Origin of the sequence: Rahnella sp. ChDrAdgB13 (genome assembly GCF_017655185.1) — a bacterium.
GTDB lineage: Bacteria > Pseudomonadota > Gammaproteobacteria > Enterobacterales > Enterobacteriaceae > Rahnella > Rahnella contaminans.
The window spans coordinates 1-41,857 of sequence record NZ_JAEMGT010000081.1 but is presented as its reverse complement, the minus strand read 5'-3'; the positions used below and the strand labels follow the sequence as shown (position 1 = coordinate 41,857).

Annotated in this window: 34 protein-coding genes; 17 read left to right on the top strand and 17 right to left on the bottom strand. The window is 53.5% G+C overall.

The genetic code is table 11. The features are described from left to right. Positions 1-147: 147 nt before the first annotated feature. From J8X26_RS19620 to J8X26_RS19600, 5 genes are all read right to left on the bottom strand, one after another. Positions 148-1,107 carry an electron transfer flavoprotein subunit alpha/FixB family protein gene (locus J8X26_RS19620; protein WP_208951671.1) on the bottom strand — a complete coding sequence of 320 codons (960 nt, stop codon included), beginning with the start codon at positions 1,105-1,107 and terminating at the stop codon, positions 148-150. Next, positions 1,107-1,886 carry a hypothetical protein gene (locus J8X26_RS19615; protein WP_208951670.1) on the bottom strand — a complete coding sequence of 260 codons (780 nt, stop codon included), beginning with the start codon at positions 1,884-1,886 and terminating at the stop codon, positions 1,107-1,109. The genes J8X26_RS19620 and J8X26_RS19615 overlap by 1 nt, the downstream gene beginning before the upstream one ends. Further along, entirely contained in the window at positions 1,883-3,232 is a 1,350-nt protein-coding gene (locus J8X26_RS19610; RefSeq protein ID WP_208951669.1) for an MFS transporter, read from the bottom strand. The genes J8X26_RS19615 and J8X26_RS19610 overlap by 4 nt, the downstream gene beginning before the upstream one ends. Before the next feature lie 137 nt (positions 3,233-3,369). Continuing rightward, positions 3,370-4,824 (bottom strand): FAD-binding oxidoreductase, encoded by a 1,455-nt coding sequence (locus J8X26_RS19605; RefSeq protein WP_165059451.1) that lies wholly within the window; start codon positions 4,822-4,824, stop codon positions 3,370-3,372. A gap of 68 nt (positions 4,825-4,892) precedes the next feature. Beyond that, on the bottom strand, positions 4,893-5,678 hold the full coding sequence (locus tag J8X26_RS19600; RefSeq protein ID WP_152326474.1) for an SDR family oxidoreductase: 786 nt from the start codon (positions 5,676-5,678) through the stop codon (positions 4,893-4,895). 319 nt (positions 5,679-5,997) lie between these two features. Here J8X26_RS19600 and J8X26_RS19595 point away from each other — a divergent pair, with 319 nt between their 5' ends. Together J8X26_RS19595 and J8X26_RS19590 are read left to right on the top strand one after the other, a co-directional pair. Next, the gene (locus tag J8X26_RS19595; RefSeq protein WP_208951668.1) at positions 5,998-7,287 is read left to right on the top strand and encodes a nitrate/nitrite transporter; all 1,290 of its coding nucleotides are present in this window, start codon (positions 5,998-6,000) and stop codon (positions 7,285-7,287) included. A gap of 13 nt (positions 7,288-7,300) precedes the next feature. After that, entirely contained in the window at positions 7,301-8,764 is a 1,464-nt protein-coding gene (locus tag J8X26_RS19590) for an FGGY-family carbohydrate kinase (RefSeq protein WP_244370692.1), read from the top strand. A gap of 47 nt (positions 8,765-8,811) precedes the next feature. On the opposite strand, the gene J8X26_RS19585 is transcribed toward J8X26_RS19590, so the two are convergent. The 4 genes from J8X26_RS19585 to J8X26_RS19570 form a co-directional block, all read right to left on the bottom strand. Beyond that, complete coding sequence (locus tag J8X26_RS19585) at positions 8,812-9,795, bottom strand: MBL fold metallo-hydrolase (protein ID WP_152326472.1); 984 nt, start codon at positions 9,793-9,795, stop codon at positions 8,812-8,814. 35 nt (positions 9,796-9,830) lie between these two features. Then, positions 9,831-11,270 (bottom strand): deoxyribodipyrimidine photo-lyase, encoded by a 1,440-nt coding sequence (phrB, locus tag J8X26_RS19580; RefSeq protein ID WP_165059443.1) that lies wholly within the window; start codon positions 11,268-11,270, stop codon positions 9,831-9,833. A gap of 10 nt (positions 11,271-11,280) precedes the next feature. Further along, positions 11,281-12,234, bottom strand: coding sequence for a DUF523 and DUF1722 domain-containing protein (locus J8X26_RS19575; RefSeq protein WP_165059441.1), 954 nt, complete (start codon positions 12,232-12,234; stop codon positions 11,281-11,283). Positions 12,235-12,425: 191 nt separating this feature from the next. Then, positions 12,426-12,632, bottom strand: a complete 207-nt coding sequence (locus J8X26_RS19570; protein ID WP_095921190.1) for a YbfA family protein — start codon at positions 12,630-12,632, stop codon at positions 12,426-12,428. 297 nt (positions 12,633-12,929) lie between these two features. Between J8X26_RS19570 and J8X26_RS27990 the strand changes: the two genes are divergently transcribed. From J8X26_RS27990 to kdpE, 6 genes are read left to right on the top strand one after another with little or no spacing between them, the layout of a single operon-like run. Next, the gene (locus tag J8X26_RS27990) at positions 12,930-13,019 is read left to right on the top strand and encodes a K(+)-transporting ATPase subunit F (RefSeq protein WP_101075733.1); all 90 of its coding nucleotides are present in this window, start codon (positions 12,930-12,932) and stop codon (positions 13,017-13,019) included. After that, the gene (kdpA, locus tag J8X26_RS19560; RefSeq protein WP_152326468.1) at positions 13,020-14,708 is read left to right on the top strand and encodes a potassium-transporting ATPase subunit KdpA; all 1,689 of its coding nucleotides are present in this window, start codon (positions 13,020-13,022) and stop codon (positions 14,706-14,708) included. Positions 14,709-14,751: 43 nt separating this feature from the next. Beyond that, positions 14,752-16,818 carry a potassium-transporting ATPase subunit KdpB gene (gene kdpB, locus J8X26_RS19555; protein ID WP_152326467.1) on the top strand — a complete coding sequence of 689 codons (2,067 nt, stop codon included), beginning with the start codon at positions 14,752-14,754 and terminating at the stop codon, positions 16,816-16,818. 33 nt (positions 16,819-16,851) lie between these two features. Continuing rightward, a complete protein-coding gene (kdpC, locus tag J8X26_RS19550; protein WP_193333154.1) occupies positions 16,852-17,430 on the top strand; it encodes a potassium-transporting ATPase subunit KdpC in 579 nt (192 codons plus the stop codon). 7 nt (positions 17,431-17,437) lie between these two features. Beyond that, positions 17,438-20,134, top strand: a complete 2,697-nt coding sequence (kdpD, locus tag J8X26_RS19545) for a two-component system sensor histidine kinase KdpD (RefSeq protein WP_152326465.1) — start codon at positions 17,438-17,440, stop codon at positions 20,132-20,134. After that, complete coding sequence (gene kdpE / locus J8X26_RS19540; RefSeq protein ID WP_165059437.1) at positions 20,131-20,820, top strand: two-component system response regulator KdpE; 690 nt, start codon at positions 20,131-20,133, stop codon at positions 20,818-20,820. The genes kdpD and kdpE overlap by 4 nt, the downstream gene beginning before the upstream one ends. Here the strand turns inward: kdpE and J8X26_RS19535 are convergent. The 3 genes from J8X26_RS19535 to seqA all read right to left on the bottom strand — a co-directional run bounded on the left by J8X26_RS19535 (position 20,810) and on the right by seqA (position 23,921). Continuing rightward, a complete protein-coding gene (locus J8X26_RS19535; protein ID WP_208951667.1) occupies positions 20,810-21,526 on the bottom strand; it encodes a PadR family transcriptional regulator in 717 nt (238 codons plus the stop codon). The genes kdpE and J8X26_RS19535 overlap by 11 nt on opposite strands. Before the next feature lie 171 nt (positions 21,527-21,697). Then, entirely contained in the window at positions 21,698-23,341 is a 1,644-nt protein-coding gene (pgm, locus tag J8X26_RS19530) for a phosphoglucomutase (alpha-D-glucose-1,6-bisphosphate-dependent) (protein ID WP_208951666.1), read from the bottom strand. Between the two features lie 25 nt (positions 23,342-23,366). Then, positions 23,367-23,921 (bottom strand): replication initiation negative regulator SeqA, encoded by a 555-nt coding sequence (gene seqA, locus J8X26_RS19525; RefSeq protein ID WP_152326461.1) that lies wholly within the window; start codon positions 23,919-23,921, stop codon positions 23,367-23,369. 234 nt (positions 23,922-24,155) lie between these two features. Here seqA and ybfF point away from each other — a divergent pair, with 234 nt between their 5' ends. Both ybfF and ybfE read left to right on the top strand, forming a co-directional pair. Beyond that, positions 24,156-24,944, top strand: a complete 789-nt coding sequence (gene ybfF, locus J8X26_RS19520) for an esterase (protein ID WP_208951673.1) — start codon at positions 24,156-24,158, stop codon at positions 24,942-24,944. Between the two features lie 255 nt (positions 24,945-25,199). After that, positions 25,200-25,481, top strand: coding sequence for a LexA regulated protein (ybfE, locus tag J8X26_RS19515; RefSeq protein ID WP_104924773.1), 282 nt, complete (start codon positions 25,200-25,202; stop codon positions 25,479-25,481). A gap of 66 nt (positions 25,482-25,547) precedes the next feature. On the opposite strand, the gene J8X26_RS19510 is transcribed toward ybfE, so the two are convergent. Then, positions 25,548-27,212: a methyl-accepting chemotaxis protein gene (locus J8X26_RS19510; RefSeq protein WP_208951665.1), complete on the bottom strand. Its 1,665-nt coding sequence runs from the start codon at positions 27,210-27,212 to the stop codon at positions 25,548-25,550. Between the two features lie 411 nt (positions 27,213-27,623). Here J8X26_RS19510 and fldA point away from each other — a divergent pair, with 411 nt between their 5' ends. Continuing rightward, positions 27,624-28,151 (top strand): flavodoxin FldA, encoded by a 528-nt coding sequence (gene fldA / locus J8X26_RS19505; protein WP_095921178.1) that lies wholly within the window; start codon positions 27,624-27,626, stop codon positions 28,149-28,151. A 316-nt stretch (positions 28,152-28,467) separates the two neighbouring features. Then, positions 28,468-28,923, top strand: a complete 456-nt coding sequence (gene fur / locus J8X26_RS19500) for a ferric iron uptake transcriptional regulator (protein ID WP_152326459.1) — start codon at positions 28,468-28,470, stop codon at positions 28,921-28,923. Between the two features lie 140 nt (positions 28,924-29,063). Here the strand turns inward: fur and chiQ are convergent, their stop codons facing one another. The 4 genes from chiQ to nagE all read right to left on the bottom strand — a co-directional run bounded on the left by chiQ (position 29,064) and on the right by nagE (position 35,109). Then, positions 29,064-29,405 (bottom strand): ChiQ/YbfN family lipoprotein, encoded by a 342-nt coding sequence (gene chiQ, locus J8X26_RS19495; RefSeq protein ID WP_208951672.1) that lies wholly within the window; start codon positions 29,403-29,405, stop codon positions 29,064-29,066. A 13-nt stretch (positions 29,406-29,418) separates the two neighbouring features. Next, positions 29,419-30,831 carry an OprD family outer membrane porin gene (locus tag J8X26_RS19490; RefSeq protein ID WP_165059726.1) on the bottom strand — a complete coding sequence of 471 codons (1,413 nt, stop codon included), beginning with the start codon at positions 30,829-30,831 and terminating at the stop codon, positions 29,419-29,421. Between the two features lie 469 nt (positions 30,832-31,300). Next, positions 31,301-32,971 (bottom strand): glutamine--tRNA ligase, encoded by a 1,671-nt coding sequence (gene glnS, locus J8X26_RS19485; RefSeq protein WP_152326456.1) that lies wholly within the window; start codon positions 32,969-32,971, stop codon positions 31,301-31,303. A gap of 191 nt (positions 32,972-33,162) precedes the next feature. Further along, the gene (gene nagE, locus J8X26_RS19480) at positions 33,163-35,109 is read right to left on the bottom strand and encodes a PTS N-acetyl glucosamine transporter subunit IIABC (RefSeq protein WP_152326455.1); all 1,947 of its coding nucleotides are present in this window, start codon (positions 35,107-35,109) and stop codon (positions 33,163-33,165) included. A gap of 473 nt (positions 35,110-35,582) precedes the next feature. Here nagE and nagB point away from each other — a divergent pair, with 473 nt between their 5' ends. The 5 genes from nagB to asnB all read left to right on the top strand — a co-directional run bounded on the left by nagB (position 35,583) and on the right by asnB (position 41,754). Beyond that, positions 35,583-36,383, top strand: coding sequence for a glucosamine-6-phosphate deaminase (nagB, locus tag J8X26_RS19475; protein ID WP_152326454.1), 801 nt, complete (start codon positions 35,583-35,585; stop codon positions 36,381-36,383). Positions 36,384-36,532: 149 nt separating this feature from the next. Then, positions 36,533-37,672, top strand: a complete 1,140-nt coding sequence (gene nagA, locus J8X26_RS19470; protein ID WP_152326503.1) for an N-acetylglucosamine-6-phosphate deacetylase — start codon at positions 36,533-36,535, stop codon at positions 37,670-37,672. Between the two features lie 20 nt (positions 37,673-37,692). Further along, positions 37,693-38,916, top strand: coding sequence for an N-acetylglucosamine repressor (locus J8X26_RS19465; protein ID WP_208951664.1), 1,224 nt, complete (start codon positions 37,693-37,695; stop codon positions 38,914-38,916). Positions 38,917-38,974: 58 nt separating this feature from the next. Next, the gene (locus tag J8X26_RS19460; protein WP_152326452.1) at positions 38,975-39,727 is read left to right on the top strand and encodes an HAD-IIA family hydrolase; all 753 of its coding nucleotides are present in this window, start codon (positions 38,975-38,977) and stop codon (positions 39,725-39,727) included. 362 nt (positions 39,728-40,089) lie between these two features. Further along, positions 40,090-41,754 (top strand): asparagine synthase B, encoded by a 1,665-nt coding sequence (asnB, locus tag J8X26_RS19455; RefSeq protein ID WP_208951663.1) that lies wholly within the window; start codon positions 40,090-40,092, stop codon positions 41,752-41,754. Positions 41,755-41,857 lie beyond the last annotated feature (103 nt).

Here is a 41,857-nt window from a genome sequence, read left to right as displayed (position 1 = left end):
TGCCTGCCATACTTCCCTCAAAAATTGCCATTACTTATTAACTGACAATTCCTTTTGGGATAGGTTCTTAGAAGATGCAACCAGCGCGCTGAACGCCGGTGCCGTGGCCGTTTCCACCACCAACACCGGCGTCTGGCAGCTGAAATTCTAAACGCTGGTGCAGGAATAACACGCGGCGAGCGCAGACAAAACATCATCCAGATCGTCCACAATGCCGACGTCCGCCTGCGCAAAAATCGCGGCATGCGGGTCGGTATTGATTGCCACGATAAACTCACTGCGATCAATGCCTGCCATCAGCGCCGCGGCACCTGACGCTCCGGCCACGATGCACACGTCGGGCGCAGTGACCACGCCGGAAATCCCCACCATCCGCGACATTTCACACCAGGCATTCATCGCCACAGGACGGCTGCATCCCGGCTCTGCGTGGATTTGCCGGGCGAATGCCTCCAGCCGCCGCACTTGTTCCGCGCTGCCCGCTCCCTGCCCGATCACCAGAACGGCGGAGGCATTATGCAAACCGTTATCCGGCAGTTGCGGTTCCTGCTGAAAATCCACCAGCCAGCCAGCTGGCGCAGACGGCGCTGAAAAATCCGTTTCTTGGGCGTGAACTGGCGTGGTTCGCGCGGGTTTCCCGCCCGTTGCCGCCACCGAAATACACAGCGAAGAACCGTTCAGCGTTCGCGTCGCCCACATCCGGCTGCCGTACGCGGGCCTGACCACACGCCAGTGTGTTTCACTTCTTTCGGCTTTAACGACGCCGGTTCCACTGACACCACCGATCCGGTACGCCAGCCGTGTGGCCAGTTCGTCCGCCGCTTCACCGCTTGCGCACAGTAAAAGTTTTGCCGGACGCTGATCAAACAAAGCCGTCAGTGCCTCTAGCGCCGGTTCTGCCAGGCCGTTTTCGGGAAGCGAAATCCAGACGATATGCCGGACATCGCAGGCCATTTGCGGTAACACATCCGGCTTATCTGCGTCATACAACAACCACATCTCGGCGGAACCGGATAACATCGGATTCGCGCGGAGAAAATCATTTTGCATCTGCGCCTGCGACAAAAATCCCCGCTGGCGGCAGTCAAGAATAATAGCGATGTTCATCAGTTTCCCCGCGATTTCAGGTAACCGGTATACAGCGTCAGGGCTTTGTCCGCCGGGCTGCCGCCTTCGATGATCATTGCGCCGCGTCGCGCATTTCTCAGAGCCAGCGTAACGACCGGCACCGGCGGTAATTTCGCGAGCGATTCTGCCCGCAGGACATCAAGAGGTTTGCGCGCCGCCGCCAGTTTTTGTTTCAGCGTCGGAATACGCAACAGGCGATCCTGCGCAGCCTGCCCGGCGACCAGCACTACCGGCAGCCGCACAGTGAGTGTCTGCACCGCTTCCGGCGTTTTCCTGACGACGCGCAACAACGTTGGGTCTTCAGCGCGCCTGATATCGCAAACCTGCGTGATACACGGCCAGCCCAGCATTTCCGCCAGCAGCGGCCCGGTTTGCCGGTTCTGCCCTTCACTGCTCTGCGGGCCTAAAATAATCACCCCGGTTTTTTCGTCCTGATGATGGAAACCGGCAATCAGCGCAGCGATGGCTTCGGGATGAAAACGCAGATCCTCAGCCGCTGCGTCAATGCGCACCGCACGCTGAAAATCCAGCGCCAGCAACGTTTTCAGCACCGGTGTGGTCTGTTCGCCGCCGACGGTGAGCAATGTCAGGCTGGCGTCGGTGAGGCTCAGGGCCATGTCTGCCGCGCTCTGGTCAAATCCGCTCAGCTGCCAGCGGGCGAAATCATAGGAAATGCCCTTTTGCTCAGCCGCCTGCCAGTCGCTGGCCGAAAGCATTGATAAATCCGGTTCCACTTTTACGCACACAACAATATTCACAGGCCATTTCCTTGTTTCGCCACGGTAAGCGGTGAAGACGCGCCGACCAGCGTCATTCCTTTAGTTTCCGGTGCCCAGAGAATCGAAATGACCGCGCCCAGCAGCAATATTCCCGCCAGCAGCAATGTGGTGTTTTGGATCCCCAGCGTCAGCACGGAAACCGGCAGTAAACCGGTGCCGATAGCCGAACCGAAACGGCTCATCGACGTCGCAAATCCGACGCCCAGCGAGCGGATATCGGTGGGGAAACTCTCAGCCGGAAACACGCCGACCAGATTGCTGACCGCTGAAATAGCCAGTGTGAACAGGGCAAACAGAAAGAGCGTTAATCCGGCATAGCCTTCAGGAAGTACGCTCATCACAGCGAGACAAAACGTCAGCAAAAGGAACGAGCCAATCAGAAAGCCGCGTCGGGAGCAGGTCACCGTCAGGCCAATTCCGGCCAGCGAGCCCGCCACCAGCAAGGTATTGAGAAGCAAATCCGTGCTCAGGCCGGGCGTCAGGCCAATGAGGGCGATAATGGCGGGCAAAAATGTATAAATCGCAAAATACGGCACCACCAGACAGACAAAGAACAGGCTGTTAAATGCCGTCCGCCGCCAGTATCTGGCCGAAAAAAGGGTTTTAAGATGATGCGAAGTCGCCACGGCGATCTCATCGTTAAGCGTGACGTTCGGGCCAAAACAGCGCAGCACCACGCGATGCGCCGCTGCGAATTGCCCTTTTTGCATCAGCCAGCGCGGAGATTCCGGCGTGCCGATGCGCAGCAACATAATCAGAACCGCCGGGATCGCCGATGAGGCCAGAAGCCAACGCCAGGCGTCCGGGCCGAAATCGGCCATCAGATGGCCGGTCAGCTTGGCGCTGACGTAGCCGAGCGTCCATATCACGCTGAAAGAACCGAGCAAAATGCCCCGGTGTTTACGCGGGGAAAACTCCGCCAGCATGGTGTGCCCGACGGAATAATCACCGCCCAGCCCGATACCCACCAGCACGCGCAGCCAGAACAACTGTTCCGGCGTCTGGGCAAAAAACTGACCAACAGAGGCCAGCGTGATGATGATAAAGCTGTAATTAAAGATTTTCTGGCGGCCAATATGATCGGATAACCATCCCAGAAACAGGCTGCCGATAAACAGGCCAAACAGCGCGGAACTGCCGATCAGCCCCTGCCAGAACGGCGTCAGCTGCATTTGCGGCGTGAGCTGAACCAGTGCAAAACCAATCATGCCGAGCACATAACCGTCTGTCAGATGCGCGCCGAACGTCAGCCCGGCCATTTTGATGTGAAAGGCGTTGAGCGGAATGTCATCCATACTGACCTGAACCGTTTTACCTGCGGCCATGTTTCGCTCCGTGTCGGGTGATGCTCATTATTCTTCCCTTTTAAGAAGGGAAAATGGGGGGTGAACTCAAACTGCATAGCCGCCAGCCAAGCCCCCTCCTAACACCTCCCCCTTCACAGGGGGAGGTGTAAATCACATTATTTTTCAATCGGATAAATTGTACCCGCATTCATGATCCCTTTCGGGTCGTAAACATCTTTCAGCGCCTTCAGAATGTAGTAGGCGCTGCCGTGCTCATCTTTGGTCCAGTGCGTGCGGTGTTTGCCGATGCCATGGTGATGTACCATCGAGCCGCCCTGTTTGATGGTTTCCTCGACAATAATTTTGTTCAGCGGATTGTGGTACTTGTTGATTTCCTCTTCCGGCTTGCAGTCCATCACGTTGTAATCGTAGACAAAATACATGTTGGTGCCGTTGATGTAGCTGTGTGAGGAGTGACCGCCGAGCATGGTGATATCGTCCGCGTGCGGGAATTCATCGCGAATGCGGCGAATGACATTTTCATAAATAGTGTGAATGCTCGACCAGTCCCCGGAGACTTCCGTGGTGAAGCCCATGTTATTGGTCTTCAGGATTTGCTCACGCTCTGCGGCCACTTTTTCCGGGCCCCAGTTCAGGTGGTTAAACCAGCGTTCGATGAGCGCGCTGTCCACTTTCTGACATTCCGGATGCTGCGCCACAATCCCTTCGATGCCTGCACCAGTCGCCCGCGCAATGCCCGGCGTCCCTTCGGCCATGAAGATCAGCACGCATTTACCGTCAGCGAAATGCGTAAAATGCTGGCTGCCGTCTTCGGCGTCATACAGACGGGCAATGGACGGACGATAACCGTCAACCATCACTTCACGCAGAATGTCGAAACCGGTCTGCATGTTTTCCAGTGTATAACCGTAGAACAGATTATTTTCCGGCATGTATTTGAAAATTTTCACCGTCACTTCAGTGATATAGCACAGCGCACCTTCGTTACCGATAATCACATGGCGGATATCCGGCCCGGCCGCCCGGCGTGGCACGTTTTTGATGCGGGTGATTTTTCCGTCCGGGAACACCGCTTCCAGCCCGACCACCATGTCTTCAATGGCACCATACAGCGTGGAAAACTGCCCGATGCTGCGCGTGGCGACCAGGCCGCCCATCTGCGCCAGCGGCTTGGACTGCGGCGAATGTCCGGTGGTGTAACCCTGCGCACGCAGCTGATTTTCCAGCACTTCCAGCGGCACGCCGCACTGCGCCGTCGCCTGCATATTGCGGATATCGATTTTGACGATTTTATTCAGACCGGAACCGTCGAGCACCACCGAGTTTTTCACCACGGTTTCCAGCCCGCCTTCAGTGGCGGATGCGCCGGTACGCGGCACGCAGTTAATTTCGTGTTTATTCAGAAACGCCAGCACGTCGGATACCTGCTGCGTGTTGTGCAGCTTCACGACCGCCGCAGGCAGTGGCAGCGTGAAAACGTTATGAATATCGGCATACTTACGGAAGCGATCGACGCTGTTTTTCTTCAGCACTTCCTCATCGGTAATGACCTGCGCCGGACCGACGATCTCTTTTAAATGATCAACAATGGCTTCACGGGATAACGACATAAATAATCCTTATTTCTTCAGTAAATTTAAATCAGACTCAGGAACCACCCTGAATACGCATAACAAAATTAACGGACTAAATAACCGCCATCGACAACCACAAGGTGTCCGTTAACATAATTTGACGCGCGACTGGCTAAGAAGACCATTGTCCCCATTAAATCCTGGGTTTCTCCCCAGCGGTTTGCCGGAATGTGATCTAATACGCGCTGATTGGTGACCGGGTTTTTCCGGGTTTCAACCGTAATATCGGTGGCGTAATATCCCGGCGCAATCCCGTTGACCTGAATGTTATATTGCCCAAGTTCATCGCAATACGCTTTGGTAAAGCCGGCCAGCGCATGTTTTGTGGCGGAATAAGCCGGAGACCATTGCCCGCCCAGATATGAGAACAGCGAACAAATATTAATAATTTTCCCTTCATTTTTAGGGATCATGATTTTCGCGGCTTCATGGCTTAATTCGAACGCCGCGGTCAGATTTATATTAATCATCGGATCCCAGTCTTCACGACCAAAATCCAGCACTTTATTGAGCTTACAGATCCCGGCGTTGTTGACCAAAATATCCACCGTGCCGAAGGTTTTCAGACATTGCTCAATCACACGCGCCGGTGCGCCTTTCTCGGTGATGTCTACCTGCATAAACTCAACGCGACTTCCTTGCAATTCAATCAGTTCACGCGTTTCGCCTTTGTCCATAATGAAACTCGGAATAAACAAATTGGCTCCGGCCTTGGCCAGTGCGACCGCAAAGGCCTGGCCCAAACCACTATTTCCGCCAGTGACGATGGCCGTTTTTCCTTTCAGAGAGAAGAAATCCAGTGAAAACTCATTCAGCGCGTTCAACGACATGGTGAAGCTCCTTACCTGAAAAAATCCAAAAAAAAAGAGAAAAGCAATCTTCCCCGGAAATAAAGGGAAGCTACTTTTCTCATCGGCTCTAGTAACTGGCTTTAAGGTGTACCATGTTTAATTAGCCGGATTCCGTGAGCAGACTCACAAAAAACTCGTTTAATAATTCTGTGAGATTTCTCACGGTAAATTAATATTGCGGCATGCTATTACTATTCTCAGTTACCAGAGATCAAGAGAAAAGTAACTTCCCTCCTGCGGGGAAGTCTGCTTTTCTCTTTTTTTTTGCCTTAATCCGCTAAAAATACAGGGCAGCAATATGGAACCTTCTAATTTTCGTCGCTGGCTGACGCTGGCAATAATAAGTATCAGCGGCGGTGTCAGTTTTGATCTGGCTTACTTACGTTATATCTACCAAATACCCATGGCAAAGTTCATGGGATTTTCCAATACCGAAATAGGGTTAATTATGAGCACATTCGGTATTACGGCGATTATTTTATATGCACCCAGCGGAATTATTGCCGATAAATTCTCACACAAAAAAATGATGAGTTTTGCCATGATCGTCACCGGCCTGCTGGGCTTATTAATGGCCGTCTATCCGCCATTCTGGGTGATGATCGTCATTCAGGTGGCGTTCGCCATTACCACGATTTTAATGCTGTGGTCCGTTTCCATAAAAGCCGCGTCGTTGCTCGGAAATCACGAGGAACAGGGCAAAATTATGGGCTGGATGGAAGGCCTGCGCGGGGTCGGCGTCATGGCGCTGGCGGTCTTTACGATGTGGGTCTTTTCCCTGTTCGCCCCGGAAAATCCTGCCAGCCTGAAAGCCGTGATCCTGATTTACAGCGGCGTTTATATCCTGCTGGGCGTGCTGTGCTGGTTCTTCGTGCAGGACGGTTTTACGGTCCGCAGCGACGAGAGCGGCACGCAAAAGTTCAGCCTGAAAGACATCACTTCGGTGCTGAAAATCAGTACCACCTGGTATTGCAGTCTGATCATTTTCGGCGTTTACACCATCTACGCGATCCTCAGCTATTCCACCAACTATCTGACGGAAATGTATGGCATGACGCTGGTCGCCGCCAGCTATATGGGCATCGTCATCAACAAGATTTTCCGCGCGCTGTGCGGCCCGCTGGGCGGCATTATCACCACTTATACCAGGCTGAAATCCCCGACCCGCGCCGTCCAGCTATTGTCACTCGTGAGCATTATCACGCTGGGCGTTTTGCTGATAACCAACGCGCATCCCTCATCCGTCTTCATTGGCATCGGGCTTATTTTGCTGCTGGCGTTCGCCTGTTACGCTTCGCGCGGGTTGTATTTTGCCTGCATCGGCGAAGCCCGCACGCCGAAATACATCATGGGCACCACGGTCGGGATTTGCTCAGTGATTGGCTTTCTGCCAGACGTGTTTGTTTATCCGCTGGTCGGCCACTGGCAGGACACCCTGCCCGCCGCCGTGGCCTATCGCAACATGTGGCTGCTCGGCCTGGCGGCCACGGCCATGGTGCTTATTTTTACAGCATTACTGATCAGAAATATCCGCAGCCACGCCGTTCCGGCCGGGACCGCAAAGCAGCCAACACAGGAATTCATCTAACGGAGCGTTAAATATGGACAGTTTTTCAATGAACAAAAAATATCTGATGGGCGTGGATGTCGGTACACAAAGTGCAAAAGTGGTGATTTTCGATACGGAAGGCAACGTCATTTGCGAAGGCAAACAGGCGTTGCGAAAACTGGATATCCCCGCGCCGCTGCTGGCTGAACACCCGGACGATGACCTGTGGGATTCCCTGAAAGTCGCCTTCGGCAAAGTCATGGACAACTTCTATGCGCAGGGCGGCGACGCGAGCCAGATTCTGGCGATGGGCGTGTGCGTCATCCGCTGCTGCCGCGTGCTGCTCAAAGGCAACGGCGAGCTGGCGTGGCCGGTGATCAACTGGATGGATAAGCGCCTGAATAAACCTTATCAGCCACTTGAGTGCTACGGCGAGGTGAAATATGTCACGACGACATCCGGCTACATCACTCACCGCCTGACCGGCGAATTTAAAGATACCTGCGCCAATTACATCGGCTGGTGGCCGATGGACAATGACATGCTGGACTGGAGCACCGATCCTGCGCAATGGGAAAGCTGCAACCTGAGCCGCAGTCAGGTTTTCGATGTGGTGAAACCCGGTGAGATGCTCGGCTATCTGAGTGAAAAAGCCGCGCGCCAGATTGGCCTGCCCGCCGGGATCCCGGTGATTGCTACCGCGCACGACAAAGCCGTCGAGGCGCTGGGCGCAGGCACGCTCGAACCGGGTATCGCACTGATTTCGTTGGGCACCTACATTGGCGCGATGGTTCACGGCCACGAAAACGTCAAAAATACGCAAAACTTCTGGCCGTTCCAGGCGTCAGTTCCGGGGCATTATTTGTATGAATGTATGGGCGTGCGCCGCGGAATGTGGACCATCAGCTGGTTCCGCGACCAGTTTGGTGCCGCCGCGCTGGCCGATGCGCAGGAGAAAGACCTGAGCATCGAAGAATTACTCAACCGTGAAGCGACGAAAATTCCGGCAGGCTGCGAAGGATTGCTGACGGTTCACGACTGGGCACCGCCGTCAGAAGCCGAGTTCCGCAAAGGCGCGATGATAGGATTTGACGGACGCCATACCCGCGCACATATGTACCGCTCAATGCTCGAAGGCATCGCGTTTACCATGAAAAATCATATGGATAAGATGGCGGACGAACTGGGCATACCGTTCAAAGGCCTGATTATTTCCGGCGGCGGCGCAAACAGTGATTTATTCATGCAAATCTTCGCCGACGTGTTTGGCGTACCGACCCGACGTAATCTGATGAAAGGCTCGGCCGCCGTCGGGTGCGCGGTCAACGCCGGAATGGCCGCGGGTGTATTTGACAGCTACGAAAAAGCGACCGAAAAGATGGTGCGGATGGGCGAACATTTCACGCCCGACGGGAAAAATCATCAGCTTTATAACGCCCTGAATGCAGACGTTTATCAGAAAATGAATACCCATTTAGATCCGCTGTTGCAGGCGCTGAGCCCGCGGGTGGATTAACGCGATACAGCTCAGAGGGAAACGGCCGTTTCCCTCTTTTTTAGCCCCTATTCCAGCGTCAGTCTGTCACCCTGCTGCATCCGGACAAACTTCAGACCCAGATTATTGCCTTTCTCAAGCTGCGCCATGATCTCTTTTTCGGGATCGGCACCGGCTTTCAGGCTGGGTTTGACGTGGCTGATAATTACCGTCAGCCCGTTCAGCGAACCTTCGCCACCGGCGTATTGTTGCAGGTAGCCAAGTTCTTTGAGCAACCAGTCTGGCGTCAGATGTCCGAAAAGTTTGCTGTCGGGCACGCCGTCCGGATACGACGTTTCGATGATTATCCCTTTCAGGCGTTTCGCTTTGATCTCTTCGCCGAGCACGCGCCAGGTGGCGTCGAGGTTTTTCGATTTCTCCACTTCATCCGGACCGGTATCACCGAAGAAAGCAAACGACTCTTTATTGCGGCTGATCAGAATCATGCTCGATGGCGTGCCGCCATGGCTAAGCGGGAAGATGCGGCCATCAAGGCCGGTCAGCCCCAGCGAGAAACGCTGATCGGGGCGTTGCAGATTCAGGCGGTACGTGCCGATGCGCAGGCCGCTGCCGGAATCCGTGAAATTCGGCCAGACGCGACCATTGAAGTAATGCTGACGCAATGTGCCGATAGTGTCGGCGGTGCCGTAAATCGGCTTTTTCGTGTCTTCCGGCGAGCTGATAATCAGCCCGGCCAGATGGTCGAGATGACCATGACTGATAAAATAACCGCCAATCAGATTACGGAAGACCGCGCCCTGCGGCGTCAGCGGGGTGGCGTTTTCTGCCGTCACCTCAGGGAAACTCCCCTTCTCCAGCGCCTTGCGGATCCCCGGTAAAACCGACCCGGCATCCAGCCCGAGATACAGTTTCTGGTCATCGCTGCGCACCAGATACGACGTCAGATTGCCCTCTTCGACGCCGCCGTTAACCCCGAGGGCGATGACATCAAAGCCCGCGGCTGCCGGGTTAATCCAGCAGCCAATCATCAGCGCCAGCAGGTATTTTTTCATCACATCGCTCCTTGTCGTGGTGAGCCTCGATAAGGTCAGCCCTCAGGCTGACTGCGCTTTTTCGCCGCCTCAAACGCCGCCAGCGTGTCCTTGCGGGCACGGGCGTGATCGATAACCGGCAGCGGATAGTCTAGCACGCGATGCTGTTTTTCAGCCCAACGATGCGGTTGATGAATGTCTCGTTCCGGCACATCCGCCAGTTCCGGCAGCCAGGCCTTGATAAATCGTCCGGCTTTATCGAACCGTTCGCCCTGTGTGGTCGGGTTGAAAATGCGGAAATACGGTGCGGCGTCGGTACCGGTGGAAGCGCCCCACTGCCAGCCGCCATTGTTAGCGGCAAGGTCGCCATCGAGCAGTTGTGACATAAAATAGCGCTCGCCTTCGCGCCAGTTGATCAGTAAATCTTTCACCAGGAAACTGGCGACAATCATCCGAAGACGGTTGTGCATCCAGCCAGTGGAATTTAGCTGGCGCATCGCCGCATCCACAATCGGATAGCCGGTTTTACCGTTTTTCCACGCCTGCAAATCGTCCGGCGCATCGCGCCAGCGCACGCTGTCAGTCCATTCAACAAAAGGCTGATGTTTGCATAGCTTCGGCCAGGCGACGATCAGATGGCGGTAAAACTCGCGCCACACCAGTTCGTTCAGCCACCCGAATGCGCCGCCGTCGGTTTTTTCCAGCACGTCGGGGCATTCCGTGCGCAGACGGTTAAGGCACTGACGCGGCGAAAGCACGCCAATCGCCAGATAAGGCGACAACGAACTGGTGCCGTCGATGGCCGGTAAATCGCGCTGTTCGAGATAATCCTGCACCTGCTCGCGGCAAAAACTGCGCAACTGATTCCGGGCGGCTTCCTCGCCGATTGCAAAATCATCGCCGATGGCCGCCAGCGGATAATCAAACGGCATCAGTTTATGCATCACCGGTTTTTCTACGTTTTCACGCGCCTGCGGCGCAGGCAGGGAACGGCTGTCAGACTCCGTCAGCCGCGCCAAAAAAGCCCGGCGGAACGGCGTGTAAACCTTGTACATTTCGTCGTTACCGGTGGTGACAGATCCCGGTGGCAACAGCAGGCTGTCATCAAAAGCGTGGCACATGACGGTATCGCTGACCGCTTTTTCCAGCGCCAGATCCCGCTGACGCTCGTTGATTTCATACTGTTTGTTGTAGAAAAGCGCATCAACCTTTTCACTGGCGCAAAAATCTTTCAGCCAGCTCACGCTGTCAGCAAAATCATCACACTGATGGTAATGCAGCGCAATACCGCGCTCTGCCAGGGAATGCTGTAATGCCTGAAGGTGCTGGTAGATAAACGTCGCCTGACGCGGCGCCATCTCGTGCTGTTTCCACTGCTCCGGCGTGGCAATAAATATCGCGATCACGCGCGCCTGCGGATCCTCACAGGCGGCGTGTAAGGCACGGTTATCGGTAATGCGCAGATCGTTGCGGAACCAGACTAAATGCGTGGTCATAACTGTCCTTCTAATGTCCGTATCGTAAGCATAAGGCTTCAGGATAGGGCTCAAAATAACGCTGGCCCGAAAGGTAGGCGTCGGGATATTCCGACATGTAATGTTTCAGTAACGTGATGGGCGCGAGAAGCGGCTGCACGCCCTGACGGTAACGGTCGATCAGTCCCGCCAGTTCCTGGCGCTGTGACGAATTCAGCTGTTTACGGAAATAGCCCTGAACGTGCATCAGCACATTGGTGTGATTGCGCCGCGTGGCTTTGTGCTGCAACAGATTCATCAGGCGCTGGCGGTATTCAAGAAAGTATTCATCGAGGGAATCCCATTCCGCCATCGCGGCGACAAAACGCCCGAGCTCACGGTATTCCGGCTGCGAATGGGCCAGCAGGGAAAGTTTGTAGCGGCTGTGAAACGCCATCAGTTTGCCGCGTGTCAGGCCGCTTTCGCGCAGCTGATTCAGCTCAAACAACGTGAAAACGCGTTCAACGAAATTCTCGCGCAGGACGGGATCATTCAACCTGCCGTCTTCTTCCACCGGCAGCCACGGATGCTGTTTCATCAGCTCCGCGGTAAAAATTCCGGTGCCGCTTTTCTTTGCATCCTTGCCGTTGGCGCTGTAAACCCGCACGCGTTCCATGCCGCAGCTTGGGGATTTAGCGCAAACGATATAGCCACACAGGTGCGTCATAGGCGCGACACGTTTTTCAGAATAGCTCTGCATTTTGCCGGTGATATCGACGGTTTCGTCATTGCTGAAACGCATCGCAACGCCGTCATCCCTTCTGACCAGTCGCAGTGCCGGACGCGGCGTCGGCAGACCAACCGCCATTTCAGGGCAAACCGGTTCGAAGCGAACATAAGGCGCGAGTTGCTCTACCGCAAATGCGAAACGCTTGTGGCCGCCATCGAAACGGACGTTGTCACCCAGCAGGCATGCGCTGATACCGATAGGAATTGTTTTCGTCATTGTCAGCTCCCGGCGTTGAAGGAAGAAATGGGAGTGTCAGCAGATCATCACCCTCATGTATAACCTTATCATAAGTTATACATAAAAATAATGTTGTACAGGTTTCTAAAAAGGACAATAAAAAACCCCGTTGGGAAACGGGGTTTCTGGCTCCTCCCCCTGCGAAGGGGGAGGCCGGGAGGGGAGCTAAATCAGTAGAAATCCTGGGTCGCCATTTCAGCATGACTCAGCCACACCGGCTTATCGCTGGTTTTCATCCAGACACGGTGTAAATAGCTGTAAAAACGGGCGCGGTCAGCGCGGAACAACATGACCGGCAGGGCCAGCACACCGGCTGCGATAACAAAAGCGCGGCGGGCCAGTATGCGGGTCATTGTGTACGGCGTGTATTCATTCATGGCGTTGCTCCTGTATCTATTTTTCGGAAACTGTAAGTTGCGAAAAATTTTACTGCAACCGGTGAAATTTTACTACTCATCTGACCACTTTGAAGTGTAAATTTTCGCCATTTTTTGGCTATCGCTGTAATTGAGTTACAAAATAGTTAAATAAATACGTGTTTAAAGTTTCTCTTGGGTTTCATTTTTGCGCATTTTTATACTTTTTTTACACCGCGATGCCCTTTCTTTTCAGGATCTTTTCCCGCCTTTTCTTATTCTCCTCCCAACATAAAAACACACCTGTGGAGGTGGATTGTGACTGTTGGCGTAATCTGCGGCGCATTGCTGGTTCTCCTGCTGCTCGGCTATCTGGTTTATGCCCTGCTGAATGCGGAGGATTTTTAAATGGCCGCAACCGGATTCTTAATGATTGCCAGTTTTATGCTGGTGCTTTTGCTGCTGGCAAAACCACTGGGTAACTTTATTGCTCAACTGATTGAAGGACAGCCCGGCGCATTTTTACAGCGCATCGAATACGGCGTATTACGCACTTCCGGCAGCCGCGAGGCTGAGATGAACTGGTGGCAGTACGCGCTGGCGATCATGGTATTCAACATTCTGGGGATTATTGTCCTGACCGCCATGCTGATGGCGCAGGGCGTTTTACCGATGAACCCGCAGCATTTCGGCGGGATGTCCTGGGATCTGGCGTTTAACACCTCCGTCAGTTTCGTGACCAACACCAACTGGCAGGCGTACAGCGGCGAAAATACGCTGAGCTATCTCAGCCAGATGGTCGGTTTAACGGTACAAAACTTCCTTTCTGCCGCCACGGGTATCGCCGTTGCCTTTGCGCTGATCCGCGCTTTTGCACGCCCTTCCGCGCAAACCATCGGTAACGCCTGGACGGATTTATGGCGCATCACAATCTATCTGCTGCTGCCGGTGTCGTTCCTGCTGGCGCTGTTCTTCGTCAGTCAGGGCGTGATTCAAAACTTTGAAGCATATCAGCACATCACCACGCTGGAAGGCTTGCAGCAGACGCTGCCGATGGGGCCGGTGGCCTCTCAGGAAGCCATCAAAATGCTGGGGACCAACGGTGGCGGTTTCTTCGGTGCAAACTCCGCGCATCCGTTTGAGAACCCGACGGCGCTGACCAACATGGCGCAGATGCTGGCGATTTTCATCATCCCTTGTGCGCTGTGTTTTGCTTTTGGTCGCGTGGTCGGTGACAACCGCCAGGGCAACGCGCTGGTCTGGGCGATGTCGGTGATTTTCGTCGTCTCAGTGGTAGTGGTGATGTACGCAGAGCTCAAAGGCAATCCGCACTTCACGATGCTTGGCGCTAACAGCAACATCAACATGGAAGGGAAGGAAAGCCGCTTCGGCATTCTGGCGTCGGCAATGTATGCGGTCGTCACGACGGCGGCCTCCTGCGGCGCGGTTAACGCCATGCACGATTCTTTCACTGCACTCGGCGGCATGGTGCCAATGTGGCTGATGCAAATCGGTGAAGTGGTGTTCGGCGGTGTGGGCTCCGGGCTGTACGGCATGTTGCTGTTTGTGCTGCTAACGGTGTTTATCGCCGGGCTGATGATTGGCCGCACGCCGGAATATCTCGGCAAGAAAATCGACGTTTACGACATGAAGATGACCGCGCTGGCGATCCTCGTGACACCCACGCTCGTGCTGCTCGGCACCGCGCTGGCACTGGTCACCGATGCCGGTCGCGCGGGGATCGCAAACCCCGGTGCGCACGGGTTCAGCGAAGTGCTTTACGCCGTGTCTTCTGCCGCCAATAACAACGGCAGCGCGTTTGCAGGGCTGAGCGTCAATACGCCGTTCTACAACCTGTTGCTGGCGGTATGCATGTTCTTCGGACGCTTTGGCGTGATCCTTCCGGTACTGGCTATCGCCGGTTCGCTGGTAGCGAAAAAACGTCAGAAAGCCGGCAATGGCACACTGCCGACGTCCGGTCCGCTGTTTATCGGCCTGCTGGTCGGCACCGTGTTGCTGGTCGGTGCGCTGACCTTTATTCCGGCGCTGGCGCTGGGGCCGGTCGCAGAACATTTGCAGGTTTGGTCAGCACAGTAATGCTGCGTAATTCGTTGAATTAATGAATATAGAGATTAATAAAATGAGCCGTAAACAACGTGCATTATTTGAACCTCAACTGATCCGCACCGCCCTGCTGGATTCAGTGAAAAAACTGGATCCGCGCGTTCAGTGGCGCAACCCGGTGATGTTCGTGGTGTATCTGGGCAGTATTCTCACCACGCTTATCTGGCTGGCGATTCTGTCACACCACACCGACGGCAGCGCCGCTTTTACCGGCAGTGTGTCGCTGTGGCTGTGGTTCACCGTGCTGTTTGCTAACTTCGCCGAAGCGCTGGCGGAAGGCCGCAGTAAGGCGCAGGCGCAGAGCCTGAAAGGCGTGCAGAAAACCAGCTGGGCGAAGAAGATTTACGAACCGCGCCCGGAATCACCGGTGATAAAAGTCGCGGCCGATACGCTGCGCAAAGGCGATTATGTGCTGATCGAAGCCGGAGACACCGTGCCGTGCGATGGGGAAGTGCTGATCGGCGGCGCGTCCGTCGATGAAAGTGCCATCACCGGGGAATCCGCACCGGTGATCCGCGAATCCGGCGGGGACTTTTCGTCCGTCACCGGCGGGACACGCGTGTTGTCCGACTGGCTGGTGGTCGAGTGTTCGGCCAATCCCGGTGATACTTTCCTTGACCGCATGATTGCCATGGTCGAAGGCGCGAAACGTCGCAAAACCCCTAACGAAGTGGCGCTGACCATTTTGCTGGTGGCGCTGACGCTGGTGTTCGTGCTGGCAACCGCCACGCTGTATCCGTTCTCGCTGTTCAGCGTGGACGCCAGTCACGCCGGTATTCCGGTCACCGTCACCGTTCTGGTCGCCCTGCTGGTGTGTCTGATCCCGACCACCATCGGCGGTTTGCTGTCAGCTATCGGCGTTGCGGGGATGAGCCGCATGCTGGAAGCCAACGTTATTGCCACCAGTGGCCGTGCGGTGGAAGCCGCCGGTGACGTGGATGTGCTGCTGCTGGATAAAACCGGCACCATTACGCTGGGTAACCGCCAGGCATCGCAGTTTCTGCCCGCACCTCAGGTGACGGAACAGGAACTGGCCGATGCCGCGCAGTTATCGTCGCTGGCCGATGAAACACCGGAAGGCCGCAGTATCGTGGTGCTGGCGAAACAACGCTTTAACCTGCGCGAGCGCGATATTCATTCGCTGAATGCGACCTTTGTGCCGTTCTCTGCGCAAACCCGCATGAGCGGCGTGAACGTCGGCGACCGGAATATCCGTAAAGGTGCGGTGGACGCCATCCGTCGTCATGTGGAATCCAACGGCGGTACGTTCCCGAAAGCCGTTGACGGGCTGGTGGAAAACGTGGCGCGTAAAGGCGGCACGCCGCTGGTCGTCGCAGAAGGTGCGAAGGTGCTGGGCGTGGTGGAGCTGAAGGATATCGTTAAAGGCGGTATCAAGGAACGCTTTGCCGAGCTGCGCAAAATGGGTATCAAAACGGTGATGATCACCGGGGATAACCGTCTGACCGCCGCCGCGATCGCCGCTGAAGCGGGTGTCGATGATTTCCTGGCCGAGGCCACGCCGGAAGCCAAACTGGCGCTGATCCGCCAGTATCAGTCGGAAGGCCGTTTAGTCGCGATGACCGGCGACGGGACCAACGACGCCCCGGCGCTGGCGCAAGCTGACGTGGCGGTGGCCATGAACTCCGGTACGCAAGCGGCGAAAGAAGCCGGGAACATGGTGGATCTGGATTCCAACCCGACCAAACTGATTGAAGTAGTGCATATCGGTAAGCAAATGCTGATGACGCGCGGTTCGCTGACCACATTCAGTATCGCCAACGACGTCGCGAAATACTTTGCGATTATCCCGGCAGCCTTTGCGGCGACCTACCCGCAGCTGAACGCGCTGAACGTGATGCATCTGACTTCTCCGTCGTCGGCCATTATGTCTGCGGTTATTTTCAACGCCCTGGTGATTGTGTTTCTGATCCCGCTGGCGCTGAAAGGCGTGAGCTATAAAGCCATGAGCGCCGCATCACTGTTGCGCCGTAATCTGTGGATTTATGGCGTCGGCGGCCTGCTGGTGCCGTTTGTCGGTATCAAACTGATTGACGTGATCCTGACCGTTTTACATCTGAGCTGATTTTTGAGGAAGACCATTATGTCCGTTAAAAGAATGTCCTATGTCCGCCCGGCTCTGGTGATGACGGTTCTGCTGACGCTGGCGACCGGCGTCGCTTATCCGCTGCTGACCACCGGCGTTTCAGAGCTGGTATTCCGCGCGCAGGCGACAGGTTCGCTGATGAAAGACAGCAGCAACAAAATGATTGGCTCAGAACTGATCGGGCAAAATTTTACCCGCAATGATTATTTCTGGGGACGTCCGTCCGCCACCTCTGACTCGCCGTATAATCCGATGGCGTCCGCAGGCAGTAATCTGGCGGCCAGTAATCCTGCACTGGATCAGGCGGTGAAAGACCGTGTGGCGGCGCTGCGTAAGGCTAATCCGCTAAGTCCTGCGGCTGTGCCGGTGGATCTGGTGACCGCCAGCGCCAGCGGTTTAGATCCGCAAATTTCGGTGGAAGCCGCCCAATGGCAGGCACCACGCATTGCGGCTGCGCGGGGTCTGCCACTGGCGCAAGTGAATAAATTGATTGATGATAATACATCATCACCGCTGATTGGTTTCCTCGGCCCCGACGTCGTTAACGTACTCGGTCTGAATCAGGCACTGGATGAACTGAAATCTCAATAAGGAAAATATGACTGACGATCGCCCTGATCCAGACAGCCTGCTGGCGCTCGCTAACGAGAAGCCGCGCGGGCAACTGAAAGTCTTTTTCGGCGCCTGTGCGGGCGTCGGGAAAACCTACGCCATGTTGCAGGAAGCGCAGCGTCTGCGCGCCACCGGTCTCGACGTGCTGGTCGGCGTGGTGGAAACCCACGGAAGGCAGGAAACGCAGGCGCTGCTGCCGGGGCTTTCTCTGTTACCGCCAAAACGCATTCACCACCGCGGCCGTCAGGTTTACGAATTTGACCTCGACGCCGCGCTGGCCCGCCGCCCTGCCCTGATCCTGATGGACGAACTGGCGCACAGTAATGCCGCCGGTTCGCGCCATCCGAAGCGCTGGCAGGACGTCGAAGAACTTCTCGATGCCGGTATCGACGTGTTTACCACAGTGAACGTTCAGCATCTCGAAAGCCTGAACGACGTGGTCAGCGGCGTGACCGGCATTATTATTCGTGAAACGGTGCCCGACCGTTTATTTGATGACGCCAGCGAAGTGGTGCTGGTGGATTTACCGCCCGACTCCCTGCGCCAGCGCCTGAAAGAAGGCAAAGTTTATATCCCCGGTCAGGCCGAACGCGCTATCGAACACTTTTTCCGCAAAGGCAATCTGATTGCCCTGCGCGAGCTTTCCCTGCGTCGCACCGCCGATCGCGTGGACGATCAGATGCGCGAATACCGTGACGATCAGGGCGTCAGCCGCGTCTGGCATACCCGCGATGCGTTGCTGCTGTGCATCGGTCACGACGGCGGCAACGAGAAGCTGGTTCGCGTCGCGTCACGTCTGGCGGCGCGTCTGGGCTGCGTTTGGCATGCGGTATATGTCGAAACCCCGCGCCTGCACCGTTTGCCGGAAAGCCAGCGCCGCGCGATTTTGCATGCGCTGAAACTGGCGCAGGAGCTCGGCGCGGAAACCGCCACGCTGGCCGATCCGCAGGAAGAAAAGGCCATTCTGCGTTACGCCCGTGAGCATCGTCTGGGCAAAGTGATGACCGGCCGCCGTCGCGAGAAACGCTGGAAATTCGGCCCGAGCTTTGCCGATAAACTGGCGGAGATCGGGCCCGATCTCGATCTGATTGTCGTCGGTCTGGAAGACACCCCGAATAATTCGTCGCGAAAAGAGCAGGATCCCCGGACATTCGTTGACCGCTTCAGCCGCCAGATCCGCGGGTGTGCGCTGGCCGTCGCGCTGTGCGCCATCATTACGGTGCTTTCGCAATGGCTGGTGCCCGCGTTCGATCAGGCCAACCTGGTGATGGTGTATCTGCTTGGCGTGGTGATCGTGGCGCTGTTTTATGGCCGCTGGCCCTCGGTGCTGGCAGCGGTAATCAACGTCGTCAGCTTTGATCTGTTTTTCGTGCAACCGCGCGGGTCGCTGGCCGTCACAGACGCGCAATATCTGGTGACGTTCGGCGTCATGCTGATCGTCGGGATTTTGATCGGGAATCTCACTGCCGGTGTGCGTTATCAGGCGCGCATCGCCCGTCACCGTGAAAAGCGCGCACAGCATCTTTATGAGATGTCCAAAGGGCTGAGCCAGTCGCTGACACCGGAAGCGATCGCGCAAACCAGCCGCCACTTTATTTCCTCCAGCCTGAACGCCAAAACGGCCATTTTGCTGCCCGATGAATACGGTGAACTGGTGCAACCGGCCGGTGAAATCACCTCGATTGTGGTGGACGACGCCATTGCCCGCTGGAGTTTCGATAAAAAACTGCCCGCCGGTGCCGGGACCGATACGTTGCCCGGCGTGCCGTATCAGCTTCTGCCGCTGGTGGCCTCGGGCGAATCGCGCGGTTTGCTGGCGGTTGAGCCGCCGAATATCCGTCAGCTTCTGGTGCCGGAACAACAGCGGCTTTTGCAGACATTTACGGTGCTGATCGCCAACGCCCTTGAGCGTCTGCATCTTGCGGCCAGCGCGGAAACATCACGTCTGGAAACAGAGCGTGAGCAACTGCGTAACTCGCTGCTGTCCGCACTTTCCCACGATTTACGCACCCCGCTCACCGTGCTGTTCGGACAGGCGGAAATCCTGACGCTGGATCTGGCCTCCGAAGGCTCGAAACATGCGCCACAGGCCAGCCAGATCCGCCAGCAGGTGCTGAGCACCACGCGACTGGTGAACAATCTGCTGGATATGGCGCGCATTCAGTCCGGCGGATTTAATCTGCGCAAAGAGTGGCAGTCGGTGGAGGAAATCACCGGAAGTGCCCTGCGGATGCTGGAACCGGTGCTGGCACATGACCATATTGAAATCGATTTGCCTGCCGAAATGGTGCTGGTCAATTGTGATGCAAGCCTGATCGAACGGGTGCTGATCAATCTGCTGGAGAATGCCCATAAATATGCCGGTGTCGGTGCCACCATCGGCATCAGAGCGTTACCGCTCGGCGACTGGCTGGAGATCGAAGTCTGGGATAATGGTCCGGGAATTCCGGAAGGCGCGGAGCATGCGATTTTCGAAAAATTCGCCCGCGGAAATAAAGAGTCAGCCATTCCCGGCGTGGGTTTGGGATTAGCGATTTGTCGTGCCATTATTGAAGTACACGACGGACGGATTTGGGCTGAAAATGGCCCGGACGGCGGCGCGCGTTTCCGCTTCAGGCTGCCGCTGGAAGCAGTGCCTGACATGGAAACGGATATGGACACAGACATCGACGAGGCAACGTGAGCGCATCCCCGGTAAATATTTTAATTGTGGAAGACGAGAAAGAAATCCGCCGCTTTGTGCGCACAGCGCTTGAGGGGGAAGGTTTACGGGTATTTGAAAGTGAGACACTGCAACGCGGGCTGATTGAGGCCGGAACCCGTAAACCGGATCTGATTATTCTCGATCTCGGTTTACCGGACGGTGACGGCCTGACCTATATCCGCGATTTGCGCCACTGGAGCGCCATCCCGATTATTGTGCTGTCGGCACGCACCAGCGAAGAAGATAAGATTGCGGCGCTGGATGCCGGTGCCGATGATTTCCTCACAAAACCGTTTGGCGTCGGTGAACTGCTGGCGCGGGTTCGCGTCGCGTTACGACGTCATGCGGGCAGTTCGCAGGAAAGCCCGCTGGTAACGTTTGCTGATGTGACGGTGGATTTGATCAACCGGCGCGTACAGCGCAACGGTGAAGATTGTCATCTGACGCCGATTGAGTTTCGCCTGCTGGCTGAACTGCTGGCAAACAGCGGCAAAGTCATTACTCAGCGTCAGTTACTGAGCCATGTGTGGGGCCCGAATTACGTCGAACACAGTCATTATCTGCGCATCTACATGGGGCATTTACGCCAGAAACTGGAGGCCGACGCCACCCGGCCGCGTCATTTACTGACCGAGACCGGCGTGGGCTATCGTTTTATGCCTTAGGTTGATCAGTCTCCGGTTTAGCATCGCCGAATTCGGCTTCCAGACTTTCAGCCGCCTGTTGCAAAATTGCATTCACCCGCACAACCTGCTCCGGCGTCAAATCCGCACGCATCATATTTGTGCGCAGCGCATGACGCAGACGGTGCATAGATTCATGAATGCCTTCTGCCAGATTGTTTTCAGGCGGACGCTGTGCGCCAGCCAGACGGGCAAAAATCACATCTACCGCAGCCTGATGTTGCGCCAGTTCCACTTTCCCGGCTTCGGTAATCTGATAGCTTTTACGGCCATTGCCGGTGGCGACAGGCTCGAGGAAATCCTGTTCTTCCAGCAGGGTCAGCGTCGGGTAAATCACGCCAGGGCTTGGCACGTAAAGACCTGACGACGCTTCTTCAATCGCCTTGATCAGCTCATAACCGTGACTCGGTTTCTTCGCCACCAGCGCCAGCAGTACACGGCGCAAATCACCGTGTTCAAACAAACGATGTACACCGCGATCGCCACGCCCCCCGCGACGACCTTCGCCACGTCCGCGACGTTCACGCCCTTCCTCACCGCGTTCTTCACCACGATGGCGGCCATCGCGGCGCAACATGTGACGTTCGCTGTGATCGCTGCGTTCTGATTCATGACGGCAATGACCGCGATGCCCTTCTTCCCGGCAACCATGACCGCGATGGCGCCCTTCAAACATTTTGCTAAACATAATTTATGTCCTATTTAGATATATCGATTTATTTCGATATATCTAAATTAGATCGGATTTCAGAAACTGGCAAGCCCAAAAATGCATTTAGATATATCTTTTTATGTCTGAAACGCAGGCAAAAAAAAAGCGCTGAATAATCAGCGCTTTTGATGAGATGAAGAAAGGGACTTATTTCGCGTCGGCCAGCACCTTGCTGACGATTTCTACCGCTTCTTTCTCGATTTGTTCGCGGTGTTCAGCACCGAGGAAGCTTTCACAATAGATTTTGTAAGCTTCTTCTGTACCGGACGGACGTGCCGCAAACCAGCCGTTTTTGGTCATCACTTTCAGGCCGCCGATTGACGCGCCGTTCCCCGGAGCGTTGGTCAGACGGGCAGTGATCGGGTCACCGGCCAGCGTGTCAGCTTTCACCTGTTCAGGAGAAAGTTTAGACAGTGCGGCTTTCTGCGCGTGAGTCGCGGGTGCCTGAATACGGTTGTAGCTTGGCGCGCCGAAACGGGCAGCCAGTTCGTTGTAATGTTCCTGCGGGTTTTTACCGGTCACGGCGGTGATTTCCGCGGCCAGCAGGCACATGATGATCCCATCTTTGTCGGTAGACCACGGTGTGCCGTTGAAACGCAGGAAAGAAGCCCCTGCACTTTCTTCGCCACCAAAACCGAAGCTGCCGTCAAACAGGCCATCCACGAACCATTTGAAACCCACCGGGACTTCGACCAGTTTACGGCCTAAGTCTTCAACAACGCGGTCGATCATCGCACTGGAAACCAGCGTTTTGCCGACGGCGACGTCTTTGCCCCACTGCGGACGATGCTGGAACAGGTACTGAATCGCCACCGCCAGATAATGGTTCGGGTTCATCAGACCGGCAGGCGTCACGATACCGTGGCGGTCATAATCCGGGTCGTTTGCAAAGGCCAGATCGAATTTATCACGCAGCGCCAGCAGGCCGGCCATCGCGGATTCAGACGAGCAGTCCATGCGGATCACACCGTCGTGGTCGAGATGCATGAAGCGGAAAGTCTGATCGACTTCATCGTTAACCAGCGTCAGATCCAGTTTGTAGTGCTCTGCGATACGCTTCCAGTATTCGATACCGGAACCGCCGAGCGGATCCACACCGAGTTTCAGGCCCGCTTTCTGAATCGCGGCCATATCGACGATGTCGGTCAGTCCTTCAATAAACGGCTGAACCAGATCCTGCGCCACCAGATTGCCACTTTTCCACGCCAGATCCAGAGACTGACGCTTGACGCCTGCGAGCTTAGCCGCCAGCAATGCGTTAGCGCGTTTCTCAATCACGGAGGTCAGATTGGTATCTGCCGGGCCGCCGTTGGTCGGGTTGTATTTAATGCCGCCATCTTCCGGAGGGTTGTGCGAAGGCGTGATGACGATGCCATCCGCCAGCGCGCCGCCGTTGAGATTGTGCGTCAGAATCGCGTGAGACACCGCCGGAGTCGGGGTGAAACCGTTATTTTCCTGCACAATGACATCTACGCCATTCGCCGTCAGCACTTCCAGCACAGAGATAAACGCCGGTTCGGACAGGGCGTGGGTGTCTTTCCCCACATAGCACGGGCCGGTTGTGCCCTGCTCTTTACGCACTTCAGCAATCGCCTGCGCAATCGCCAGAATATGCGCTTCATTAAAGCTGTGACGCAACGAACTGCCGCGGTGACCGGACGTACCGAATTTCACGGCATGGGCCGGGTTTTGCGGGTCCGGTTGCAGAACGTAATACTGTGACGTTAACTGCGCCACATTGATCAAATCGCTTTGCTGAGCAGGTTGCCCTGCACGGGGGTGATTAGCCACTGGCGCTTCTCTCTTACGCTGAAATTTAGAGGGTGCCGCACACTTTGTCAGTCAGTTCCGCCGGGAACTGCATGAGCTGCATGATGTGTTCGATCATGCTGCGTTTGCGACCTGTGTTGGTGTTAGTAATAACCCAATACGGCGTTCCGGGAACGTGTTTAGGCTTGGTATGAATGCCGTTTTGCAGCAGGGTTTGCTGGTCGCCGGCAAAATAGGTACGCGTGCGGCCATGAAGTGAATCGGTCGCAGCGGCAAATTCTTTTGGGTTCAGGCAATACAAGGTCGACAGGATCAGCATAAAGCGGTTAACCGCTTTGGTCTGCTCTGCATATTCGTCAGACAGTAACAGTTCGCGAACGGCGCGGACTTTATCACGCGACGTCGGCGCGGCGGCGGCAACAGGTTTTTCCTGTGCGACGGTCCCGGCAATAACGGCGGATGTTACTGGCGCGGCAGGAGCGGTCTGGCCAGCAGTAAATTTCAACATACGGCGCAAAATATCAGACGCACTTTCACCGATTGCTTGCGTGTGGCTGGCAATGTAGCGGTAGAGTTCTTCGTCAACCTCAATAGTTTTCATCTTTATCCAGTACTGTTTTTTCTACTAAATTCATTCAAAAGGATTATACAAATTTCTACGCGTTTACGAACAGGTGAATTGCGTCGCTAAGCAAAAAGCAGATTACTTCCCGTTTTCGCTGCGTTCGCCTTCTGTTCCACGTTGTCAAATCCCACTCAGGCATCTGGCAGAAACTTTCTGTTTTAAAAAAAATCATCCGCTACTCATGATAACCTAATGAGATTGTTTATCTGTATGAACTTCGCCATGAAATTACATTATCGCCTGCAAGAACCTGAAGTCGCTGGCAGCGATGCGCTGCCGGTTCTCCTGATCCACGGACTGTTCGGAATCCTTGATAATCTGGGCGTTCTCGCCCGCGACCTGAAACAACAGCATAGAGTGTTGCAGGTTGATTTGCGTAATCACGGGCAATCCGGGCGTTCGCCGGAGATGTCTTACGCCGCAATGGCGCAGGATTTAATGGAAACGTTAGATGAAGTCGGTTTCCAAAAATTCATCGTAATCGGCCATTCCATGGGCGGGAAAGCGGCTATGGCGCTGACGGCGCTGATTCCCGACAGAATTGAGAAGCTCATCGCCATTGATATCGCGCCAGTGGATTATCACGTGCGCCGTCACGATGAGATTTTTGCTGCGATTAATGCCGTCACCGGGGCCGGATTGCGCGACCGTACCTCCGCTACCGAATGTATGCGTGAGTATATAAAGGAAGACGGGGTGATTCAGTTTCTGCTGAAATCCTTCCAGCAGGGAGAATGGCGCTTCAATGTGCCGGTTCTGCTGAACGAGTATGCCAAAATTGTCGGCTGGGAAGAGGTTCCGGCGTGGGATCGTCCGGCGCTGTTCATCCGTGGCGGGGATTCGCCTTATGTGCAGGATGCGTATCGCGAAGATATTGGCCGCCAGTTCCCGCAGGCAAAAGCCTATGTAGTCGCCGGAGCCGGTCATTGGGTGCACGCAGAAAAACCCGACGCCGTCCTGCGCGCTGTGCATCGTTTCATCGATTCGCCGTCGGTTTAACATCCTGGGGATAAATTGTGCAAAAAGTCTGCACAACTTCGAAAGTTAACGTGAAATCAGGGCAATCAGGCGTTGTGAACCCCAGGCGCGCCAGTGTATGATTGCGCGCTATAATTTTGCCGCCCCGTTTTACTCGAAGTGAGTTACGGGGGGTAAATTGGGTCAGGGTTTCTTAGCCCGAAATGTGTGAAACGCTCGTCAGGAATCGGCTTGCCGTTTTCCGATGTAAAAACTTCCCTGGTTGTACCGCTACCTATGGCAAAAGAACAACTGGATCGCACGACGATTGATCTGTTCGCAGATGACCGCCGTCCGGGGCGTCCAAAAACTAATCCGCTTTCCCGTGATGAACAGCTCAGGATCAACAAGCGCAACCAGTTACGCCGCGATAAAGCGAGCGGTCTGCGTCGCGTAGAGCTGAAAATGAACGCCGATGCTGTTGATACCCTCAATAAGCTGGCAGAAGAACGCAATATCAGTCGTAGCGAACTGATTGAAGAGATGTTGCTGTCGCATCTTAACGGTCAGGAAGGCTGATAAAAAAAGCGGATAACCTCCCGGTTATCCGCCTGTTTTCTTTCCTTTTACGCCTTAACTCTCATCTCAGAACGTTTCCCAGTTTGCACTGCTTTTCGATGTCATTACACCGGTTGCAGGCCGTAACAACGGCTGAGAAACCACGCTGGCGGGTCGTTTTCCGACATTAGTGATGCTGTCTTTGAGTTTGAACGTCGCGACGGCGTTGTTTAGCAATGCAGCCTGCTCTTCCAGCGAAACCGCCGCGTGTGAAGCCTGTTCCACCAGTGCGGCGTTTTGCTGCGTTACGCTGTCCATTTGTGTGACTGCTACCGCAACCTGGCTGATGCCTTTGCTTTGCTCATCAGACGCCGAAGCGATTTCCGCCATAATATCCGTGACATGGGTGATTGAACGCACCACTTCGTTCATTGTCTGACCGGCGTTTTCCACCAGTTTTGAACCGCTGTCGACGCGGGATACGGATTCACTGATCAGTGATTCGATTTCTTTCGCCGCCTGCGCACTGCGCTGGGCCAGATTTCGGACTTCACTGGCAACCACCGCAAATCCACGCCCTTGTTCGCCTGCCCGCGCGGCTTCTACCGCGGCATTCAGCGCCAGAATGTTGGTCTGGAAGGCAATGCTGTTAATAACCGAGGTGATCTCTGCAATTTTCTTCGAGCTGCCGGAGATATCTTTCATGGTGCTGACGACGTCAGCCACAATGTTACCGCCTTTTTGCGCGGTAGAAGACGCTTCCATCACCAGCTGGCTCGCGTGATGGGCATTGTCTGCGTTGTGTTTTACCGTTGCCGTCAGTTCTTCCATACTGGCTGCCGTTTCTTCCAGTGCAGACGCCTGTTCTTCGGTTCGGGAAGACAAATCATTATTCCCGGCAGAGATTTCGGACGCGCCCTGATAGATGTGGTTGGTACAGTTGCGGATGGTCTGAACGGTATTTTCCAGACTGGACTGCATAACGTTGAGCAACGGGATCAGTTTACCCGCGCAGTTTTTGCCGAACTCTTCCAGATAATGCGTCAGGTCGCCGCTGGCAATTACGGCGAAGTGATCGCGGATTTTATCCAGCGGTTTCACCAGTGCCATCACCAGATAACGGTCGGTCAGCAGCAAAATAAGCAGGCCGAGAGAAAAAGCCGTCAGCAGAATAACTTTGCTGTAATAAGTCAGATGGTTTGATTTGGTCTGCGCCGCCTCGAAATCGACCGCAATCTGCCCGCTGACTTTCGTCATTGAGGCACCAAAATTGCGGCTCAGCGCTGGAACGGTATCGTTCGCCAGCTGATTATAGGCATCGAAATTTTTGCCGATGGCCGCTGAATATAACGGCGTAACGCCTTGCGCGACCAGACTTTCCCAACTGGAGACCAGTTCCTGAACTGACGCTTCATCTAATCCCGGATGCGGAGCCGTTTTGAAACTCGCCAGCGCCTGTGACAGACCATCGAGTGACTGTTTTGCCGTATCAAAAATTTCCTGCCCTTTTGACGGATCCGCCTGGAGCTGCCCCACGGCACGACTTAAGCGTGTCACGGTACGAAAGTACTGATCATTTCCTTTATTGATCAGTGCCATATTGTTGACCAGTTCGGTACTGTTTTGGGTGTTCTGAGTCAGCGTATTCAGGGAGGTGACGGTGTAAATAGACACACTCGCCCACATGACGCAAAAAATGCCCAGAATCGTTAATAATGCGGCCCTGATGGTAATATTTTTTAAAAACTGCACGATATGCCTCTCTCGAAACAGGACTGTTTCTGGTCTGAGGATTGACGGGGATGCGGAGAATCAAGACAGGTAGCCAGCAGGCGTTTGCCCCCGGACATGTTTTGAACACCTCTCCGGGCATCGATTTCTTTATTATGTTGAGATTCCTCTCGCATCATCTATCGGCGTTCAACGGGCAAACTTAAGGAGTGGCGGGAATTATTTCTTAATTTTGCTTTTGCCCTCAATAAGTTTGAGGTTATTAAAAGCACACGAAGGCGATAACACTTAAAAAGATTGCCCGATAAACTTATTCACCAGTTAAGAAGGCGAGCTGAAACATATTCTCCGCCGCGCGAGTTTGCTATCATCTGCGTTATTATTGCCTGCAATGCAGAGCACTTCATTAAGAACAAGAGGTTAGGTAATCTTATGGCCGTAGTAGGTATCTTCTTTGGATCCGATACAGGTAACACCGAAAACATCGCGAAAATGATCCAGAAGCAATTGGGTAAAGATGTTGCAGAGGTGCATGACATTGCGAAGAGCAGCAAAGAGGATCTGGAAAAATTCGATATTTTGCTGATCGGTATTCCAACCTGGTATTACGGTGAAGCGCAGTGTGACTGGGACGACTTTTTCCCGACGCTGGAAGAGATAGATTTCGAAGGTAAGCTGGTTGCGCTGTTTGGCTGCGGCGACCAGGAAGACTATGCCGAATACTTCTGTGATGCGCTCGGTACCGTGCGTGACATCATCGAGCCTCGCGGCGCGGTGATCGTAGGTCACTGGCCAACTGAAGGCTATCACTTCGAAGCTTCAAAAGGTCTGGCTGATGATAAGCACTTCATCGGGCTGGCAATTGACGAAGATCGTCAGCCGGAACTGACCAACGAACGTGTTGATGCATGGGTCAAACAGATCACAGAAGAACTGAGCCTTTCAGAAATTATTGGCTAAAAACCCTGTTGGCCCTGAGGATTTATTCTACAATTGAAGGGCCAAACTATTACTGAAATTAACAATTTAACCGCTACAAAATTGTAACTTTCGGTGGTATCAAGGTACACTGAGTTCATCTGTTTTTTCTATCGATCAAGTCGTTGCATTATTGAATGTGACAGGCATTTTGTGATCTTTATTAACAGGCTACGTTTTTGAGAATCGGCACACTTCCCTTAAACGAAGAATCCTTAAACGACAAATTTTTGTGCCGCCGATGCCACAGGCTGCATGCCTCAACTTGATTAGCACATAGTAACAGGACTGAATCCGCATGACTGACAACAACACCGCACTGAAGAAAGCCGGCTTAAAAGTCACGCTTCCGCGCCTCAAAATCCTGGAAGTGCTGCAAGCGCCGGAAGGTCATCACGTTAGTGCGGAAGATCTTTATAAGCAACTGATTGATATGGGCGAAGAAATTGGTCTGGCCACGGTTTACCGTGTTCTTAACCAGTTTGATGATGCCGGTATCGTCACCCGTCATAACTTCGAAGGCGGCAAGTCTGTTTTCGAACTGACTCAGCAACATCATCATGATCACCTGATCTGCCTTGATTGCGGCCGCGTTATTGAATTCCGCGACGAATACATTGAAGGCCGTCAGCGTGAGATTGCGAAGAAACACGGTATTAAACTGACCAACCACAGTCTGTATCTGTACGGACACTGTGAAGCGGGCGATTGCCGCGAAGATGAATCTTTGCACAATGACAAACCTGCGCAGTAATCTGCACGGTCAGTCCGAATAAATTAACCGCTGAAAGGCGGTTTTTTTATGTCTGTGTTCCAGGATGAGAGTTAAAACGCAAAACCCCGGCAAGCCGGGGTTTTGCGTTCTATGATGATGCTTGTTTCAGATCCCTGCTTTTAGTTAACCGGATTAGGTGCGTTATTGGCTTTGATTTCCTGCCAGATCTTGCCGCAATCCGCCGCATACGCCTGTCCGTCACCGGTCTTACGCGCCGTCAGACAGCGCTGATAATCCACCACGCGAACCGTTTCCTGTTCCGCAAATTTCTGGTGGGCTTTTTCCTGTTTGAGCTTGTTCAGCAATACCTGACAGGAGGCCAGTTTGTCCGGATTGCCTTCTGCCGAATTAATACACGCGCTGTATGCCTCACGCGTTTGAGAAATCTGAGCCTGATCCGCGGTTGGCGCACAACCTGCCAGCACAACGGAGGAAACCACAATCATCAGTAATTTTTTCATCGACATAGCGGCCTCAGAAAATAGTGAATGGAGCGATAACGATGAATTTCACGTCTTTTTCATCCTGGAAAATGTTGCCGTACCCGCCGCCCCAGCTCGGGATATCCGAGTGGTTGTCGTACTGGGTGTAATGCAGTTTGAACAGCGTACCTTTCGCGCGCCCTTCCTGAATGGTGTACAGCGCATCAAGGCTCCAGGCACTTTCTTTCAGGCGCTGGCTCTGATCATAGATGGGATTGGTACTCGGTTTGGCATCCCACGCGTAAACATAAGAACCGCCCACTGCGAAGCCCGGCAGATCCCATTTCGCCAGATCGTAAAGTACACCTGCGTACACCGCTTTTTCGCCGTTAGCGTTGAAGTCAGAACGGTTGTCCCACCACACATCAAGACGTCCGTTAGAAGAAGAATACGTCGGGGTCATGCGTTGTAAAAAATAACCCTGATTCCCCTCAGCTTTGACCATCGTCCCTTCCAGACGCCAGTTGAACTGGCCGGTGGTGTAACCGAAAGTCAGTGCCTGCAACCAGGCCAGACCGTCATACAGGCTGTTCGGATCGTTCTGGTTGCTGATACGATCTTCCGCACCGTAGAACTGGTAGCTGGTGGTGAGCGGATTGCCCATCAGATCAATTTTGTACGACGCTTTGGCGAAGTACTGGTCGACGTAACTTTCTGCCTGACCGAATGCCGCTTCCAGTACGAGATCATTTTTGAAGTCGTATTTCGCACCCAGCGAGTGGATATAGGAAACACCGGTTTTCTTGTCGTTCTGGCGGAAATCATCCATCTCCAGATGCCACGGCGATTTGTATTCATCCGCCCACATGTAGGAGAAACTCAGTTCGCCCGGATCGCCAAAATCATGTTTATACCCGGCTTCAGCACCGCGATAGGTACCCGGCATAAAGCTCCAGTGCGGGGCGATCAGCGTTTGTCCGGTGGGCTGAATGTAACCAGCATGGCCCCAGAATCCGCCGTATTTGAATTTACCGGCCGCTTTGTAGAGGCTGACGCCGCCTTTATCGCCGGAATAGTCTTCGTCATACGCATGGTTTTTGGAGGAGAACGCGATTTCGTTCGGGTGGCCGCTGTCGCTGGCTTCGGCTAATTCGATCGCGGTAAATGCGGCGACGTCGATACCGAACATGTCCCAGGCATAGCCGGAAGAGAAATCAAGGTTCAGGTTGGCGGTCGCGTGCGAAAGGTTGGTGGCGTATTTATCGTAATCGGGGTTATTCACCGTGACTTTTGTGCCGTCAGGGCGGGTTTCTTCTTTGGTTTTGTTCAAATCTTTGCGGTCGCGTTCGCGCTGCCAGTAATACACACCGCCGGTCAGCGTCGAATCATCAATAAAGCCAGCCGCTCTGGCCTCTTCAGGGAACATCATTCCGCCGCCCAACAAAGTGCCAGCCAGCGTGTACATCACAGGTTTCAGGTAAGCCGATCCCCTGCCCCTGTTAAGGTGCTTGTGCATAGAAATTCCTCATTTTGACTAAAAAAAACGTGCAAAACCCAAACGGGTATTAAAAGCGGTCGCCAGAGGCGTAACCGTATAAAGCAGGATTAAGAGTATTTTTCGCGACGCGAATTATCAATGGGTAATTAAACCCTGATGGCTGAAGTATGACAAAGTGCACATAAAGATGAAAAAGTGTAACAAACGAGGAATGCGAAGGTTTAAATCAGTGGACTCTGACAATCGATAACTAAAACAGATAATTAAGTAAAAATCGTATTGACTTAAACGTTTCAGCACTCTGATATTCGGAAAGGAAAGTCCTAAAAAGCAAACATGAAAAATGCATTAATTCGCGCTGAAAAAGAAAATTCCGTGAATTTCTGACGTAAAAAAACGCAGCCGGAGCTGCGTTTAACAATCGTTCATCGGTGACTTACGCGACGGGTTTTGATTCCCAGGTATCACGCAGGCCAACGGTACGGTTGAAGACCAGATTTTCAGCGCTGGAATAGTGGCTGTCAGCACAGAAGTAACCTTCACGTTCAAACTGCAGGCTGATTTCAGCCTGTGCAGCCACCAGAGAAGGCTCAACGAAACCGTGCGCGATCACCAGGGATTCCGGGTTGATCGTGGTCAGGAAATCTTCTGCCTGGCCAGGATTCGCGACGCTGAACAGACGGTCATACAGACGGAATTCCGCCGGTTTGCCTTCAGACGCAGAAACCCAGTGGATCACGCCTTTCACCTTGCGGCCATCGGCCGGATCTTTGCTCAGCGTTTCGATATCGTAAGAACAGAAGATCGTCGTCACATTGCCTTCGGCATCTTTTTCAATGCGTTCCGCTTTGATGACATACGCATTGCGCAGACGAACTTCTTTGCCCAGCACCAGACGTTTGTATTGCTTGTTCGCTTCTTCGCGGAAATCAGCCTGATCGATATAAATCTCACGGGTGAACGGCACTTCGCGCGTCCCCATCTCCGGTTTGCTCGGATGATTAGGCATTTTCACCATTTGCACATCTTCACCGGTAAAGTTCTCAATGATCACTTTAACCGGATTGATCACAGCCATGGCGCGCGGCGCATTTTCGTTCAGATCGTCACGGATACAAGATTCCAGCGCCATCATTTCGACATTGTTATCTTGCTTGGTCACGCCGATACGACGACAGAATTCACGGATAGACGCAGCAGTGTAACCACGGCGACGCAGACCGGAAACGGTCGGCATACGCGGGTCATCCCAGCCTTCGACGATCTTATCCGTCACCAGCAGGTTCAGCTTACGCTTGGACATGATGGAATATTCGAGATTCAGACGGGAGAACTCGTACTGACGCGGGTGGCAAGGGATGGTGATGTTATCGAGAACCCAGTCATACAGACGACGGTTGTCCTGGAATTCCAGCGTACACAACGAATGGGTGATCCCTTCCAGCGCATCGGAAATGCAGTGGGTGAAATCATACATCGGGTAGATGCACCATTTTTTGCCAGTCTGATGGTGTTCCGCAAACTTAATACGGTAGATAACCGGATCGCGCATCACGAAGAATGGCGAAGCCATATCGATTTTTGCACGCAGACACGCCGCGCCTTCAGCGAATTCACCGTTGCGCATTTTTTCGAACAGCGCGATGTTTTCTTCTACGCTGCGATCGCGGTACGGGCTGTTTTTGCCCGGAGACGTCAGTGAGCCACGGTATTCGCGGATTTCATCCGGAGACAATTCGTCAACGTAAGCCAGACCTTTGTTGATCAGCTCCAGCGCGTAGCCGTGCAGTTGATCGAAGTAGTCGGAAGAATAGTGAATATCACCGCTCCAGTCGAAACCTAACCACTGGACGTCGTGTTTGATCGACTCAACGAATTCGATGTCTTCTTTTGCCGGGTTGGTATCGTCAAAACGCAGGTTGCACTGCCCCTGATAGTCTTGCGCAATACCGAAGTTCAGGCAGATAGACTTCGCATGGCCGATATGCAGATAACCATTAGGCTCGGGCGGGAAACGGGTATGAACAGTATTGTGTTTCCCGGTCGCCAGATCTTCATCAATAATCTGACGGATAAAATTTGTTGGGCGGGCTTCAGCCTCACTCATTGTGCAATTCCTCTACGCAACATTGACTCTACAGATAACCTGTTATGTTCCAACAAGCCACGTCGGGAAACAACCGTTACTTGCATAAAATCGTGGTTATCTGCATACCGCGTGTCCGTAAACAATAAAAAGCGGGAAGAGATTGCTCTCTTCCCGCTAAGACTTAACTCAACTGAATCAGCGTCAGGAAATTATTTACCCTGAATCTCAAACAGTTTGGTCTGACCGGCTACGACTGAACCGCTGGCCAGTGAAATCACACCGGTGTAATCATCGATGTTGCTGACCACAACCGGGCTAATCATTGAGCGCGCGTTAGCGTTCAGGTAAGCCAGATCCAGTTCCAGTACAGGCTGACCGGCAGTGACCGTTGCGCCTTCTTCAACCAGGCGGGTAAAGCCCTGGCCGTTGAGTGCAACGGTGTCGATGCCCATGTGCACCACGATTTCAGCGCCGGAAGTGGTTTCCAGGCAGAACGCATGGTTGGTGTTGAAGATTTTCACCACGGTACCCGCAGCCGGAGCGACGACTGTTTTATCCGTCGGACGAATCGCGACACCATCGCCTACCGCTTTGCTGGCGAAGGCTTCGTCTGGCACCTGATCCAGCGCCACGATGTCACCGGTAACCGGAGCCACCAGCGTTTCAACGACCGCTTTAACGCTGTTTGGTACAGCCTGCGGAGACGCTTTCACAACCACGGGGGCTGCTGCGCTGCCTGCCGCAACCGGACCACGCGCCATCACTTTCTTCATTGCATCAGCCAGAGATTCCGCTTTTGCACCGACGATAACCTGAATGCTTTGTTTGTTCAGACGAACAATACCGGACGCCCCCAGACGTTTGCAGGCTGCATCATCAACAGTACCAGCATCTTTCACGTTCAGACGCAGGCGGGTAATACAGGCATCAATACCTTTGAAGTTATCAGAACCGCCCAGTGCGCTGATGTAGCTCACGGCCAGCTGGTTCAGACCTTCTTCAGTATTGCTGTTCGCTTCCGGTTCACCGATATGGTCGGCGTCGTCTTCACGGCCCGGCGTTTTCAGGTTGAACATGCGGATAATTACGCTGAACAGTACGAAGTAGATGACGAAGAACACAACGCCCATCACCAGCAACATCCAGACGTTTTTACTTGCCGCCGGCAGGTTGTACATCAACGCGTAGTCAATCGCCCCCGCAGAGAAGGAGAAGCCAGCATGAATACCCAGCGCAGTTGCAACGTACAGGCTGATCCCGGTCAGGATGGCGTGGACTAAATACAGCAGCGGAGCAAGGAACATGAACAGGAATTCTAACGGCTCGGTCACACCGGTCAGGAATGCAGTCACCGCAACGGAGACCAGCATACCGCCCACCAGTGGACGACGTTCTTTCGGTGCGGCGAAGTACATTGCGCATGCTGCGCCTGGCAGACCAAACATCATAATTGGGAAGAAGCCGGACATGAACATCCCTGCGGTGCCGTCACCCGCGTAGAAGCGGTTGATGTCGCCGTGGAATACTGTGCCTGCTGCGTTAGTGAAGTCACCAATCTGGAACCATGCGATGGTGTTCAGAACCTGATGCAGACCGGTTGGGATCAGCAGACGGTTTACGAAACCGAAGATACCCGCACCGAATGCGCCTGCGCCTACGATCCACTCACCACCGGCGCGGATTGCATCCTGCACCGGAGGCCAGACGTAACCGAAGATCGCGGCCAGAATCAGACAGAAGAAGCCTGTTGCGATAGGAACGAAACGTTTCCCACCGAAGAAGCTCAGGAAATCAGGAAGTTTGATATCAGACCAGCGGTTGTAAACCATACCGCCGACCAGACCGGTGATGATACCTGCCAGAACGCCCATATTGACGGCCGGGTTGATGGTAATCATCGCCTTGGTCAGAATGAAATAACCAATACCACCCGCCAGTGCCGCAGCACCCGCGTTGTCTTTAGACCAGCTTGATGCCACACCAATAGCAAAAATCAGGGCCAGGTTATCGAAGATCCCGCCACCGGCTTGCGCGATGAACGGCATATTAAGAAGATCAGGCTGACCGAAACGCAGCAGTAACGCAGCGACAGGTAGCACGGCTATCGGCAGCTGAAGTGCTCTGCCTAAACGCTGAAAGAATCCAAGAATATTCACATTTCCCCCTATCCGCCGCCAGGCGAATCACCTAAGTAGTTTAATTAGTATGGTTACTACCTTTACTCACTTACCGTTCCGATTTAACCAACTGCTTTGCGAGTGTAAAAAGATTATTTCGTATCGCAAATTAAAACCTCTATTTTTGTGATAATTATCACCAAAAAGAGGTCATAACATGCCATCAGGCTGGTCAACACACAAAACTTATTTTATCATTAAAAAAATCTAGACGGCATTGTGCCAGCCACAAACCGTCACGGTGGTTTACGCTTAACATGACCGCCCTGAACCAAAACAGCTTTGACTTCCTTATCCGGAGTCACTGGGTTACAGGCAGGCGGCAATCGAAAAATCCGTTGCGCTTACTCCGTTAAGCCAGGCAGAGATTCGAAAGCAGCCAACACCCCTGCAACGTCAAGGACAAAGGATATACACAGTATATTCAATATTCTGAAACTAAGAGGTACGTGATGAGACTTATTCCTTTAAACACCACCACTGAAGTTGGCAAATGGGCAGCACGTCATATCGTTGAGCGTATTAACGCCTTCAAACCCACTGCCGACCGCCCGTTCATTTTGGGCTTACCTACCGGTGGCACACCACTCGAAGCTTACAAACATTTAATCGCCATGCATAAAGCAGGCCAGGTTAGCTTTAAGAATGTGGTTACTTTCAATATGGACGAATATGTTGGCTTACCGCAGGAACACCCTGAGAGCTATCATACGTTCATGTACAAAAACTTCTTTGATCACGTTGATATTCCACGCGAAAATATCAATCTGCTGAATGGTAATGCGCCAGACGTCAACGAAGAATGCCGTCAGTACGAAGCAAAAATTAAGTCTTACGGTAAAATTCACCTGTTCATGGGTGGCGTGGGCAACGACGGTCACATTGCCTTTAACGAACCGGCATCTTCACTGGCTTCACGTACCCGTATCAAAACCCTGACACACGAAACCCGCATCGCGAACTCCCGTTTCTTCGACAATGACGTCTCTCAGGTGCCAAAATACGCCCTGACCGTTGGCGTAGGCACACTGCTTGATGCAGAAGAAGTGATGATTCTGGTCACCGGCCACGCGAAGGCGCAAGCGCTTGAAGCGGCCGTCGAGGGAAACATTAACCACATGTGGACCATCAGTTGCCTGCAATTGCATGCAAAAGCCGTTATGGTGTGTGACGAGCCGTCCACCATGGAACTGAAAGTCAAAACTGTTAAATATTTCCGCGAGTTAGAAGCGGAAAATATGAAAAACCTTTAACAAATTTTATGCCCAAAGCCAGTCGCGTTGCAGCAAGGCGGCAACGACGCGAATCTCCGGGAGTTTACTGAAGTAAGTGAGCGGAGTGAGTGAGGCAACCAACGCAGCAGCAGCGTGACTGGAGAAGGGCAAGCGAACGAGGGGGCATGATGTACGCTTTGATTAACGGCCGGATCTATACCGGCCACGACGTTCTGGATAACCATGCGGTCGTGATTGCCGATGGCAAAATCGAACGTGTCTGCGCGGTCAGCGAGCTGCCGGACAATGTGGAAACCCGCGATCTGGACGGTGCCATTCTTGCCCCCGGATTTATCGACCTGCAACTTAACGGTTGTGGCGGCGTGCAGTTCAACGATTCACTGGAAGCGATTTCCGTAGAAACGTTAGAAATCATGCAGAAAGCCAACGAAAAATCCGGCTGTACCAGTTTCTTACCTACGCTGATCACCTGTAGCGATGACTACATGAAGCACGGCGTCAGCGTAATGCGCACGTATCTGGAAAAATATCCGAATCAGGCGCTGGGTCTGCATCTTGAAGGCCCGTATCTGAGCCCGTTGAAAAAAGGCACCCACAATCCGGCCTTTATCCGTAAGCCCGACGACGCCATGATTGATTTTCTGTGTGAAAACGCCGATGTCATCACACAGCTGACGCTTGCGCCGGAACAGGTTGAAGCCCGCTATATCCGTCAGCTGAGCGCTGCCGGTATTGTGATTTCCGCAGGCCATTCCAATTCGACGTATGCCGAAGCCCGCGCGGGTTTTGCGGCCGGTATCACCTTCGCAACGCACCTTTATAATGCAATGCCAGCGATTACAGGTCGTCAGCCTGGCCTTATTGGTGCAATCTTCGATACACCGGAAGTGTATACCGGTGTGATTGCCGACGGTTTGCATGTCGATTACGCCAATATTCGCAACGCGAAAAAGCTCAAAGGCGAGAAACTGGTGCTGGTCACCGACGCCACTGCGCCAGCGGGTGCCAATATTGATGAGTTCATTTTTGCCGGTAAAACAATATACTACCGTGACGGACTCTGTGTGGACGAAAACGGAACACTGAGCGGCTCTGCGCTGACCATGATCGAAGCAGTTCAAAACAGCGTTGAACATGTCGGCATTGCACTGGATGAAACGTTGCGTATGGCATCGCTTTATCCGGCCCGCGCGATTGGCCTCAACGGCCAGCTGGGTAGCATTGAAGCAGGCAAAGTCGCCAACCTCACCGCGTTCACTCATGATTTTAAAATCACAAAAACTATCGTTAATGGTGACGAAGTTTAATTGAGCGGATAACAGCATTGATGACAACTGGCGGACAGCAGGCACAAATCGGCAACGTTGATCTGGTTAAGCAGTTAAACGGCGCGGCGGTTTACCGCCTGATTGACCAACAAGGGCCCATTTCGCGCATTCAAATCGCCGACATGAGCCAGTTAGCGCCCGCCAGTGTCACCAAAATTACCCGACAGTTACTCGAGCGCGGGCTGATCAAAGAAGTGGATCAGCAGGCTTCCACCGGGGGTCGCCGCGCTATTTCGATCATCACCGAAACCCGTCCTTTTCATACCATCGCCGTTCGTCTTGGCCGACATGACGCGACCATCACGCTCTACGATCTCAGCGCCAAGTCACTGGCCGAACAACATTATTCCCTGCCCGAACGCACTCAGGAAACGCTTGAGAACGCCTTATTTGAGGCAATCGCGCAATTTATCGAGCTGAATCAGCGTAAAATCCGCGAACTGATTGCCATTTCTGTCATCCTTCCAGGCCTGGTCGATCCGAATAAAGGCATCGTCCGCTATATGCCGCATATCAGCGTCGGTGCGTGGAAATTAGTCGATGCGCTGGAAGCCAGATTCAAAGTCACCAGCTTTGTCGGCCACGATATCCGCAGCCTGGCCCTCGCCGAGCACTATTTCGGGGCAACCCGCGACTGTCAGGACTCCATTTTGGTTCGTCTTCACCGCGGTACCGGCGCAGGAATTATCGTTAACGGCCAGATTTTCCTCGGCAGCAACGGCAACGTGGGTGAAATCGGCCACATTCAGATCGACCCGCTGGGCGAACGCTGTCATTGCGGAAACTTCGGCTGTCTGGAAACCGTTGCGGCCAACGCGGCTATCGAAAACCGTGTACGCCATCTGCTCACGCAGGGTTACGCCAGTAAACTCAGTCTGAACGATTGCTCAATTTCCGCTATCTGCAAAGCCGCCAATCGCCATGATGCGCTGGCCACTGAAGTGATTGAGCATGTGGGCCGTCAGCTTGGCAAAGGCGTTTCCATTGCGATCAACCTGTTTAATCCGCAAAAAGTGGTGATTGCCGGTGAAATTACCGAAGCGGATAAAGTCCTGCTGCCGGCCATCCAAAACTGCATTAATGCTCAGGTTTTGAAAGATTTCCGCCGTAATCTACCGGTTGTGACTTCCGCGCTTAATCATCAGTCCGCGATTGGTGCATTTTCGCTGGTCAAACGGGCTATGCTGAATGGCGTTCTGTTGCAGCGTCTGATGGAAAATTAAGGCGTGCTATAGTAATTGGCTGCCAGGAATGGGGCTGAAAAATGTGGGTTTGGAAATCATGACAATTAAGAATGTAATCTGTGACATTGATGGCGTGCTGTTGCACGACAACACAGCTGTACCCGGCGCCGATCGCTTTCTGGCCCGAATTCAGGAACAGGGAATGCCTCTGGTCATTCTCACCAACTACCCTTCCCAGACAGCGCAGGATCTGGCAAACCGCTTCAGCGCTGCCGGTCTTGAAGTGCCGGAAAGCGCGTTCTTCACGTCCGCGATGGCGACAGCTGATTTCCTGAAACGTCAGGAAGGTAAAAAAGCCTACGTCGTTGGCGAAGGCGCTCTGATTCACGAGCTGTATAAAGCGGGTTTTACCATCACAGACATCAATCCTGATTTTGTGATCGTCGGCGAAACGCGTTCGTACAACTGGGACATGATTCATAAAGCGGCGTATTTCGTGGCGAATGGCGCGCGCTTTATTGCGACAAACCCGGACAATCACGGCCACGGTTTTGTTCCAGCCTGTGGCGCGTTATGCGCACCAATCGAGAAAATTACCGGACGCCAGCCGTTTTACGTCGGCAAGCCGAGCCCGTGGATTATCCGCTCGGCGCTCAATAAAATGCAGGCGCATTCCGAAGAAACGGTCATTGTGGGCGACAATCTGCGAACAGATATTCTGGCGGGTTTCCAGGCGGGTCTGGAAACTATTCTGGTGCTGACCGGTGTTTCCACCCTCAATGATATTGAGGGAATGCCGTTCCGTCCGACCTGGATTTACCCTTCCGTTGCCGATATCGACGTGATTTAACAGCCACTCATAAATATATGAAAACGAGCCCGGATTGCTATCCCGGCTCGTTTTTTTTCGTCCTGCTGCTTGATTTTCATTCACTTTTCTCTTTTTTTGAATCCTCCTCAATTTTCGGCGATTAAATTAATAATCCGCTAATGAAAATGCCATAAAACCACTGATTCGTTAAAGATTACCTGCACTCAACCAACTATTTATCAGAAGAGCGTTAAACCACTTGCACAACACAGGGGTTTTGACGCATTTTCATAGTCAGCAACGCAACAAAGCCTGACTAAAACTGAAAGAACGGCAACGTTGATCCTCATTCGCAAACATAAAAATGACAGCCAGAGAAACGTCGTTAGGGAGATAGAAATATGTGTTCAATTTTCGGTGTGCTCGATATCAAAACTGACTCCGTCGAGCTGCGCAAAAAAGCGCTGGAACTCTCGCGCCTGATGCGTCACCGCGGGCCTGACTGGTCCGGCGTGTTCGCCAGCGACAAAGCGATTCTGTCGCATGAGCGTCTGTCGATTGTCGACGTGAACAACGGCGCACAGCCTTTGTACAACGCAGCACATACCCACGTTCTGGCTGTAAACGGCGAAATCTACAACCATCAGGCTCTGCGCGCAGAACTGGGTGACAAATACGAATTCCAGACCGCGTCTGACTGCGAAGTGATTCTTGCGCTGTATCAGGAAAAAGGCCCTGAATTCCTCGATGAACTGCAAGGCATGTTCGCCTTCATTCTCTATGACACAGAAAAAGACGCGTACCTGATTGGCCGCGACCATCTGGGCATCATCCCGCTGTATATGGGTTACGACGAACACGGCAACATGTACGTGGCGTCTGAAATGAAAGCGCTGGTGCCGGTTTGCCGCACCATCAAAGAATTCCCGGCAGGCAGTTACCTGTGGAGCCAGGAAGGCGAAATCCGTGAATATTACCAGCGTGACTGGTTCGATTTCGAAAAGGTCAAAGACAACGTCACTGACGCTGCGGCGCTGAAAGATGCGCTGGAAGAATCGGTGAAAAGTCACCTGATGTCTGACGTGCCTTACGGCGTGCTGCTGTCCGGTGGTCTGGATTCTTCCGTGATTTCAGCAATTACCAAGAAATTTGCCGGTCGCCGCATTGAAGATAAAGATCAGAGCGAAGCGTGGTGGCCACAGCTGCACTCCTTTGCGGTCGGTCTGGAAGGTTCTCCGGATCTGCGCGCTGCTCAGGAAGTCGCAAACCATTTAGGCACCGTGCACCATGAAATCCACTTCACCGTGCAGGAAGGTCTGGACGCTATCCGTGACGTGATTTATCACATCGAAACTTACGACGTGACCACCATTCGTGCGTCAACGCCGATGTATCTGATGTCCCGTAAAATCAAAGCGATGGGCATCAAGATGGTGTTGTCCGGCGAAGGTGCTGACGAAGTCCTGGGCGGTTACCTGTACTTCCATAAAGCGCCGAACGCGAAAGAATTCCACGAAGAAACCGTGCGTAAATTGCTGGCCCTGCACATGTATGACTGTGCCCGTGCCAACAAAGCGATGTCCGCCTGGGGCGTTGAAGCCCGCGTACCGTTCCTGGATAAAAAATTCCTCGACGTCGCAATGCGCATCAACCCGAAAGACAAAATGTGCGGCAACGGCAAAATGGAAAAACATATCCTCCGCGAATGTTTTGAGTCTTATTTGCCACACAGCGTGGCATGGCGCCAGAAAGAACAGTTCTCTGACGGCGTAGGTTACAGCTGGATCGATACGTTAAAAGAAGTCGCGTCTCAGCAGATTACCGATCAACAGCTCGAAACAGCGCATTTCCGTTTCCCGTACAACACGCCGACGTCAAAAGAAGGCTACCTGTACCGCACCATTTTCGAAGAACTGTTCCCGGTTCCAAGCGCGGCTGAATGTGTTCCTGGCGGCCCGTCAGTGGCCTGTTCTTCAGCGAAAGCCATCGAATGGGATGAAGCGTTCAAAAACATGGATGACCCTTCTGGCCGTGCGGTTGGCGTTCACCAGTCAGCGTATAAATAAGCCTTTACCGGTTATTTTCCATGAAGCAAGCGGCAGGGCTTACGCATTAAACTTATCGGGAATAATATCCTTTATATCCATGCAGTTGAATAATAATTCTTCC

Excerpts from the sequence above, each read along its gene's own strand:
- fldA (WP_095921178.1), top strand. The coding sequence starts at position 27,624 with ATGGCCGTAGTAGGTATCTTCTTTGGATCCGATACAGGTAACACCGAA.
- nagB (WP_152326454.1), top strand. The coding sequence starts at position 35,583 with ATGAGACTTATTCCTTTAAACACCACCACTGAAGTTGGCAAATGGGCA.
- J8X26_RS19535 (WP_208951667.1), bottom strand. The coding sequence starts at position 21,526 with ATGTTTAGCAAAATGTTTGAAGGGCGCCATCGCGGTCATGGTTGCCGG.
- J8X26_RS19465 (WP_208951664.1), top strand. The coding sequence starts at position 37,693 with ATGACAACTGGCGGACAGCAGGCACAAATCGGCAACGTTGATCTGGTT.
- glnS (WP_152326456.1), bottom strand. The coding sequence starts at position 32,971 with ATGAGTGAGGCTGAAGCCCGCCCAACAAATTTTATCCGTCAGATTATT.
- J8X26_RS19585 (WP_152326472.1), bottom strand. The coding sequence starts at position 9,795 with ATGAAAAAATACCTGCTGGCGCTGATGATTGGCTGCTGGATTAACCCG.
- J8X26_RS19570 (WP_095921190.1), bottom strand. The coding sequence starts at position 12,632 with ATGAATGAATACACGCCGTACACAATGACCCGCATACTGGCCCGCCGC.
- J8X26_RS19605 (WP_165059451.1), bottom strand. The coding sequence starts at position 4,824 with ATGTCGTTATCCCGTGAAGCCATTGTTGATCATTTAAAAGAGATCGTC.
- J8X26_RS19595 (WP_208951668.1), top strand. The coding sequence starts at position 5,998 with ATGGAACCTTCTAATTTTCGTCGCTGGCTGACGCTGGCAATAATAAGT.
- J8X26_RS19460 (WP_152326452.1), top strand. The coding sequence starts at position 38,975 with ATGACAATTAAGAATGTAATCTGTGACATTGATGGCGTGCTGTTGCAC.
- chiQ (WP_208951672.1), bottom strand. The coding sequence starts at position 29,405 with ATGAAAAAATTACTGATGATTGTGGTTTCCTCCGTTGTGCTGGCAGGT.
- J8X26_RS19490 (WP_165059726.1), bottom strand. The coding sequence starts at position 30,831 with ATGTACACGCTGGCTGGCACTTTGTTGGGCGGCGGAATGATGTTCCCT.
- kdpA (WP_152326468.1), top strand. The coding sequence starts at position 13,020 with ATGGCCGCAACCGGATTCTTAATGATTGCCAGTTTTATGCTGGTGCTT.
- nagA (WP_152326503.1), top strand. The coding sequence starts at position 36,533 with ATGTACGCTTTGATTAACGGCCGGATCTATACCGGCCACGACGTTCTG.
- ybfE (WP_104924773.1), top strand. The coding sequence starts at position 25,200 with ATGGCAAAAGAACAACTGGATCGCACGACGATTGATCTGTTCGCAGAT.
- seqA (WP_152326461.1), bottom strand. The coding sequence starts at position 23,921 with ATGAAAACTATTGAGGTTGACGAAGAACTCTACCGCTACATTGCCAGC.
- phrB (WP_165059443.1), bottom strand. The coding sequence starts at position 11,270 with ATGACCACGCATTTAGTCTGGTTCCGCAACGATCTGCGCATTACCGAT.
- J8X26_RS19575 (WP_165059441.1), bottom strand. The coding sequence starts at position 12,234 with ATGACGAAAACAATTCCTATCGGTATCAGCGCATGCCTGCTGGGTGAC.
- asnB (WP_208951663.1), top strand. The coding sequence starts at position 40,090 with ATGTGTTCAATTTTCGGTGTGCTCGATATCAAAACTGACTCCGTCGAG.
- J8X26_RS19620 (WP_208951671.1), bottom strand. The coding sequence starts at position 1,107 with ATGAACATCGCTATTATTCTTGACTGCCGCCAGCGGGGATTTTTGTCG.
- fur (WP_152326459.1), top strand. The coding sequence starts at position 28,468 with ATGACTGACAACAACACCGCACTGAAGAAAGCCGGCTTAAAAGTCACG.
- J8X26_RS19600 (WP_152326474.1), bottom strand. The coding sequence starts at position 5,678 with ATGTCGTTGAACGCGCTGAATGAGTTTTCACTGGATTTCTTCTCTCTG.
- kdpD (WP_152326465.1), top strand. The coding sequence starts at position 17,438 with ATGACTGACGATCGCCCTGATCCAGACAGCCTGCTGGCGCTCGCTAAC.
- kdpB (WP_152326467.1), top strand. The coding sequence starts at position 14,752 with ATGAGCCGTAAACAACGTGCATTATTTGAACCTCAACTGATCCGCACC.
- J8X26_RS19610 (WP_208951669.1), bottom strand. The coding sequence starts at position 3,232 with ATGGCCGCAGGTAAAACGGTTCAGGTCAGTATGGATGACATTCCGCTC.
- J8X26_RS19590 (WP_244370692.1), top strand. The coding sequence starts at position 7,301 with ATGGACAGTTTTTCAATGAACAAAAAATATCTGATGGGCGTGGATGTC.
- kdpC (WP_193333154.1), top strand. The coding sequence starts at position 16,852 with ATGTCCTATGTCCGCCCGGCTCTGGTGATGACGGTTCTGCTGACGCTG.
- ybfF (WP_208951673.1), top strand. The coding sequence starts at position 24,156 with ATGAACTTCGCCATGAAATTACATTATCGCCTGCAAGAACCTGAAGTC.